This window comes from Saccharopolyspora elongata (assembly GCF_004348985.1).
Taxonomy (GTDB): Bacteria; Actinomycetota; Actinomycetes; order Mycobacteriales; family Pseudonocardiaceae; genus Saccharopolyspora; species Saccharopolyspora elongata.
In genome coordinates, this window is the sequence record NZ_SMKW01000034.1 from 1 (window position 1) to 56,677 (window position 56,677).

Annotated in this window: 55 protein-coding genes and 2 pseudogenes (1 of these 57 cut by a window edge); 23 read left to right on the top strand and 34 right to left on the bottom strand. The window is 68.3% G+C overall.

Annotation, left to right across the window (positions count from 1 at the left end; translation table 11 throughout):
- Nucleotides 1-342: 342 nt before the first annotated feature.
- Nucleotides 343-1,233, bottom strand: coding sequence for a helix-turn-helix transcriptional regulator (locus tag E1288_RS24070; protein ID WP_132488736.1), 891 nt, complete (start codon nt 1,231-1,233; stop codon nt 343-345).
- Nucleotides 1,234-1,357: 124 nt separating this feature from the next.
- On the opposite strand from E1288_RS24070, the gene E1288_RS24075 reads away from it, so the two are divergent.
- On the top strand, nt 1,358-1,669 hold the full coding sequence (locus tag E1288_RS24075) for a hypothetical protein (RefSeq protein ID WP_132488738.1): 312 nt from the start codon (nt 1,358-1,360) through the stop codon (nt 1,667-1,669).
- Here E1288_RS24075 and E1288_RS24080 read toward each other — a convergent pair.
- The 10 genes from E1288_RS24080 to E1288_RS24125 all read right to left on the bottom strand — a co-directional run bounded on the left by E1288_RS24080 (nt 1,629) and on the right by E1288_RS24125 (nt 10,457).
- Nucleotides 1,629-2,510, bottom strand: a complete 882-nt coding sequence (locus tag E1288_RS24080) for an aldo/keto reductase (protein ID WP_132488740.1) — start codon at nt 2,508-2,510, stop codon at nt 1,629-1,631. The two genes, E1288_RS24075 and E1288_RS24080, sit on opposite strands and share 41 nt — an antisense overlap.
- Before the next feature lie 360 nt (nt 2,511-2,870).
- Nucleotides 2,871-3,284, bottom strand: a complete 414-nt coding sequence (locus E1288_RS24085; RefSeq protein ID WP_132488742.1) for a (R)-mandelonitrile lyase — start codon at nt 3,282-3,284, stop codon at nt 2,871-2,873.
- Nucleotides 3,226-3,528 carry a Rossmann-fold NAD(P)-binding domain-containing protein gene (locus E1288_RS48130; RefSeq protein ID WP_207954525.1) on the bottom strand — a complete coding sequence of 101 codons (303 nt, stop codon included), beginning with the start codon at nt 3,526-3,528 and terminating at the stop codon, nt 3,226-3,228. Before E1288_RS48130 ends, E1288_RS24085 begins: the two co-directional genes overlap by 59 nt.
- Nucleotides 3,529-3,774: 246 nt before the next feature.
- Complete coding sequence (locus E1288_RS24095; RefSeq protein ID WP_132488743.1) at nt 3,775-4,809, bottom strand: zinc-binding dehydrogenase; 1,035 nt, start codon at nt 4,807-4,809, stop codon at nt 3,775-3,777.
- Between the two features lie 321 nt (nt 4,810-5,130).
- Nucleotides 5,131-6,087, bottom strand: a complete 957-nt coding sequence (locus E1288_RS24100; RefSeq protein WP_132488745.1) for a PDR/VanB family oxidoreductase — start codon at nt 6,085-6,087, stop codon at nt 5,131-5,133.
- Nucleotides 6,088-6,101: 14 nt separating this feature from the next.
- On the bottom strand, nt 6,102-6,848 hold the full coding sequence (locus E1288_RS24105; protein ID WP_132488747.1) for an SDR family NAD(P)-dependent oxidoreductase: 747 nt from the start codon (nt 6,846-6,848) through the stop codon (nt 6,102-6,104).
- Complete coding sequence (locus E1288_RS24110) at nt 6,845-7,372, bottom strand: aromatic-ring-hydroxylating dioxygenase subunit beta (protein WP_132488749.1); 528 nt, start codon at nt 7,370-7,372, stop codon at nt 6,845-6,847. The genes E1288_RS24105 and E1288_RS24110 overlap by 4 nt, the downstream gene beginning before the upstream one ends.
- The gene (locus tag E1288_RS24115) at nt 7,365-8,642 is read right to left on the bottom strand and encodes an aromatic ring-hydroxylating oxygenase subunit alpha (protein WP_132488751.1); all 1,278 of its coding nucleotides are present in this window, start codon (nt 8,640-8,642) and stop codon (nt 7,365-7,367) included. The genes E1288_RS24110 and E1288_RS24115 overlap by 8 nt, the downstream gene beginning before the upstream one ends.
- A gap of 22 nt (nt 8,643-8,664) precedes the next feature.
- The gene (locus E1288_RS24120) at nt 8,665-9,045 is read right to left on the bottom strand and encodes a hypothetical protein (RefSeq protein ID WP_132488753.1); all 381 of its coding nucleotides are present in this window, start codon (nt 9,043-9,045) and stop codon (nt 8,665-8,667) included.
- A 242-nt stretch (nt 9,046-9,287) separates the two neighbouring features.
- Nucleotides 9,288-10,457 (bottom strand): acyl-CoA dehydrogenase family protein, encoded by a 1,170-nt coding sequence (locus E1288_RS24125; protein WP_132488755.1) that lies wholly within the window; start codon nt 10,455-10,457, stop codon nt 9,288-9,290.
- A 133-nt stretch (nt 10,458-10,590) separates the two neighbouring features.
- Here E1288_RS24125 and E1288_RS24130 point away from each other — a divergent pair, with 133 nt between their 5' ends.
- From E1288_RS24130 to E1288_RS24145, 4 genes are all read left to right on the top strand, one after another.
- The gene (locus E1288_RS24130) at nt 10,591-12,105 is read left to right on the top strand and encodes a PAS domain-containing sensor histidine kinase (RefSeq protein WP_132488757.1); all 1,515 of its coding nucleotides are present in this window, start codon (nt 10,591-10,593) and stop codon (nt 12,103-12,105) included.
- 108 nt (nt 12,106-12,213) lie between these two features.
- Nucleotides 12,214-12,726, top strand: a complete 513-nt coding sequence (locus E1288_RS24135) for a flavin reductase (protein ID WP_132488759.1) — start codon at nt 12,214-12,216, stop codon at nt 12,724-12,726.
- Between the two features lie 14 nt (nt 12,727-12,740).
- Nucleotides 12,741-13,019: a hypothetical protein gene (locus E1288_RS24140; RefSeq protein ID WP_235883771.1), complete on the top strand. Its 279-nt coding sequence runs from the start codon at nt 12,741-12,743 to the stop codon at nt 13,017-13,019.
- On the top strand, nt 13,016-14,275 hold the full coding sequence (locus E1288_RS24145) for an amidase (RefSeq protein ID WP_207954526.1): 1,260 nt from the start codon (nt 13,016-13,018) through the stop codon (nt 14,273-14,275). The genes E1288_RS24140 and E1288_RS24145 overlap by 4 nt, the downstream gene beginning before the upstream one ends.
- A 159-nt stretch (nt 14,276-14,434) precedes the next feature.
- Here the strand turns inward: E1288_RS24145 and E1288_RS24150 are convergent, their stop codons facing one another.
- From E1288_RS24150 to E1288_RS24165, 4 genes are all read right to left on the bottom strand, one after another.
- Complete coding sequence (locus E1288_RS24150) at nt 14,435-15,052, bottom strand: response regulator transcription factor (protein ID WP_132488763.1); 618 nt, start codon at nt 15,050-15,052, stop codon at nt 14,435-14,437.
- 17 nt (nt 15,053-15,069) lie between these two features.
- On the bottom strand, nt 15,070-15,627 hold the full coding sequence (locus E1288_RS24155) for a nuclear transport factor 2 family protein (protein WP_132488765.1): 558 nt from the start codon (nt 15,625-15,627) through the stop codon (nt 15,070-15,072).
- A 106-nt stretch (nt 15,628-15,733) separates the two neighbouring features.
- Nucleotides 15,734-17,284 carry a solute symporter family protein gene (locus E1288_RS24160; RefSeq protein ID WP_132488767.1) on the bottom strand — a complete coding sequence of 517 codons (1,551 nt, stop codon included), beginning with the start codon at nt 17,282-17,284 and terminating at the stop codon, nt 15,734-15,736.
- Nucleotides 17,281-17,595: a DUF485 domain-containing protein gene (locus E1288_RS24165; protein ID WP_132488769.1), complete on the bottom strand. Its 315-nt coding sequence runs from the start codon at nt 17,593-17,595 to the stop codon at nt 17,281-17,283. The genes E1288_RS24160 and E1288_RS24165 overlap by 4 nt, the downstream gene beginning before the upstream one ends.
- Before the next feature lie 941 nt (nt 17,596-18,536).
- Here E1288_RS24165 and E1288_RS24170 point away from each other — a divergent pair.
- Complete coding sequence (locus E1288_RS24170; RefSeq protein WP_132488771.1) at nt 18,537-18,992, top strand: VOC family protein; 456 nt, start codon at nt 18,537-18,539, stop codon at nt 18,990-18,992.
- 417 nt (nt 18,993-19,409) lie between these two features.
- Nucleotides 19,410-19,970: a GNAT family N-acetyltransferase gene (locus E1288_RS24175; RefSeq protein WP_132488773.1), complete on the top strand. Its 561-nt coding sequence runs from the start codon at nt 19,410-19,412 to the stop codon at nt 19,968-19,970.
- A 133-nt stretch (nt 19,971-20,103) separates the two neighbouring features.
- Here E1288_RS24175 and E1288_RS24180 read toward each other — a convergent pair whose 3' ends face one another.
- Nucleotides 20,104-20,838 (bottom strand): SDR family oxidoreductase, encoded by a 735-nt coding sequence (locus E1288_RS24180; RefSeq protein WP_132488775.1) that lies wholly within the window; start codon nt 20,836-20,838, stop codon nt 20,104-20,106.
- Between the two features lie 62 nt (nt 20,839-20,900).
- Entirely contained in the window at nt 20,901-21,338 is a 438-nt protein-coding gene (locus tag E1288_RS24185; protein ID WP_132488777.1) for a cupin domain-containing protein, read from the bottom strand.
- A 116-nt stretch (nt 21,339-21,454) separates the two neighbouring features.
- Between E1288_RS24185 and E1288_RS24190 the strand changes: the two genes are divergently transcribed.
- From E1288_RS24190 to E1288_RS24200, 3 genes are all read left to right on the top strand, one after another.
- A complete protein-coding gene (locus E1288_RS24190) occupies nt 21,455-21,679 on the top strand; it encodes a hypothetical protein (protein ID WP_207954527.1) in 225 nt (74 codons plus the stop codon).
- Between the two features lie 370 nt (nt 21,680-22,049).
- Complete coding sequence (locus tag E1288_RS24195) at nt 22,050-22,289, top strand: hypothetical protein (RefSeq protein ID WP_207954528.1); 240 nt, start codon at nt 22,050-22,052, stop codon at nt 22,287-22,289.
- A 274-nt stretch (nt 22,290-22,563) separates the two neighbouring features.
- Entirely contained in the window at nt 22,564-23,169 is a 606-nt protein-coding gene (locus tag E1288_RS24200; RefSeq protein WP_132488781.1) for a class I SAM-dependent methyltransferase, read from the top strand.
- A gap of 262 nt (nt 23,170-23,431) precedes the next feature.
- Here the strand turns inward: E1288_RS24200 and E1288_RS24210 are convergent, their stop codons facing one another.
- A complete protein-coding gene (locus tag E1288_RS24210; RefSeq protein WP_235883772.1) occupies nt 23,432-23,935 on the bottom strand; it encodes an Rv0361 family membrane protein in 504 nt (167 codons plus the stop codon).
- Nucleotides 23,936-24,770: 835 nt separating this feature from the next.
- On the opposite strand from E1288_RS24210, the gene E1288_RS24215 reads away from it, so the two are divergent.
- On the top strand, nt 24,771-26,009 hold the full coding sequence (locus tag E1288_RS24215) for an MFS transporter (RefSeq protein WP_165968229.1): 1,239 nt from the start codon (nt 24,771-24,773) through the stop codon (nt 26,007-26,009).
- A gap of 58 nt (nt 26,010-26,067) precedes the next feature.
- On the opposite strand, the gene E1288_RS24220 is transcribed toward E1288_RS24215, so the two are convergent.
- Both E1288_RS24220 and E1288_RS24225 read right to left on the bottom strand, forming a co-directional pair.
- Nucleotides 26,068-26,409, bottom strand: coding sequence for a LysM peptidoglycan-binding domain-containing protein (locus E1288_RS24220; RefSeq protein ID WP_207954529.1), 342 nt, complete (start codon nt 26,407-26,409; stop codon nt 26,068-26,070).
- A 201-nt stretch (nt 26,410-26,610) separates the two neighbouring features.
- The gene (locus E1288_RS24225) at nt 26,611-27,480 is read right to left on the bottom strand and encodes a leishmanolysin-related zinc metalloendopeptidase (protein ID WP_132488787.1); all 870 of its coding nucleotides are present in this window, start codon (nt 27,478-27,480) and stop codon (nt 26,611-26,613) included.
- 357 nt (nt 27,481-27,837) lie between these two features.
- Here E1288_RS24225 and E1288_RS24230 point away from each other — a divergent pair, with 357 nt between their 5' ends.
- The 5 genes from E1288_RS24230 (at nt 27,838) to E1288_RS24250 (ending at nt 33,094) form a co-directional block, all read left to right on the top strand.
- Nucleotides 27,838-28,554 (top strand): LuxR C-terminal-related transcriptional regulator, encoded by a 717-nt coding sequence (locus E1288_RS24230; protein WP_132488789.1) that lies wholly within the window; start codon nt 27,838-27,840, stop codon nt 28,552-28,554.
- A 61-nt stretch (nt 28,555-28,615) separates the two neighbouring features.
- The gene (locus E1288_RS24235) at nt 28,616-29,587 is read left to right on the top strand and encodes a DNA/RNA non-specific endonuclease (protein ID WP_132488791.1); all 972 of its coding nucleotides are present in this window, start codon (nt 28,616-28,618) and stop codon (nt 29,585-29,587) included.
- 148 nt (nt 29,588-29,735) lie between these two features.
- Complete coding sequence (locus tag E1288_RS24240) at nt 29,736-30,500, top strand: hypothetical protein (protein WP_132488793.1); 765 nt, start codon at nt 29,736-29,738, stop codon at nt 30,498-30,500.
- Between the two features lie 147 nt (nt 30,501-30,647).
- On the top strand, nt 30,648-31,967 hold the full coding sequence (locus E1288_RS24245; RefSeq protein WP_132488795.1) for a serine/threonine protein kinase: 1,320 nt from the start codon (nt 30,648-30,650) through the stop codon (nt 31,965-31,967).
- 248 nt (nt 31,968-32,215) lie between these two features.
- The gene (locus E1288_RS24250) at nt 32,216-33,094 is read left to right on the top strand and encodes a hypothetical protein (protein WP_132488797.1); all 879 of its coding nucleotides are present in this window, start codon (nt 32,216-32,218) and stop codon (nt 33,092-33,094) included.
- 320 nt (nt 33,095-33,414) lie between these two features.
- Here E1288_RS24250 and E1288_RS24255 read toward each other — a convergent pair whose 3' ends face one another.
- Entirely contained in the window at nt 33,415-33,873 is a 459-nt protein-coding gene (locus tag E1288_RS24255; protein ID WP_132488798.1) for a MarR family winged helix-turn-helix transcriptional regulator, read from the bottom strand.
- Nucleotides 33,874-33,936: 63 nt separating this feature from the next.
- Here E1288_RS24255 and E1288_RS24260 point away from each other — a divergent pair, with 63 nt between their 5' ends.
- Nucleotides 33,937-34,305, top strand: a complete 369-nt coding sequence (locus E1288_RS24260; RefSeq protein ID WP_132488800.1) for a VOC family protein — start codon at nt 33,937-33,939, stop codon at nt 34,303-34,305.
- A 175-nt stretch (nt 34,306-34,480) separates the two neighbouring features.
- Here the strand turns inward: E1288_RS24260 and E1288_RS47135 are convergent, their stop codons facing one another.
- Nucleotides 34,481-34,618, bottom strand: a complete 138-nt coding sequence (locus E1288_RS47135) for a hypothetical protein (RefSeq protein WP_207954530.1) — start codon at nt 34,616-34,618, stop codon at nt 34,481-34,483.
- Between the two features lie 51 nt (nt 34,619-34,669).
- Nucleotides 34,670-35,224, bottom strand: coding sequence for an AAA family ATPase (locus tag E1288_RS24265; RefSeq protein WP_235883773.1), 555 nt, complete (start codon nt 35,222-35,224; stop codon nt 34,670-34,672).
- A 387-nt stretch (nt 35,225-35,611) separates the two neighbouring features.
- Between E1288_RS24265 and E1288_RS24270 the strand changes: the two genes are divergently transcribed.
- The gene (locus tag E1288_RS24270) at nt 35,612-36,832 is read left to right on the top strand and encodes a M20 metallopeptidase family protein (RefSeq protein WP_132488804.1); all 1,221 of its coding nucleotides are present in this window, start codon (nt 35,612-35,614) and stop codon (nt 36,830-36,832) included.
- On the top strand, nt 36,829-38,217 hold the full coding sequence (locus E1288_RS24275) for an MFS transporter (protein WP_328592480.1): 1,389 nt from the start codon (nt 36,829-36,831) through the stop codon (nt 38,215-38,217). The genes E1288_RS24270 and E1288_RS24275 overlap by 4 nt, the downstream gene beginning before the upstream one ends.
- 171 nt (nt 38,218-38,388) lie before the next feature.
- Here E1288_RS24275 and E1288_RS24280 read toward each other — a convergent pair whose 3' ends face one another.
- Together E1288_RS24280 and E1288_RS24285 are read right to left on the bottom strand one after the other, a co-directional pair.
- Nucleotides 38,389-39,024 (bottom strand): anti-sigma factor family protein, encoded by a 636-nt coding sequence (locus tag E1288_RS24280; RefSeq protein ID WP_165968230.1) that lies wholly within the window; start codon nt 39,022-39,024, stop codon nt 38,389-38,391.
- Nucleotides 39,021-39,530, bottom strand: coding sequence for a sigma-70 family RNA polymerase sigma factor (locus E1288_RS24285; RefSeq protein WP_132488806.1), 510 nt, complete (start codon nt 39,528-39,530; stop codon nt 39,021-39,023). Before E1288_RS24285 ends, E1288_RS24280 begins: the two co-directional genes overlap by 4 nt.
- Nucleotides 39,531-39,683: 153 nt before the next feature.
- Here E1288_RS24285 and E1288_RS24290 point away from each other — a divergent pair, with 153 nt between their 5' ends.
- The 4 genes from E1288_RS24290 to E1288_RS24305 all read left to right on the top strand — a co-directional run bounded on the left by E1288_RS24290 (nt 39,684) and on the right by E1288_RS24305 (nt 47,995).
- Nucleotides 39,684-40,163: a COG4315 family predicted lipoprotein gene (locus E1288_RS24290; RefSeq protein ID WP_132488808.1), complete on the top strand. Its 480-nt coding sequence runs from the start codon at nt 39,684-39,686 to the stop codon at nt 40,161-40,163.
- A 213-nt stretch (nt 40,164-40,376) separates the two neighbouring features.
- On the top strand, nt 40,377-41,477 hold the full coding sequence (locus tag E1288_RS24295) for a catalase family peroxidase (RefSeq protein ID WP_132488810.1): 1,101 nt from the start codon (nt 40,377-40,379) through the stop codon (nt 41,475-41,477).
- Nucleotides 41,474-42,064: a cytochrome b gene (locus E1288_RS24300; RefSeq protein ID WP_235883774.1), complete on the top strand. Its 591-nt coding sequence runs from the start codon at nt 41,474-41,476 to the stop codon at nt 42,062-42,064. Before E1288_RS24295 ends, E1288_RS24300 begins: the two co-directional genes overlap by 4 nt.
- A gap of 432 nt (nt 42,065-42,496) precedes the next feature.
- Complete coding sequence (locus tag E1288_RS24305) at nt 42,497-47,995, top strand: ATP-binding protein (RefSeq protein WP_132488812.1); 5,499 nt, start codon at nt 42,497-42,499, stop codon at nt 47,993-47,995.
- Between the two features lie 49 nt (nt 47,996-48,044).
- Here the strand turns inward: E1288_RS24305 and E1288_RS24310 are convergent, their stop codons facing one another.
- The 9 genes and pseudogenes from E1288_RS24310 to E1288_RS24345 form a co-directional block, all read right to left on the bottom strand.
- Nucleotides 48,045-48,425, bottom strand: coding sequence for a hypothetical protein (locus E1288_RS24310; protein WP_132488814.1), 381 nt, complete (start codon nt 48,423-48,425; stop codon nt 48,045-48,047).
- A gap of 41 nt (nt 48,426-48,466) precedes the next feature.
- Nucleotides 48,467-49,660: a class I adenylate-forming enzyme family protein gene (locus E1288_RS24315; RefSeq protein WP_408013826.1), complete on the bottom strand. Its 1,194-nt coding sequence runs from the start codon at nt 49,658-49,660 to the stop codon at nt 48,467-48,469.
- Nucleotides 49,657-49,959 (bottom strand): annotated as a pseudogene (locus E1288_RS50440) (AMP-binding protein); the annotation flags it as partial. The pseudogene E1288_RS50440 and the gene E1288_RS24315, both read right to left, overlap by 4 nt.
- Before the next feature lie 69 nt (nt 49,960-50,028).
- Nucleotides 50,029-51,126: an acyl-CoA dehydrogenase family protein gene (locus E1288_RS24320; protein WP_132488816.1), complete on the bottom strand. Its 1,098-nt coding sequence runs from the start codon at nt 51,124-51,126 to the stop codon at nt 50,029-50,031.
- A pseudogene (locus E1288_RS24325) lies at nt 51,123-52,349 on the bottom strand (acyl-CoA dehydrogenase family protein). Before E1288_RS24325 ends, E1288_RS24320 begins: the two are co-directional and overlap by 4 nt.
- Nucleotides 52,350-52,446: 97 nt before the next feature.
- The gene (locus E1288_RS24330; RefSeq protein WP_132488904.1) at nt 52,447-53,430 is read right to left on the bottom strand and encodes an NADPH:quinone oxidoreductase family protein; all 984 of its coding nucleotides are present in this window, start codon (nt 53,428-53,430) and stop codon (nt 52,447-52,449) included.
- A 238-nt stretch (nt 53,431-53,668) separates the two neighbouring features.
- Entirely contained in the window at nt 53,669-54,835 is a 1,167-nt protein-coding gene (locus E1288_RS24335) for a lactate 2-monooxygenase (RefSeq protein WP_132488818.1), read from the bottom strand.
- A gap of 75 nt (nt 54,836-54,910) precedes the next feature.
- Nucleotides 54,911-56,566 (bottom strand): amidohydrolase, encoded by a 1,656-nt coding sequence (locus tag E1288_RS24340; protein ID WP_165968231.1) that lies wholly within the window; start codon nt 56,564-56,566, stop codon nt 54,911-54,913.
- Between the two features lie 4 nt (nt 56,567-56,570).
- Nucleotides 56,571-56,677 carry the 3' end of an amidohydrolase gene (locus tag E1288_RS24345; RefSeq protein WP_132488822.1) on the bottom strand. The gene runs 1,186 nt beyond the window's last position, so only the last 107 of its 1,293 coding nucleotides appear in the window; its start codon lies off the right edge, out of view; the stop codon is at nt 56,571-56,573.

Here is a 56,677-nt window from a genome sequence, read left to right on the forward strand (position 1 = left end):
GCACGCAAGGAAGTGCCCGGCCCGAGCAGCATCGGCGGCACGCTGCTGCCCACCCAGCGCCAAGGCGTTCAACAAGATGAACCACAGCCGTTGCCGGGCCCGCAACCAGGTTCAGCCGAGTTGCCCGAGTCGGATTCCGCTGAACGCGACCAACGCGGCTGAGGCTGCTGGTGAGAACAGCGGTTGTGCGGCCGAGACCGGCTGGACCCCGCTTCCCAGTCGCACTACGTGGTCGCCCAAGGCCGATTCGGCGCCTGATCCACGGCACCACCGAACTCCAGGATCTGCTCCGCAACACGTTCCCGAGCCGACCTGACAGAATTCGAGCCCGACGACGGGCAGTCAGGTCTTGTCGGATTCCACCAGGGTGGAATCCGCGAGGTCCTGGGTGGCGGCCCAGCTGGCGAGCATCTTCAGACCGTCTGCGGCGGGACTGTCCTCCGGTGCGGTGTAGACGTTGAGGACCAGGCCCGGCTCGGAAGGCAGCTGCATCGACTCGAAGTCCAGGTCGAGCTGGCCGACAACGGGGTGGCGCAACCGCTTCTGGCCGCTGCGGTGGAACTGCACGTCGTGCGAGGCCCAGCGCTTCCGGAAGATCTCGCTCTGTGTCGACAGCTCGCCCACCAACTCGATCAGCGCCGGATCGTGCGGATTGCGGCCGGCCTCCATGCGCAGCATCGCCGCGCCGTCATTGGCGATCTTGTCCCAGTCCACGAAGAACTCCCGGGCCGCCGGGTCGAGGTAGACGAACCGGGTCGTGTTCGCCGGGCGACGCGGGTCGGCGAGGACCGGCGCGTAGAGCGCACGGGCGAGACGGTTCATGGCCACGATGTCGTGGCGGCCGTTGCGGACCCAGGCCGGCGCGTCGCTGATCGCATCGAGCACCTGCTGCACCGCGGGTCGCACGCTGGTCTCCCGCCTCGTGCGCCGACGGTGGCCCGGGCCTGCCGCGCGGGCGAGCGTGAACAGGTGGTCGCGCTCGGCCTCGTCCAGCTGCAGGGCCCGGGCCAGTGCGTCGAGCACGTTCTCGGAGGCTCCGGCGAGGTTGCCCCGTTCCATGCGGACGTAGTAGTCCACCGAGACGCCGGCGAGCATGGCGACCTCCTCGCGGCGCAACCCCTTGACCCGCCGGTTACCGCCGTAGGCGGGCAGCCCGGCCTGTTCGGGGGTGATGCGCGCCCGCCGCGAGCTGAGGAACTCGCGGACCTCCGCACGATCGTCGGTCTTGCCCATGGTCCCCAGCGTAAGTCGCCGGCCGGGGTCGAGGGAGGCACTGCGAGTACCTGGAACGAGCGGCACTCCCTGGTCGGCCCGGATCGTCGTTGACTGGGATCGTCCGTCCACGAAGAGAGGCACCATGCGCTCCACGCACGCCAGCGGCACGGCAGGGCGACCCCCGGCGAACTTCGCCGTCGCGATGACGATCCCGCGACTGGCCGCACGACTACACAGCGCGATGCTGCTGTTGGCCGGTGTCGCGTTGACGCTCGCCGGGATGGCATGGCTGAGCCGGCTGGACCCCGGCGTCGGCTACCTCGGCTCGGTCGCGCTGCCGATGCTGCTCATCGGCGCCGGCCAGGGGCTGGCCTCTTGGGAGCCCGGCGCCTCGGTGTTGCGGGATTGGCTGCTCAGGCTTCTGGAATCTCGCGGCCGAAGGTCTCCAAGGTGACCTGCTCCGGCTCCGGGCCTCCGCGCACGCCGGTGTCGAGGGCGTCGATCGCGGCGAGCTCGGTGCCGGTGAGGTCGAAGTCGAACACGTCGAAGTTCTCCGCGATGCGCTGGGGGCGAGTCGACTTCGGAATCGCCGAACGCCCCTGCTGCAGATGCCAGCGCAGCATCACCTGCGCCGGGGTCTTTCCATGCGCCTCGGCGATTCCCGCGATGGTCCCATCCTCCAGCGTGCTGCCGTTACCACCCTCCCGGTAGAAGGTGATGCCGCCGATCGGCGACCACGCCTGCGAGAGGATGCCGTGCGCCGCGTCAGCCGCGAGCACCTCGGGCTGCCTGAAATACGGATGCACCTCGATCTGGTTCACCGCGGGCACGACCGTCGTCTCCTTCAACAGCTTCTCCAGGTGCTCGACCATGAAGTTGCTGACCCCGATGGCACGCACCCGGCCGTCAGCCAGCAGCTTCTCCAGCGCGCGGTAGGCCTCGACGGTCAACTCGAACCGGGCGGGCAGCGCCTGATGCAGGATCAGCAGGTCGATCTGCTCGACACCGAGCTTGCCCGCGCTCTTGTCGAAGGCATGCAGGGCAGCGTCGTAACCGTAATCACTGATCCACACCTTGGTCTCGATGAACACCTCGGACCGGTCGAGACCGGAACGGCGGATCGCCTCACCCACCTCGCGCTCGTTGCCGTAGGCCGCAGCGGTGTCGATGTGGCGATAGCCCGTTCGAAGAGCGGCCTCCACCGCCTCGATGGTCTCTTCAGGAGCTGTTTGGAAGACGCCGAAACCCAGCGCCGGCATCTCGATCCTGTTGTTCAACGTCAGGTTCGCAGTCATGCCACCACGCTAGGGACGAACGCTCCCGCCAGGGAGGACCTGTTAGAACCCCCTTCGATGCACGCGATCATGTTCCGAACGCTTGCCCTGATAGGACGATCCCAATTGGACGCGGTGTTCGTCAGCGAACCTGAACCGTCGTCCAACCACCCCCCAAGATCGCGGAGCGGCGCAGAGAAAGTTGGCGTGGGGCCTGGGTGGGATCAGCGGTCGATCATCCGCATCTGCTCTTCGTTGTGGTGATCGCCGGAGGCCGGGTCACTACCCGCTCCGGCGTTCTTCAGCAGTGCTTCCTTCGATGCGGACCGGGTGGTGCCGGTGACGGTCTTCGCGCCGAGCGCCTGTCGGGCCTTCGCTCGCTCAGCGGCTGCGGGTGCGCGGGCCGTTGTACTGCTGGTCGGTGACCTCCTGCAGCCACGTGGTCTCCGGCCGGTCATCCCCCGGCCCCTCCCACATGGCCAGGTGCTCCATGAACCGATCCGGTGTGGCGCCGTGCCAGTGCTCCTCGCCGGGCGGGCAGGTGACGGTCTCACCGGGGTGCGCCTCGAAGATCACGCCGTCGCGCGTGCCGATCAGCGCGACACCGGCCACCACGCGCAGGGTCTGCCCCACCGCGTGGTGGTGCCAGTAGGTACGGGCGCCCGGCGAGAAGCGGACCATGTTCGCGCGCAGGCGCGAAGGTTCCTGGCCGGCGTAGATCACGTCGAACCACGCGTCACCGGTGAAGCACTCGACCGGCGCCTTGTTCGTGGGCTGGGGCTTGACGAATTCCATCAGATTTCTCCTCGGTGTTTCGACCGATGTCGGATGTGCGCGCCGGTCGGGCCTCGTCGTGGGCCAGGTCCATGCCCAGCTCTCGGGATGCCTCGGCCTGCGCCGGCAGCTCCTTGGTCTTGGCTTCCACGGCCAGGATCGCGTCGGCTCCCGCGATGAAACGCAGCGGCGGCTGCTCCTGCTCGGTGATCGCCAGCAGAGCCCGGGCAAGCTTGGCGGGATCGCCGGCCTGCTTCCCGTTCATGCCCTGCCAAACCACCTTCGTCTCGGCGGTGCGCTCGGCATAGTCCTCGATGGACAGATCCGCCCAGGTGGTGGAGGCCAGACCAATGCGGGAACCTCCAGGTCCCCCAACTCGACGTGCTTCACAATTCTCCGTGTCTTGGAAAACTGGGCGCAGCACGCACATTGGCAGCGTCGCCCCTTTCGGCATTGCTGGTCGTCTGCCGATTCCGGGCGTCCTGCAAAGCGGCACGCCCAGGCAGGGGCCTCAGGGCCGGACGAGGACCTTCAGCGCCTCGCGGTCGTTCATCGCGCGGTAAGCGTCCGGGACCGCATCCAGACCGACCGTGCGGTCGAAGACCCGGCCCGGCTCGACCCTTCCGTCGAGCACGTCGGGCAGCAGCTGTTCGATGTAGGCCCGCGCGGGGGCGACACCACCGGTGATGGTGATGTTGCGGATGAACGGGTCGAATCCGAGCGGCGCCTCGTCGTACTGCGGCACACCGACCCGGCTGACCACGCCACCGGCGCGTGCGAGCTGCAACGCGGTCTCGTACGCGGGCTTGCTGCCGACGCACTCCAAGACCGCGTGGGTGCCGTCGCCGCCGGTGAGTTCGCGAACCCGGGCGATCCCTTCCGCACCGCGTTCGGTCACGACCTCGGTGGCCCCGAACTCGACGCCGAGGTTCGTGCGCTCCTGGTGGCGACCCATCAGGATGATCCGCTCCGCACCGAGCAGCTTGGCCGACAGCACCGCCGACAGCCCGACCGCGCCGTCACCGATCACGGTCACGGTCGTGCGCTCGTTCACACCCGCGGTGACGGCACAGTGATAGCCCGTGCAGTAGACATCGCTGAGGGTCAACAGCGACGGCAGCAGTGTCGAGTCCACACCGACCGGCAGCTTCACCAGCGTGCCCTGCGCCTGCGGCACGCGGACGGCCTCGGCCTGCCCCCCACCGATCTCATCAGTGGCCCAGAAACCACCGTGCCGGCACGAGGTGTGCAGGCCTTCGCGGCAGAAGTCACAGGTGTTGTCCGACCACACGAACGGCGCCAGCACGACATCACCGCGCTTGAGGCCGTCGACCTCCGAGCCGACATCCTCCACGAGACCGAGGAATTCGTGTCCCATCGGCGTGCCGCGATCCGTGGCCGCCATTCCCCGGTAGGGGTGCAGGTCGCTCCCGCACACACACGCGCGCAACACCCGCACCACCGCGTCGGTGGCCAGTTGCAGCCTCGCGTCCGGCACCTCCTCCACCCGGACGTCACCTGCGCCGTACATCATGGTCGCTCGCATGAGCACATTTCCGATCAAGTCGTATCGCGGTTCGTTATGCCCCGTGGCGCAGCAGACATTTCCGCGCCCACCTTCACGCTGTTCGTCCGCTCGCGTTCCGGACGACGTTCCTCGCGGAAACTCCGCGAATGGCCGGAAGCCGTACTTCACGCCTTGGGCACCACCAATGCAACACGCGACAGAGCTGACGCGGGAGGACCTGTTGAACCAGGTACTGGCAGAACCCCCCACTCCGGGATCGGGTGATGGGGAACCGTCATCATGATCCGTGACACTCTGTCACGGTCACCCCGGATTCGGTCGACGCAGTGCCTGCTGCCCTCAGTACAGCTCGATCACGAGCTTGTCGCTCAGGGCGCGGGAGACGCACAACGCGATCTCCGTGCCTGCGGCCTTGTCGGACGCCGAGAGGCACTGATCGCGGTGATCGGGGGCGCCTTCCAGGATCCCGGAGACGCACGAGCCGCAGATTCCCTCCTCGCACGATTTCGCGACGTCGATCCCGTTCTCCGTGAGGACCGAGAGGATCGACTTTCCCGCGGGAATCCCGAAGACCTCGCCGGTGTCGAGTTCGACGGTGAAGGGCAGGTCGCCGCTGGTGTCGATCTCGTTGGCGGTGAAGTGCTCGACGTGAACGTTGTTCTCGCCGATGGCCGGGGCGAAGATCGCCGTGACCTGGTCCATGAAGCCTTGCGGTCCGCAGGTGTAGACGTGGCTGGCGGGTGTCAGCCCGGGGACCACCGCGGCGAGCAGCGCGGGGTGTTCGGCGCGGGGTGCTCCGAAGTGGAGGCGCACCCGGTCGCGGAGTTCCACCCGGTTCTCCAGGAGGTCGACGAAGGCGGCCTCGCCCGGGGAACGGACGAAGTAGTGCAGCTCGAAGTCGGCGGACCGCCCGGCCAGTTCGTAGGCCATGCTCAACAGCGGCGTGATGCCGATGCCGCCGGCAACGAGGACGTGCCTGTCCGCGTCGCCGGCCACGGTCAGGAGGTTCCGCGGTTCACCGATCTTGAGGTGGTCACCCGGGGACAGGGTGTGCAGCGCCTCCGAACCGCCCCGGGACTCCGGCTCGCGTTTGACCGCGATGAGCAGCGACGACACTTCGCTGGGCGGGCCGCAGAGCGAGTACTGCCGGACCAATCCGGTCGGGCCCGTGACGTCGATGTGCGCACCGGCCTCGTACGGCCCCAGCGGCTCGCCGTCGTCTCGGACCAGCCGCAACGTGCGGATTTCGGCGGTCTCCTCGGTGATCTCCGCGACCCGGACCAGGATGTTCGTCATCGTCGCTCCCGTCGTCAGCGCAGGTAGAGGCCGCCGTTGGCGTCCCAGCAGGCGCCGGTGACGGTGGCGGCGCCCGGGGAGGCGAGCAGGGCGACCATCTCGGCGATGAAGGCCGGGTCGCCGAGCCGGCCGACCGGAATGTTCGTGAGGTAGTTCTCGAGGTCGTCCTCGCCGACGATCGAGTGCACCATCGGCGTGTCCTGCGGCCCGGGCGAGACCGCGTTGACCGTGACTCCTCGCGGGGCGAGCTCGCGGGCGAATGCCTTTGTCGCGGACAGGATCGCTCCCTTGGACGAGGCGTAGTGGCCGCCGGTCGCGGTGCCGCCGTTCTGCGCGGCCAGCGAGGCCATGTTCACGATTCGGCCGTAGCCCCGTTCCGCCAAGTGCGCGCCGAAGACCTGGCAGGCGTGGAACGTGCCCGAGAAGTTCACCGCCATGACGGAGTCGAGGTCGGCGGGCGTGATCTCCAGCAGCGGCTTGGCCTGGGTCCGGGCCGCGTTGTTGACCAGGACGTGCACGCCGCCGAAATCGGCCAGCACGTCCGCGAGCAGGCGCTCCAGGGCCGCTCGTTCGCTCACGTCGACCGCGTACCCCCTCGCCGTGGTGCCCGAGCCGTCGAGTTCTTCCGCGAGGATCGCCGCGGCGGAGCCGTCGAGGTCGGCGATCGCGATGCGGTAGCCGTTCGCGTGCAGCCGGCGCACGATGGCCGCGCCGAGCCCGTTGCCGCCGCCGGTGACGACCGCGACCTGCGCGGCGCTCACAGCAGGAATCCCGTAGCGGGAACGGCAGCTTCGCTGTCCACGAGCCGCACCACCTTCAGCGCGATCCGGTCGGCCGCCGGGCCGTCGGTCGAGAGGCGGATCCGGTGCTCCAGGTCGGCGGCCCAGATGTCGTGATCACCGCGCTTGTAGGTGACGAGCACCTGCGCCGAGCGCAGCACGACTTCCTCGTCGGAGACCGATTCCGGCACGAACCGCGACACCGTGCGCACCGTGCGAGCGGCGTCCACGGCCGCGATGGCGTAGCCCTCGGTCATCCGGGTCACGCGCATCCGCCGCATCCGGGCGTCGTCGTAGACCATGTTGAGCGTGTTGGCGAAGTCCTCGGTGCCCGGCTCGATCGGGATGACGTAAATCCCGTCCTCCGCGAACAGCTCGTTCCAGTCCGGGTACTCCTTGCGGTCGAGCAGGTCGGCCTCGCGCCAGACCAGGTCGATCGCCCGGGCCACCCGCGGATCGGTCGTCGGGATCGGGGCCGGGGCGAGGGTGGGCGTCGCGTCAGTCATCGCTCATCATCTGCTTCCACTGGTCGTAGGCAGCGCGCATGCCGGTCTCATCGGTGACGTGGGAGGTGGGCCAGCCTTCCGGGCTCGGCTTCTCCCGGGAGAGGCCGCGATTGACCATGATCGGCATCTCGGGGGCGCCCTGCGCGCCGCGCTGGACGCGGTCCCAGCCCTCGGCGTCGTCCGGGGTGCCGAAGCCGAACGGGCCCTGGAAGTGCTCGTGGATGCGCAACCTTTCCCGGTTGACGATGTCCACTTCGGGCGGTCCGTCCGGGCCGATGGCGATGTGCTCGATCACCGTCTCGTCCACCGCGACCGGGCGCAGCACGCGGAAGAACGCCGCCGACATCGACACGTTCGGGAAGAGGTTCAGGTTGAATCCGGTGCCGTGCATGGCGCGGATCAGCTTGCGCACCTGGGCGGCGTCGAGGGTCTTCGACAGCTCCTCGACGAGGTGGTCGAACCGGGCCTGCAGCGGCTCGCTGCCGTCGTCCGCGTCGAGATCGGAGTGCTCGGGCACCATCTGCATCACGCTGTGGCCCTGGCCGAGGTCGTGGGTGATGGCCTCGGGGTCGGTCATGAACGACATCATGTCGGCGGTCTCGGCATCCACCGACGCCATCCACGACCGGTGCACGATCGGGAAGTGGTAGCCGTCGGTGGTGTTCTCCAGCTGGATCTTCCAGTTGCCCTTGAACCTGAACTGGTGCTTGCCGAGCACCTTGATCGGATAACCACCGCCCTGCTTCATGAACCGGTCGATCCACAGCCTGGCGTCGCCGAGGAACTCATCGAGCGGCTCGATGCCGTCGTCGAAGGTCGCGAACACCATGCCGCCGTAGGACTCGGTGCGCAGCTTCTTCAGCGACAGCTCGGTCTTGTCCACGACGCCTTCGTAGCCGTCGGGATAGGGAATGCCGCGCAACTTCCCGTCCAGGCCGTAGGACCAGGCGTGGTACGGGCAGGTGAAGCCGTTGGCCTGTCCCTTCGGTTTCTCGCACAGGCTCGCGCCGCGGTGGCGGCACCGGTTGAGCAGCGTGTGGATGGCGCCCTTGCGGTCGCGGGTCACGATCACCGGCTGGCGGCCGACGTAGGTCGACTTGAAGCTGCCCGGCTTCGGCACTTCGCTTTCGTGGGCGACCCAGACCCAGGTGCGCTCGAAGATCCGGGTCATCTCCTGCTCGAAGATCTGGGGGTCGGTGTAGAGGCGGCCGGCGACGCGATCGCCGGAGACCAGGTCGGCGGGCGCGACGTCGAAGACGTTCTCGGTCATGGGTCTGAAACCTTTCCGGGGATCAGTCGGGAAGCTCGACGTCGTCGCGGATGGTGAGGGCACGGCCGATGCGGGCCTCGATCTTGGCGAACCGCCAGAGCTTGAACTCGCTGCTGCCCACCGGGGTGGTGCGGAAGAGGTTGCAGGCGGTCTTGACCGTGTCCTGGGTGTCGACGTCGGCGAGGATGTAACAGGTCCACGGCCAGCCGTCGGACGGGCCGACCAGGTGCGAGTCGTCGTCGATGTCGCCGATGAAGCTCACCCCGGGCAGCGCCTTGAGCTGGTCCATCATGGACACGAACGCCTGCCAGACGTCACCGGAGGTGATGCCGTCGGAGGGCAGGTCGAAGAAGTTCTGGTTGATGCCGATGCAGAACAGCACGCGAAGCGGCTGTGCGGTCATGCTCGTCTCCTGTCGTCGGTGGGCGGCTCAGAGCCCTTTCAAAATGCGGCGCCAGCCGCATGCGGTGAGGGACTCAGCTCGCACCGCCGCGGGTTCTCAGATGTCGTCTGGCGAGGACAGCCCCGATGCCGCGTATTTGGGCATACGTAAGTCGGGGATCCCGGAGTCCAGACCGCGGCCGTAATTCCCGCAGGGGGGCCGCTACCCGCACCGCTACGCAAACCCATTGAAGAATTCACTTCTCAGCGGAAGCCGGGTGTCGTGGGTGGTAGTCCCATGAGGACGGCGCCGGCCGCGTCGTACATCGCGGGCCCGAGGAAGGCGTGCTGCTTGGGCACCAGGGCATCGCCGAGCAACAGCTGCAGCGGGTGGTCGCGGTAGATCGGTGCCGTGCCGGAGATCTCGACGAGCCTGCCGACCACCTCCGAGGCGGTCCTGGCCAGATGCGCCGAGGCGAGGCGGAGATGCGCGTTCTGCTCGTCGGTGGCGGGATCACCGGCGACAACGGTCTCCCAGACCTCGTTGCTGAGCTCGTAGAACCACGCCCGGGCCGAACGGAGCGCGGCCTCGGCGGCGGCGACCTCCGCGCGGTAGTAGGGCCGGTCGGCCAGCTTCGGCGCGCCGGTCACGCCGGCGTATCCGCTGCCGACCTCCTCGGCGTGGTCGAGAGCCGCCCGCGCCACACCGGCGCCGACCACGGCCAGCACCTGCGCGGCGTAGGCGATCACCGGGTAGCGGTAGAGCGGTTCGTCCACTGTGGGCTCTCCGCCGCGGATGAACGTCCATTCCCGGGGGACCTCGACGTCGCGGACGACCAGGTCGAACGAGCCGGTGCCGCGCATGCCGACCACGTCCCAGTTCTGGACGATCTCGACCTGGTCGGGGCGCAGCAGCGCGGTCCGCGGCTTGCCGGCGGTGGACTCGTCGCCGGGGATGCCGACGCCGAGGATGTCGGCGCCCATGCAGCCGCTGGCGAACTTCCAGTGCCCGTCGACCCGGAACCCACTGTCGGTGGGCTCGGCCGCCTGGATCGGGAACAGCCCGCCGGCGAAGGCGACGTCCGGGCCGTCCCGGTAGATCTTCGCCTGCGTCTCCACCGGAAGGGCGGCGAGGTAGATCAGCGCGGAGCCGAAGCTGGCGACCCAGCCGGTGGAACCGTCGACCGCGGAGATCCGCTCGATCCGGTCCAGGAACTCCGCCGGCGGCAGCGGCTCGCCGCCGAACTTGGCCGGGGTGGCGGCGCGGTAGAGCCCGGTCTGCTTGAGCCGATCGACGAAGTCCTTCGGCACATAGCGCTGCTCGCGGAACTCCGCCCGCCGCCGCGCGAGCTCTGCCAGAACGTCGTCGAAGGTGACGGCGGCATCCGCGAAACGGGGTGTCGCCCCGGGGGCCGCCTCCTGGGTGTGCACCATTGGTCCTCCTCGTCGTTCCGGCCTGCATCCGACGGTAGGAAGCGGGATTTGCTCGCGGTATTGGTAGTGCCCGGCGTCGGTCTAGGGGATTTCTTCAGCGGTCCACGGCCTCGGACCGAACTACGCTGGCGTCATGCAGGTCGACCCGCGCGCCCCCGAGCTCGCCGCGAACGACTTCGTGGCGATGCTGAACGCCAGCCGGATGTGCGTGCTCATCCACGACGCGGCCACGAAGAACATCTTGTGGGCCAACCCCGCCGCGTGCGAAATGCTCGGCTGGAGCGTCACCGAGCTGCGCCCGCTCAAGGCCAACGACATGAGCAGCTCGGCGCAGCAGTACGACCGGGTGCTCGGGCGCGCCTGGCTGCAGGAAGCGGTCGACAAGGGGGCCAGCCGCATCGAATGGCACTACCGCGCCAAGTCGGGCCGGGTGATTCCCAGCGAAGCGGTCGCCGTGCGGGTCGAGCTGGCCCAAGGACCCGCGGTGATGGTGCAGTTCCGCGACATCGAACGGGAACAGGAGATCGAACGCGAATTGCGGCTGACGACGTCCTACATCGACGCGCTGGCGCACCACACCTCGACGATCGCGCTCATGCTCGACGCCACCGGCGCCCTCCGGTTCGCCACCGACACCGCGGTCGCGCTCATCGGCGCGCGCCCGACCGAGCCGCTCGGCCCGCTCACGCAGTACGGCCGGCTATGGTCGGACGGCCGCGCGTCCACTTGGGACGAGGTGGCCGCGCGGGCGGAGCCGGTGACCGCGATCAGGCTCGAAATCCCCCGCGACGTCGGTGAGCCGGTGTGGCTGGAAGGAAGCCTGGAACGCCTGCAGGACACCGACGACGAAGCCCTGCTGATGATCCTGCACGACGTCTCCGACCGCGTGCAGGAGGAGGCGCGCCGGGAACGCGAACTGCACCGGGAGAACTACCTGGCGCGCTACAACGCGATGGGCGACATGGCGATGGCGATCGCCCACGAGCTCGGTCAGCCGCTCGCCGCGGCGGGCAACTACCTCGCCGGGGCGCGGGCCCGCAGCCAGACGCTGGTGAACTCGGGCGAGTTGCCGTCCGAGGCCGCTGCGCGGCTGGCTTTCGGGATCCACAGCGCGGAGAAGCAGATCGAACGGGCCAGCACGATCGTCAACGCCGTCCGCGCCTTCGTCGGTCACCTCGAACACGTCAACCAGGTCGTCGACCTCAACGACGTGGTCGAGCAGTGCCTGCACTTCGTCCGGCTCCGCGCGGCCCCGCTGGGCGTGCAGGTGGTGGTGCGCCGCCATCCGGAACCGGTGGCCGTCCGGTGCGAACGCGTGCTCACCGGGCAGGTCGTGCTCAACCTCTGCTTCAACGCCATCGACGAGATGGCCGCCTGCGACCCCGACCGGCGGCGGATCACCATCACGACGCGCATCGACGACGACGCCGGGGTCCTCACCGTCGACGATCAGGGCCGCGGCCTGCCGCACGACCCGTTCGAGGAATCCTTCACGTCCAAGGAACACGGCAGCGGCGTCGGACTCGCGCTCAGCTACCGGATCATCACGCGCCAGCACGGGACCATTTGGGCGCAGCGACGCGACGAGGGTGGCTCCCGTTTCGGCTTCACACTGCCGCTCGCGCGGGAACACCACCCGCCGGCGTAGGGGAAATCCTCAGGCCGGCCGGTGGAAGTCTCGATATTCCGCCCGTGATCCCGGACGTACCGTCGGAGTAGGGCAAGCCTCCCGCCCGCGCCCGTCACAGGAGGAATCGTGTCAGAGCCGACCCGCACCCAGCGCGAGTTCCGCGCCGCGATGGCAAATCTGTCCGCCGCGGTGAACGTGATCACGACCGACGGCCCGCGCGGCCGGGCCGGGATGACCGTCAGCGCCGCCTGTTCGGTCACCGACTCGCCGCCGACCGTGCTGGTCTGCGTCAACCGGTCCAGCCGTTCGCACGACATCCTCATGGCCAACGGCCGGATCTGCGTCAACGTGCTCGGCGCCGACCAGGACGACTTGGCGATGCACTTCGCGGGCGCGACCAAGGTCCCCACCGCCGAGCGGTTCGCCGAAGGCCCGTGGGACCTCGACGTCGACGGCATTCCGGTGCTCCGCAACGCGATCGCCTCCGTCATCGGCCGGATCGTGTCCGAACGCACCCTGGGCTCGCATTCGGTGCTGTTCGTCGAGGTCGAGAAGGTCCGCACCAAGCAGAACAGCGGCGCGTTGGTCTACTTCCAGCGCCGGTTCCACAGCCTGGACGCCGCGCCGCTGAGCGCATGAGGAGGAGACCACCCGTGAACCGACCGTCAACCGCCGGCGGCACCATGACGCTGACCTGCTACAACGACACCCACGGCTACGGTTGGCGCCACGTCGACCTGTTCGTGCACGACGCCGAGGGACGCGAACTGAACTGGGTCCACTGGCAGGTGCACGCGGACGGCCCGGAGGCGGCCGACGCCGTCACCTCGGAAGTCGAGCCGTTGTTGCGGCGGACCTCGGAATGGCGCCACGGCGTCAGCGCGAGCGGCATGGACTACTGGGTTGCCGACGCGACCTGGGTCGAGGCATGAGCGCCCCGGTGTGGCGGCCGTGGTCCCTGCGCGAGCTCGCCGGTCAGCTCGCCGCCGGAACGACCACCCCCGCCGAAGCGCTCGCCCGCAGCCGCGCCCGCATCGCCGGCACCGAGTCCGGTCTGTGTGCGTGGGTGACGCCGGACCCTTCCCCCGATCTCGCCTCCGCCGCGGGTGCGCTCGGCGGCGTGCCGCTCGGCGTGAAGGACATCATCGACGTCGCCGGGCTTCCGACCCGGTGCGGCTCGGAGTTGCGTGCGCAAGCCCCACCCGCCGAGGCCGACGCGGCGATCGTGGCCGAATGGCGCCGGGCCGGCGCGGTGCCGATCGGCAAGACCGTCACCACCGAATTCGCCTTCTTCGCGCCCGGTCCCACCCGGAACCCGGCCGCGCCCGGTCACACCCCTGGCGGATCATCAAGCGGGTCCGCCGCCGCGGTCGCGTCCGGCCAGGTGCCGTTGGCGCTCGGGTCCCAGACCGCGGGCTCGGTGACCCGGCCGGCGTCCTACTGCGGTGTCGCCTCCCTCGTGATGACCCGCGGCCGGTTCCCGGTGGAAGGGGTCACCGGGCTGAGCCCGAGCCTGGACAGCCACGGCGCGTACGCCGCGACCGCGTCCGATCTGGCGCTGGCCTGGTCGGCGCTCACCGGTGAGCCGGACGCCGGGCTGCTCCCCGGCCGCCCGCCGCGCCTGCTGCTGTGGACCGCCGAGCCACTCGGCGTGGTCGATCCCGAGATGGCGGCCGCGTTGTCCGGCGCCGCGCGGCTGCTTCGCGCCCGGGGTGCGGTGGTCGACGCCTTCCCGGCGGAAGCGCTGGTTGCCGAGGCGACCGCCGCGCACCCGGTGGTGATGGCTTACGAGGCGGCCCGGGAACGTGCGGCAGAACTGGCTCAGGCGTCTCGGCTGAGCCGGCCGCTGGCGCAGCTCCTCCAGACCGGAGCGACCACCCGGGCCGACGACTACCAGGCCGCTCTCCAGACGGTGGCCGACGCTGGCGCCCAGGTGTCGGCCATGCTGAGTTCGTACGACGCGGTGCTGGGCCCGGCCGCCCCAGGGGCAGCACCCGCTGGTCTCGCGGCCACCGGTGACCCGGTGCTCAGCCGGGCCTGGCAGGCATTCGGACTGCCCGTGGTGGCGGTGCCGGGGCTGCGCAGCGCGACCCGGCTCCCGCTCGGCCTTCAGCTCGTCGGGCCCGCGCGGAACGAGACCGCGCTCCTCGCGACCGGCTGCTGGGTCGAAGCCGCCCTGCGCCCGTGAGCCGACCGCGAGGCCAGTCCCCGGCTCCGCGCATCGGGGATCCGCAATTTCCATTGAAATCGAAGGTTCGATTTCAATGGAAATTGCGGAGGATGGAGTCCAGGCGGCGGCCGTGACTTCCGCAGGCCCCCCGCACCGCCACGCAAAACGAGCCTGGCTTCAGACGGTGATCCGGTGCAGCAGGATGTCCCGCACCAGGGCGCCGAGCGTATCCGCTTCGGTCTTGGCCTTGATCCTGGCGCGGTGGACGTCCACGGTCTTGACGCTGGTGCCCAGCCGGCGGGCGATGAGCTGGCTGGGCAATCCGACGATGACCAGCCGAAGCACCTCTCGTTCGCGTTGCGTCAGCGCGTCCAGCCGCCGGAGGACTTCACGACGGCAGGTGTGATCGGCGAACCGCCGTTTCGCCTCCAGCAGCTGTTTCTGCACGATCTCCAGCATCTTCTGCGGCTGGTAGGGCTTCTCCAGGAAGTCGACCGCGCCCTGCGACATCGCCCGCACCGACATCGGGATATCGCCGTGCGCCGAGCAGAAGATGACGGGCGCCGGATAGCCCAGCTGCAGCAGTCGCTCCTGCAGCTCGAAGCCGCTGACCCCGGGCATCCGGATGTCGACGATGACCACCGCCGACTCGTCCGGGTCGAACTCGGCCAGGAACGAGCTCGCGTCCGGGTAGCTCAGCGCCTGGATGCCCACGCTTTCGAGCAGGAAGATCAGCGACTGCCGCAGGTCCTCGTCGTCGTCGACGATGTGGACCACGGGGTCCGAGGCTGTCATGACCGCCACCGCCTCCATTACGGCTTCATCAGCACCGATGTCGACGGGTGGTCGCTCGCCCAGCCGGGTGCCAGCGGCGCGACGAACACGTTCTCGGTGCGCGTACGGGTGATCTTCCAGGTTCCCGAGACCTTTCGGAAGGAGTTGTTCAGGCGGCTCGACCGCAGCAGGGACTTCCCGTCCGAGAACAGCCATGGCTGCACGTGGATCCACTGGCCGGCCGCCTCGTGCCCGTCGACGTGGATCTGCTCCGAAGTCAGGTAGTGGGCGTTCAGCACCAACGCAGGTGCCTGCTCCTCGCTCCAGAACCGCTCGAAGTGCTCGCGAATCGCCGCGGCGCCCTCGGCCCGCCCGAACTGGCCGTCGTAGTACTCGCCCACGCCTTCCCAGACCGCGTCCTCGCTGTAGAGCTCCATGATCAGATCGATGCGATGCGCGTCGTCGCGCACGCCGAACTCGGGGTTCGGCGTGTCGCACAGGAACATGTAGCGGGCCTGGAGGCGGCGAATCTCCGACTCGGCCTCCAGTTCCTCGATCCGCCGTGTCAAGGCGGCGACAGTGGCAGCGCTGGTCATGAAACTCCCCACTCCCTGCGGTTCACATGTTGATGACGGTATTGGCGAGAACGCCTCGTAGCCGAGTTGCCGGCCGCTGGACTCCAACCTCGCCGCTCTGCACGTCTCAGGTCGGTTGCCCGGTGGCCGCAGGAAGGTCCGCAGTGCTGCGGCCGGTCAGAGCCTTCGTGCGCAACGCGCCGAACGTGGCCCGGTCGCGGACCGCCGTTTCACCCCGGGCAGGCGCGGCCAGGGCCACGACGACCGAGACGAGCAGGCTCAGCGGAACAGTCACCAGCGCGGGGTTGCTGAACCCGAGGGGCGCGGACGGCCCGTGCACGGCCGGGCTGAGCAAGATGATCGCGACCGACGCCACGAGCCCGACGACCATGCCGGACAGCACCGCGCGGGCGGTCATCCGTCGCCAGTAGATGGTCAGCAGCAACGCCGGCAGGTTCGCGCTGGCGGCGACGGCGAACGCCAGCGACGCGAGGAACGCCACGTTCTGCTTCTCCGCCGCCAGAGCGAGGACCACACCGGTCGCGGAGGTCGCGAGGGTCGCGATGCGCGCCGAGGTCAGCTGGCCGCGCGGGCTCACCGCACCCCGCTTGATCACCTGGGTGTAGAGGTCGTGCGCGATCGCCCCGGACGTGGCGATCACCAGCCCGGACAGCACGGCGAGGATGGTCACGAAGGAGACAGCGGCGACCAGTGCCAGCAGGAGGCCACCGCCCAACGTTTCGGCCAGCTGCGCCACCGCCAGGTTGCCCGCGGGGCTCTGCGCCGTGATCTCGTCCCGCCCGACGAGCGTGGCGGCGCCGTAGCCGATCACCGGGATCATCAGGTAGAAGACCGTGAACACCCAGATCGCCGTGATCGCCGACGACCGTGCGGCGCGAGCATCCGGCACGGTGAGGAACCGGATCATCACGTGCGGCAGCCCGAGCACCCCGAACACCAGGCCGAACACCTGGGACAGCTGGTCGAAACCGGCGAGGGCGGAGCTGCGGTTCGGCGCGACCGCCGCGGCGCCGAAGGTGTCGAGCGCGTCCTGGAAGACTCCCAGCGGGTTGCCGCCGTAGCGGATCAGGACGAGCACGAACAGCGCGACGGCGCAGCCCATCATGAGGGTGGTCTTCACGATCTGGATCCAGCTGGTGGCGAGCATGCCGCCGAGCATCGTGTACACGGTGGTGAGGCCACCGATGACGAGCACGGCGACGGTGTAGTCCAGGCCGAACAGCAACCGCACGAGCAGGGCGGCTCCGACGAACTGCGACACGAGGTAGAGGGTGCTCACCACCACCGTGCTGGTGGCCATGACGGCCCGGACGTCCCTGCCGCCGAAGCGGGCGGCCAGCACGTCGGCCAAGGTGAAGCGTCCCAGGTTGCGCAGCGGTTCGGCGACCAGGAGCAGCGCGAGCACATAAGCGACCGGGACGAACACCGCGAGGTAGAAGCCGTTGAACCCGGTGAGCGCGATCGCCCCGGTGACCCCGAGGAACGACGCCGCCGAGATGTAGTCGCCCGCGATGGCCACGCCGTTCTGCCTGCCGGTGAGCTGGCCGCCGGCGACGAAGTGGTCGGCGGCCGACTTGCTGCGCCGCGCCGCGACGTAGGTGATGACCAGGGTGAGCACGACCAGGGCCGTGAAGATCGTGGCGGTGTAGATGTTCACGACCGGCCCTCCCGGACGAGCTCAACGGCCTGGTCGAGCCGCCGTGCCCGCGCGGCGTACCACGCGGCGACGGCGAGTGCGGCGGGGAACTGCGCGAAGGCGTAGATCCAGGCCCAGGTCAGTCCCCCGCCGGTCAAGCCGTCGAGCGCGCCGGTGAACTGACCGAGCACCGGCAGCGGGAAGAACACCACGCAGATCAACACGGACAGCACGGCCACCAGGCGCATCCGGCGCCGGGCGACGGTGTCCACCGTGGACGGGTCCGGGACGGGCGCACTTGGTGCGGGGGGATGCGAGTGCTCCAACGGCATGGCCGCTCTCCTTCTGGTCAACCGCGGTCGCGCAGCTCATTCGCGAATCCGCTGCGGATGCGCGGGTGACCGCGCACACAGCCAGCTCGATATCGGAACGCTACGGACCTGGTTGAAGGCGAACAATGCGCGTTTGCCCCCTGGCAGGTGAAGGAATCACACCGGCCCCTGAAGAAATCCCCTACTCCGCCAGTGGGCGATCTGCGCGACGGGTTCGGCTCGCTGCGCCGACTCCGGTGCCAAGAGCGTGACCGTCCCTCTCCCCGCCGCCGTTCGCATTGGGCAGTAGGTTTCCGGGCATGCTCCATGGAAGGACTGGCGAATCCGCTGCGATCGAGCAACTCGTGGCCGACGCCCGACTCGGGCACAGCGGAGTTCTGATCCTGTCGCACGACCTGGTTTTCGACGCTCGGCAGGAAGCGCGTCAACCCGGTCGTTCGACGGAGGCGGACACGACGTCGGTATCGCCGGCTACGACATCACCCAATAAGCGCCTGGCTGCTCCGAAGACCTGACTTCCTTGCTGCTCGATCATCTGCCTCGGGCTCGCTGGCGGCGAACAGGCACAGCACCAGCACGAGCCACCGCACGAGAAGTCGCCGCGAGGCAGGTCGGCGCCCCCTGTTGGATGATGCCGGGGAGGAGCAGCAGCGCGTGCGAGGAACTGCACCTGGGCTACAAGAGTTCTCAGGCCGGCGGCGCGAGCACCCGTCCTGGGCAGCACAACGGCGAGGTCCTCGCCAGCTCGGATTCAGCACCGCCGAAATCAACAAATTCCGCACTGAGGGAACGATCTCCGACCCGACGAACCTGGAGGCAGCACGATGACATAGCGACCAATCCCGTACTCCACGAGCGCCGCGACGCCGCGCAGTTGGAGATCGATCCACACCGCTGGGGCGATCAGCGGCTCGCGACCGAACGATCGTTAGGAGACACCAGTGACGGACCATGACGATTTCCCCGCACCACAGCAGGGGCTGGTTGTGACGCACTTCCTGACCGTGCGTGACGTCAGCGTCTCGCGAGAGTTCTACGTCGACATCTTCGGTGGGCAGGTCGTGCTGGCCGAGAACCCCACCACCGTCCGGATCGCCAACAGCTGGATCATCATGAACCCCGGAGGCGGACCCACACCGGACAAACCAGACATCAGCCTGACCCCGCCCCAGCCTGGGGACCCGGTGTCGGCGTTCCTGAACATCCGAGTCGCCGATATCGCCGCGTTCTATGCCGACGCCCGCGCGAAAGGCGCGCAGTTCCTGACAGAGCCCAAGGACCGCAAGGCCGAGTTGCGGTGCTATCTCCGCGACCCGGACGGGTACCTCATCGAGATCGGGCAGGCCACCGGAATACTGCACGGTATCTTCGCCGACCGGCCCGCCCCTTCAAGCTGATCCTCTTCTTCGCACACATGTGTTCTGAGGGCGAAGGGCCATGTGACCGGGACTTGGGCACGGGGAGCATCGGCGGGCGGGAGGGATGTCTTATGGGGCAGCTCGAAGGGCCGAACTCTTCGTCGACGGAGGACTTGCCCAGGCCTGAGCCAGCAGTCTCACTCCTCACCCGAGTCCACTCCAGCACGCATCATCAGGGATAGAACACCTGTCCCCCAACGTGCCTGTCCTTGATGCCGGTGGAGTCCGCCCAGCACGGTGGCAGGCCGTGATCGCACCCCACCTCGTTGCACTGGTCCGGCTTCGAGCGGGGCGTCCTGGTCGAGCGATCCGCGGCCCGCGCGGCATGAACACCAAAAACTGCCACGGGTCGGAAACCCGGTGACAGGCCCGGCCGACCCTGGTGAAGATCGCGGCATGACCAACTTCCTGGAAACCGACCGGCTCATCCTGCGGGCGTTCACAGCGGCCGACGCCGACCACCTGCTCGCCCTGGACAACGATCCCGAGGTCATGCGCTTCATCAACGGTGGCCGTCCCACCAGCCGCGAGGCGATCGAGACCCGGACCCTGCCGCGGCTCCTGCACGACTACCCGTGCTGGGAGACTCGCGGATACTGGGCCACGCAGGAGAAGACCACCAGTACCTTCCTGGGTTGGTTCGAGTTCCGGCCGCTGGAGGAGCACACCCCCGTTGTGGTCGAACTCGGCTATCGGTTGAACCAGGCAGCATGGGGGCGCGGCTACGCCACCGAAGGCTCGCGGGCCCTGATCCACAAGGGGTTCACCGACCTGGAGGTCGAACGCGTCACGGCGAACACGATGGCCGTCAACTCTCGTTCCCGTCGTGTCATGGAGAAGTCGGGCCTGTCCTTCGTCCAGAACTTCACCGGGGACTGGCCGGAGGCGATCGAGGGCTCCGAGCACGGTGAAGTCGAGTACGAACTCACCCGGACCCAATGGGAACAGCCTCGGTAGACGTCAACGACCCCGTCCAACACTCTTGACAACTACTCACGTTTGGTGGCTTCAGCGGATCGTGGCCGAGGCCACGATCCGCCTGAAGTGCTTCCGCGAGCGTGCGCAGCATCTGTGTCGTCGCCGAGCCGACTCAGCGCGCGAGCCACTCCCGATAGGTGGTCTGGGCGATGACGGCGTCGTCCTTGGCGATGAGGACCTCGCGCGGGACGGCGGCGAACATGCCGGCGCTGTTGTCGGTGACGACGGTGCGGTGGTCACCACGGGCGGCGAGGGTGATCTTGCCCAGCTCGTCGAGCGTGAAGACCTCGGGGCCGGCGACGTTGCGGGTGCCCTGCAGCGGGTCGCCCAGGCTGACGTCGGCCACCGCCCGGGCGACGTCGGCCGCGGCCATGGGCTGGACGAGAGTGGCGGGCAGGCGGACGGTTTTCTCGTCGGCGGTCCAGGACAGCACCGCGTCGATGAACTCGAAGAACTGCGTGGCGCGGACGATCGAGTACGGCACGGGGCCGGCCTTGAGGATGTCCTCCTGCAGCACCTTCGCGCGGTAATAGACCAGGCCCGGCACCTGGTCGGCGCCCACGATCGAGAGGATGACCGCGTGGCCGACGCCGGCGGCGTCGGCTGCCGCCAGGAGGTTGTCCATCGTCTTCTGGAAGAACTCGAGCGAGGCTTCGTCGAAGGTCGGCGAGTTCGTCAGATTGACGACGACGTCGGCCCCGTCCAGCGCCTCGCGCAGGCCCTGCCCGCTGAGCAGGTCCAGACCGGTGGACGGCGAGTGCGGCACCGCCTCGTGCCCACTGGCGTTCAGGAGCTTGACCACCTGCGATCCGATGAGCCCGGTCCCACCGATGACAGCGATCTTCATTTCGTTGACCTCCGTGTTCTCGAAGAAGAGATGTCCGAGCCTTGAACACGACGGGCTCGCGGTCAGCTCGTGCGCGGGGCCCGGCGGCTCTTGCGCCGGACAAGCTCTTCCTCGTCCACCAAGGTGAGCATCGGTTTGCCCGGCTCGCAGAACATGGTGACGGTGAAGCGCACCGGAACGTCGTCGCGGTTGTTGCCGTCCTGGTAGTGGATGACGTCGCCGCCTGGCTCCCAGAACGCCTCGCCGGCCCGGACGATACGCGCCGGCTGACCTTCGAGCTCGAACACCATTTCGCCGTCCAGCACATAGCCGAAGGCCGGTCCGGGGTGCCGATGCGGAGGGGTGCCAGGGTCGCCCGGCGGGAACTCGACGACGATGGTCGTCACGTGCGCACCCGCCGGGATGACGGGAGGCTCCGCCTCCTGCACCACGGTGACCGCCGACTGCCACGCGTTCGATCGTGGCTTCTGCCTGTCGTTCGTCGACTCGATGTCTGGCATGAAAAGACCTCCCTGCGGAATGGGATGCGGAGGATCCGCTCAGCTCCTAGGACCGGACAGCACTGGTCGTGACACCTCGCCTCCCGGGGCGTCACTTCCGAGCGCATTCCATCACCGTGCAGCGGGGCGGACGAGGGTCGCAAGTCACCGCTGACCTGCGACCCACCAAGACCCAGCAGAAGATCTCCGGCCGCCTGGCCAGCGAAACCATCATTCAGGGCCGGCTCGACATCCGCAGCTACATCGACACCGCCCGCCAACAAGACATCAACGTCATGACCGCGATCCGTCAAGCCATCACCGGCAACCCCTGGCGACCGCCCAATCCAACACCCGCCTGACCACACCGCCAACCCCACCCAGGGTCCACAGTGGATCCGCCATGTCCGCGTAGGGCTACTCCGGCGGTGAGGAGTTCGGTCGCCGAGTAGCGGAGGGCCAGGAGTGGGTGAACATCACCGTGCGCACCACGCTGCCGCGTCCGTCGCCGGCGGGGATCAGCGAACACGGCGGGGCCGAGGTGGGGCAGATGCCCGGTTGGGCTCATCGGCCAACCGGCACCTCTGACGCGCGGAGCCTCTCCTCCTGCAAGGAATCCCTACATGTTCGGTGCATCGTTGCGGCTCCGGAACCCGGTGAAGGTAATTTCGGCCCTGCAAGAAACCGGCTAGGCCATTCTGGCCTTGTTTGTCAGGAGAGTTGCATATGAAGATGCGGCGTTCCCTTATCGCTGCTGCTCTGACCCTCGGCGCCGCCGTGGTTTCCATTCCGCTGACCGTCGGCGCCGCTTCCGCGTCTGGCTGGGAGACCGTCGGCGGCGGACCCGCGGTGTATTCCTCGATGGACCAGTGCAATGCGGAGGCAGCGCAGCTCAAGGCCGACGGCACCTACAAGGACGCCAGGTGCTACACCGACAGCAAGGGCTGGATCTTCCTGGAGGTGCTGCGCTGACACCCGGCGCGCATTGGGGGCAGAGGCGAAGCTATTACCTCGCAGGACCCCCGTCACGAACCCGATAGTCTTGGACCCGCGTCCCGGACACAATGCTGCCCCGGTGTGCTGACTCCGGGGCAGCATTGTGCCGGTGATCGAGGTTCCGCCGTCGACGGAGCCGACGATGTCGCTGTGCTCATCGCGGAGCTCCTCGATGTCGCCGTCCAGCAGTGGAAGCGATCATCCGGCCGGCGATCGCTGGGCGTCCACCGGCCTCCGGAAGAATGCAGGCATGGTTGAGCAGAGCATCTGGATGCAGCAGGTCACCGCCGACCCCGGGCACTCCACCTGGTACGTCGAACGCTTCCGTTCCATGGCTCGCGCCGGAGACGACCTCGCCGGGGAAGCCCGCCTTGTGGACGCCATGGTGCCGCGCCACGCCCGCATCCTCGACGCCGGCTGCGGCCCCGGCCGAGTCGGCGGCCTGCTGGCCGAAGCCGGCCACGATGTCGTCGGCGTCGACGTCGACCCGGTCCTGATCGAGGCCGCCGAGCAAGACCACCCGGGGCCGCTCTGGATGGTTGGCGACCTGGCCGAACTCGACCTTCCCACCCGGGGCATCACCGCTCCGTTCGACGCGATCGTCTGCGCCGGGAACGTGATGACCTTCCTCGCACCAACCACGCGCGGTGCTGTGCTGAAACGGCTCCGTGCGCACCTCGCGCCGGGCGGCCGGGTCGCGATCGGCTTCGGTACCGGCCGCGGCTACGAGTTCACCGACTTCTTCGAGGACGCGACGGCAGCGTCACTCGAGCCCGACCTGCTGCTGTCCACTTGGGACCTGCGTCCGTTCACCGACGACTCGAGCTTCCTCGTCGCCCTCCTCCGCGGAAGATGAGCGCCGGACCAACCGACCACACCCGCAGGAGAACAAGGCGGAGGGCCTGCGCGCCGATGAACGCCAGTCGATCCACGGCACCCTCGCCGTAGACTCGATAGCCGGCCGGGATCGGCTCAACGACCAACCCCGCGAAGACAACTGGGTCACCTGATATGCAGTGCGGGGCCTGGCCTTCAAGAAGGCCAGGCCCCGCTCCGTCCCGCGATGCGACCGGCGGACGACCACTACACCTGTGGCGCCTCGCGGATATCCATGCCCCTCAGACGCAAAGCTTCCAGTCGCCGCTTTCCTTGACCAGCTTCAGGTCTGAGCTTTCCGGTGCCTGCCCGGGAAAAGTCGACTCGACGGTGGCACTGCCGGAGTCGCCGTTCTCCTGGACGCTCTTCACCGAGACCTGAACCGCCTTGAGCTGCTCCAGGTCCTCTGGCTTCGCTGTCTTGAGGAACTCTTCCTTCACCTGCTGCAGCTGTTCGATCTGCGGCATGGCCTGCTCGCACACGATGGGCCGGTAATCATCCGCCGTGACGCTTCGGGGGTCCTTGGTCTCCTTCATCGAAAGCGCCACGTAGTCTTCGGCGGCCGATTGCGCCGAACCACCGCCGAAGACCATGAGGCCGACGCCGGCACCGCCGGCCAGAACCACGACCGCAGCAGCAACGCCGACGATCAGTCCGGTCTTCCTCTTTCTCGCTGCGGGGGTCGCATCAGATTCCTCCGGCTGCTCGTGAGCTGGTGCCTCGACCTCCTCAGCCTCGGCGAACACCGGGTGATCATCCGAGGACGCAGAGTGCCCCGAGTCCTCGTTCTCCGGCTGCTCATCCAAGCCGCTCTGGTCGGGCTCTTGCCGTCGAGATGTCATACAACCCTTTCTGATGCGATCGTGGAACTACCTCTCCCCTGTGTACGCGACTGCGCCCGCCGGTTCCAACGCTCCATGAGCATCCTCGCGATATCCACGGTCACCGAACCAGGAGTGGCCGCCTCGCCCACCGAGACCTATTACCGCCCTTAAGCGCAAGCCGCCACACGCGCACCTGCGGCAACAGGCGACTGGGCGCCCCAGGATTGACCGCTCCGCCAGCCTCCGCCAAACTAATAGATACATAGCGATGCGTGCATATGTGAAATGGAGAACGCAGCATGGCTGCCCTTCCCCTGACCTGTACCTGCTCGGGCTCGTGGTGACCTTCGGGATACGCACGTGGCTGCAGGTACGTCGCACCGGGGATAGCGGCTTCCGCCGCCCCGCGGCTCGCATCGGATCGGCGACCTGGTGGGGAACGGTGCTGTTCGCGGCGGCACTCGTGCTCGGCACGGCTGCCCCAGCACTCGCGGTAGCCGGCATCCTCGAGCCGTTGACGACCCTGCGCGACCCGGTCATCGAACTGCTAGGGCGAGATCGGCGGCCGACCACGATGGCGGCGCAGCGGGCCTCCACAGTGGAGACAGGCCGGGGCAGGCGCTCGCGCCGACAGCCTTATGATGATCTTGAGTCGAGAGCTGACCCTCTCTTGGCCACCGCAACCGGCGCAGCGAACATCTCGCGCCGGCACATCCAGTCATCAGCCTAGGCATAGGGGCGCATGTCCTCTTTCACCGTGTCCGCCAGCGAGCAGACACTGCCGATCCCCACCGTCGTCAAACCTCTGGTGCGCCCGATATGGTGGCAAGTCCTGGCAGTCGCGGCACTCGCACTGGCCGCGTTCAACGCTCGCACCGCAGTGACCGCGGTCGGCGCGGCACTGCCCGAGATCCGCACGACGCTGGGTCTCAGCACGACAGCCGTGGCGCTCCTCACAGCACTCCCCTGCCTCTGCATCGCCGCGACGACACTCCTCGTGCCACCCCTTCGCCGCCGCAGCGGCACGCAGACCAGCGTCGTGGTGTTCCTCGGCATCCTGCTTGCCGGCCAAGCAGTGCGCATCACCCACGGTCAGTGGCTGTTGCTCGCAGGAACCATCCTGGCCTGCTGCGCGATCGGCGGCCTGCAAGTCCTCTTACCCGCCGTCTGCCGGCAGATCGGCGGCCTGCACACCGCCGCGCTCACGACATTGTCGGCCAGCATGATCGGAGCCGGTGCGGCCACAGCGACCGCGATCACTCCCTGGCTGACCACCATCCGCGGATGGCGCACGGGGCTGGGAATCTGGATCCTCCCCGTGGCGGCCGCGCTCTTCCTCTGGATACCGCTGTCACTGGCCCGAACGACACGCGCCGCATCCCCACCACGAGCGCCGCGCTGGCGCCGCTCCCTCCTCAGAAGCGCTCGAGCCTGGTACCTGACCCTGTTCATGGGTCTGCAGTCGTTGCAAGCCCTTTCCCTGCTGTCCTGGCAGCCGGTCCTCCTACGAGCCACCGGAGCCAGCGCCGTCCACGCCGGCGCTCTCAGCGCTGGCAGCCTCGTGGTCAGCATCGTCGCCTCCGTGGTCATCACCGCGTCCTGCTACCGCAGCACCACACGCATCGGAATGTGGATGGTGCTGACCACCTGCAGCGGAGGTCTCGGTCTGCTGGGACTCCTCATCGCTGCGACCGCCGCTCCCTTCTTGTGGGCGGCGCTGCTCGGCGTGGGCATGGCCGCCCTCGCACCCGCCCTCGCCGCCATACCCGCACACGCCACCGGAGACGACGAAACGACCCGGCTGTCCGCGATGGCCCAAGGCTATGGCTACCTGCTCGCGGCAGTCGGCCCCGCTCTCATCGGCACCCTCCGCGATATCACCGGCACCGTTGACTGGGCACTCGCCGCCCTCCTGTTCTTCTGCCTCCTACAGCTCGTCTTCGCCGCCCTCGCGGCTCGTCGCCCCTACAGCCTCGACGCCACAACGACCGTCTGACTGCGCGAGCCGACGGTGCACGAACGGTGATGGCGTCGGCTGACGAGGTTGCGGCCGGTCACTCCGCCTCGGCCGTCGACGCGCCTCGGGGGAGCGGAATGCAGATCGTCTGCCCGATGTGGATGACGTTCGGATTGGCGATGTGGTTGTAGTACCCCAGGCGCTGCCACTTCACGTTGTGCCGCTCACCGATCTCGGAGAGCGTGTCCCCGTCCCGCACGGTGTAGGTCTTGCACACGTTCGCGTTCTTCGACAGGCGCAGCGGTTGGCCGGGGAAGATGAGGTTCGGGTTTTCTATGTTGTTGATGCGCTGGAGTTCCTTCCATGGAACGTGGAACCATTCGCCGATCTCGGAGAGCGTGTCGCCCTCCTGCACCGTGTAAGTGTTGCAGTTCGTCATTGCTCAGCCTCCTCGTGATCAGCTGCGCGCTCGGCGCACAGGCGCCTCGTGTCCATGTAAGGCGCAGCCCGCGTGCTGCGGCAATGAGCACCGGGATCCATTGAGGATCCATCTGGCCACGAACATGGCGGGTGTGCCGCAAGAGCCGGGCATTGTTCTCGGACGAGACTCGAACCGACCGGTCGACGCTGTCGAAGGTCCTTACCTCCGAAGGCTTTCGGCCGGTAGTTCCATCGGGACCGTGGGAAGCATGATGCCCAAGTCGACCGGGGCGGCGTGCGGGACCAGCGTCCCCTCCTCGGCGAGCTCTAGCAGGTTCGGGAGGGTGTAGGCCTCTGCGGCACCCATGTCCACCTCGTAGCCGAGGTCTTGCAGGCTGGCTACCGTGACTCTGCTGAGCGGATTGTTCTTCGCCGCGATGAACCCCGACATGAGTTCGCTGCGGAAGACGGTCTCGCGCCAGTGACTGCCGCGAGTGCCGGCTCCGCCGGTGTTCTCCACCGGAACGGCCCGCGGTCGGCCGTCGCGCAAACGGCCGTATTCCTGCTTCGCGGCCCGGCCGGTGAATGTGGGGTTGTCACCGTCCTCGTCGGCAAGCAGGCCCTTGCGGGACCACAGCTGGCCGCCGACGCCGAGCACATGACCCATCTCATGGGTGATCACGTCGTCGAGCGTGCGCTCTTCTTCCATCTTCTCCAGGTCATCGGTGTCGAACGACATCGCGCCCTTCGCAGGCAGGAAGGCCGAGGCGCCTGAGCCGGCCGTCCGGATGTGCGTCGGGCCGGCCTGGCCGAGGATCCTGCCGGGGCCGTCGATCCGCGCTCCTTGAGCGAGGATGAGGACGTCATCGATGACGTCACCATCGATTTCGACCTCCGGCAGATCACCCACGATGACGCGAACCCACCGGTCCGCGGCCTGGGTGAACGCGGCCTGCTGCACCTCGGTCAGCCCGCCGAGGAACCGGACCTCGATGGTGAACGGGGACTCGGTTGCGGCAATCGCCTTCGCTTGACCTGCATCGGCACGGGCGGTGTAGACCGCACGAATACCCGTCGCACTTTTCGTCATGGCGAAAAAGTCCTCCGCGAATAGGAAAATCTACAAGGTCTGGAATATTCCTTTCCAGTCCGGATGCGTTTCGAACATGGCACCACTTCCAGCGCCGGCGCAACGGTCGAAGGTCCTGGCCGCGTTGCCCGAAACCCTTTGCGAGACAATGATAATCTCGCTCCGGCCTGCGGCAGATCGAGTGAGGCCGAGGAGTCGCGGCTGTCCTGACCTCGCGGCGACGTTCGAGGACCAATTGCCATACCCGCCGCAGGCCTCGGCCCGGTATCGTGAACCCGAATCGGGCGTGCGATGCCTAGCGGCCAACTGAAGGGTTCTCGGCCAAGCCGCGGTGGCGCGGCGCCGGGGTGGTTCACAATGATCGAGCTCATCATCGTCGCCGCGACGAGGTTCTACCGGGAGGGGTTGGCCCTTGTCCTCCAGAACGTCGACGGATTCGCGGTCCTCCCCACCCTTGCGCGACCGGAGGAACTAGAGCCGGATCTGACCGCGCGCAAGCACGCAGTGGTACTGCTCGATATCGCCGACTTGCCGGACGGTCCCAGTGTCGTGATCTCCTTGCTGGCGAGGAATCCCGGCCTGCGGATCATTGCCTTGGGCGTGTCCGATCAGGAACATGACGTCCTTGCGTATGCCGAGTTGGGCGCGGCGGGCTACCTGACACGGGAACATTCGATCTCCGAACTGATTCGGACGATAGAGAGTGTTGCCAATGGGGAGTTGCGGTGTTCGCCGCGCGTTGCCGCTGCCCTGTGCCGCAGGGTGGCCGAGCTGTCGGCGGAGTTGCAGCCCAGTCCGAACGCGGAGGTCCTGAGTCGCAGGGAAGCGCAGGTCGCCGTGCTGCTGGAGCAGGGCTTGTCCAATCAGGAGATCTCCCGGCAGTTGTGCATCGCCTTGGCGACTGTGAAGAACCACGTGCACAACATCCTGGACAAGCTGGGGTTGCGGGGCCGTGCCGCGGCCGCCGCTTGGGCGCGGCAGCAACGCCTGGATCACTCCGTCCTCGTTCGCTCCACGCTGCACCAGGCCTTTCCGCCCAATAGCAGGCACCACTCCGACTGCCGCCCGGACTAGCCCTCGGGAGGTCTCACGGCGCAGCCGGTTGCCACCGGACCACGAATCGAAAGGCCTGATCATGCAATCTCGACACAAGCTGTCCGTTCCGCTCAACATCACGGTAGAAGTAGGGGCATCGGCCGCCGCCGAGACCGCTCAGGTCGCGTACCTCGATGGCGCGCCGCTCGAAATCGCCCGCCCCCGCTCCTACTACGAGGGCTACACCGGGTACGACCCGGAATTCCTCGGGCCCGGATTACCGCTACCGGAACTCTCCGACGAACAGCGCCGCAATGCCGCGAAGGTCAACAACGCCCCGCCCGGCGGAGATCCCACCGTTCTCCCGTACACGCACTTCAGCATCGTCGTGAACCGGCGCCGCCAACTCGCCTACTACGCGGTGGTGAACATCGACGGCAGCAGGAGCGCCGGTTTCGAACGGCAGGCGGACAAGTGGTTCTTCGACTCCCGCATCGCGGAATCAGAGCAGATCGGCGAGTCCCTCTACCGGCGCAACGCGCTGGACCGGGGTCATCTCGTCCGGCGGCTCGATCCGGTCTGGGGAGACGACCTGGCACGAGCGAACGACGACACCTTCCACTTCACGAACTGCGCGCCACAGCACGAGAAGTTCAACCAGGGGACAGAGCTCTGGCTGGGTCTTGAGAACTTCATACTCGAGAACGCCGACCTCACGGACAAGAAGATGACCGTGTTCACCGGCCCGGTCATGACCGATGACGACCCGCTGTACAAGGGCGCCCGGCTTCCCCTGGCGTTCTGGAAGGTCGTCGGCTACTGCAAACCCGATGGCGCGCTTCGCGTCTCCGCGTACATGCTCGAGCAAACGCAACTGATCGAAGACATGCTCCCCTTCGAAGCCCTCTTCGATGCCGGAACGTACCGCATCTCGCTGGAACAATTGCGAGAACGCGCGGGTCTTGATTTCCAGTACCTCGAACCGCACGAAACCCCGTTGACGTCCGACGGGCTCGAAGCGCGAGTGCGCGGAGTGCCGTTGAAGGACGACTACTCGAACTTGGTGCTCTAGCTCGTGGGACGGGCGCCGGTAGGTGAACGCGCCTGAATCCCGTTTGGATCGATGTGCTCATTGATGTCGCTCACGCGCCACCGGCTTACTGGTCGTGCCCGCCCGCGTTCCGGCGAACGGGCAGTTGCACAGCGCGAGTGGAGGAACCATGCGATACCGCCCGATCGATCGAGATCCAGACGACGAGCGCCTGGGGCGCTTCCTCCCCGACGATTGGCGCCACGTCGAGAACTACCCGTTGACCGCCGCGAGCCGACCCGCACAGGTACCGGTGGTGATCGGTGTCAACTGGTACACCGAATTCGACCGCCCCCAAGCGGGCGAGGACGGCGTTCCGTTCGTGGCCCGGGAGGGGGCGAAGTCGCTCACCAGGATTCGGGGCGGGCACGCCGTGTGCCTGGAACCCGGCGGAGAGCCGGACCGCGAGCAGTGGTGGAAGTTCTACGACCAGGGAAGCGAGGGCGCCTGCGTCGGATTCGCCTGGACCCGGTGCATGACGATCCTGAACGACGAGTTGTACACGGCCTGGTGGCTGTGGGACCGGGCCAAGGACCGCGATCAGTGGCCCGAGACCAACCCGGGCGATTCCAACGGAACATCCTGTCGCGCCGCGGCCGAGGTATTGGCCTCGGCAGGGCACGTCGACTGGGAAAACTCCCACGCCAACGACGACCACACCGAGCGCGTCCGCTACGTCGCCGATGCGGCCGACGGCATCAAGGTGTTCCGCTGGGCGGCATCGGTCGACGACGTGCATGCCGTACTCGGCAACACCCGCGCGGACGAGCTCGGTGCCGTGCCGTTCCTGAACTCCTGGGGCACCGACTACCCGCACCGGGTGTGGATGCCGGACGAGGTCCTGGATCGACTGATGCGGGAGGACGGCGAGATCGCCGTGCCGACCGACCGCTAGCCCCACCGGGACCAGCCCTCGAAGTCCGGCACGAGCCGTGGACCGCGGGCTGAACCTGCTGGATCCCTTCTAGTTCCTCGAGAATCGTTTCTTCCTGATGGGAGTGGTCAGCCCGGTGTGACGTCGCCTGCGACTCGGGGAGGAGACATGGAGTCACATCTCGGCGATGTGCCGTACTGGGAGGTCGAGTTCGATGCGAGGGGCGTGCCCCGCCAGGGTGGAAATCTGCCCGAGACCACCGCAACCGCGGGGCTGCGCGAGCTCTTCGTCTTCAGCCATGGCTGGAACAGCTCCTTCGGCGGCGCACGTGACCTCTACTCGACGATGTTCGGACTCATCGCGGGGATGCTCTCGGCCGAGCAGAGGGCGAATGCGGGGTTCGTCGGCGTGCTTTGGCCCGCGTTGCTGTTCCCCGAGGATGCCCCGGCCGACACCGGCCCACCGGTCCCGCGGTCGTCGGCGACGCACGACCTGGGGGCCCTGGCCTCCCCACAGCCCACCGGAGAGATGTCCACCGGTGCCGACCTCGCGAAATCGCTCGCCCCTGCCTTTCCGAACCAGGAGGAGCGGCTGGAGCAGATCGGCCAGCTGCTCGACCGGCAGCCGCAGGACCGGGACCGGCTCCTGGAGTTCCTCCGCCTGGCGAGAGGACTCGTGACCACTTCCAGCAACGCCCCGGAGGACGCGGGAGAAGCAGCGGTGCTGAGCGCACCACCGGGACGGGTGTTCGACGCGATGGCGGCGCTCGCACCCGTCGACGGTGGAAGTGAGCAGGCGTTCAATCCGTTCGGGCGGATGTGGCGGGGAGCGCGGGAGGCGTTGCGGGTCCTCAGCTACTACGAGATGAAGGAACGCGCCGGGGTGGTCGGTCGCGACGGCCTCGGCCCCCTGCTCGGACAGCTGGCGCACACCATCCCCGGCGTGCGCGTGCACCTCCTCGGCCACAGCTTCGGCGCCCGGCTCGTCTCGTTCGCCCTCGGGGGGCTTCCGCCTGAGCGGCGTGGTGCGAACAGCCCGGTCAAATCCCTGTACCTGTTGCAGGGCGCTTTCAGCCACTTCGCGTTCGCACCGCGAGCTCCGGTGCGGGACGGCGCCGGCGTGCTGGCCGATTGCGCCGACCGGGTCGACGGCCCGCTCGTGTGCACGTTCAGCGAGGCCGACCGCGCGGTCGGCTGGTGGTATCCCAACGCCAGCAGGCTGGCCTGGCAGGGCGCCGAGTTGGTGGACCGGATCAACTACCGCTGGGGAGCGATGGGCTACGACGGCTACCAGCAGAGCGGAGCCCAGACCGTCACGATGGCCCAGCAGGGCACGGACTACGGGTTCCAGCCGGGCATGTTCTACCGCCTCGACGCCAACGACGTCATCAAGCGGAACCTGTCCTGGTTCGCCCAGGCTCACTGCGACATCCGGCATCCGGAGGTGGCGTGGGCTGCGGCCTCGGCCGCTCGATCGCTGTGCAGGTGAGAGCCGTGAACGCCGCACGAAACACCGGTCAGGACGCCGTTTCACGACGAGGCTCTGATCAGCGATGGCCTTGGGGATTCAGAGCGCTCGCCCGCATAGACGAGCTGAGGGCATTCGTGGACTGGGCGGAGAACTGCTCCGCGCCGAGCGAGCTGTGCACCGAGAAGTTGGCGGCCCATGCCCGCACCCACCTGGAGTGCGCGCAGAGAGATGTCCGCGGCACTTGGTGGCCGCGACGGGCTCACGGGGTGGACAGCGCGCTCGCCCACATCCACGCGGCCCACGTCCTCATTCTCCAGATCGTTTCGCTCGACGACCTCCACAGCATGCTGGCCGACCTCCTCATGCTGATCGAGGCGCACCTGCCACCCGAGGACAGACGCCGACTGTCCGTCGAGAGGATCTTCAAGAGCTCCGAGGGCGGAAGACTTGCCCAGTCGCAGCGACAGACCGTGATCGATGCCGTGCGCGAGGCGTACCGGGTCCAGCGGCACGAGGTCGTCCGCGAGCGCAGTTTCGCACAACTCGTGTGGTGTTGGGCGATCGGCCTGCTGGGCATAGCCATCACGATCGCGTTCTTCACCGCCTTCATTCCGACACTGCTGCCGATCTGCTTCGGGCCCACTCCCAACGTGCCGTCAGCAGAAATAGTCGAGCCACCCCGCGGACTGATAGTCGTGTGCCCTCTCGGCCAACAATCGTTCACCGGAAATATGGACTTGAGCTCGGAATTCGCCGCATCGAGCGGCGACTACGCAGTCGTCGAGACAGTCGGGTTCGTTGCGGCGGCGGTGACCGCTGCCGCAGCGCTGCACCAGCTCAGAGGCAGTCCGACCGCGTCCAACGTGCCGCTCGCGCTCGCGTGCCTCAAGCTTCCCGCCGGTGCCTTGACAGCCGTGCTCGGGCTCCTGCTCATGCGCGGCGAATTCGTACCCGGGTTGACGTCCCTCGATTCGTCGGCGCAGATCATCGGCTGGGCCGTCATCTTCGGAGCCGCACAGCACCTGTTCACGAAGGTCGTCGACGCCCGAGGCCGGGAAGTCATGGAGGCGGCGCCAAGTCCGCAGCCCGCGGCCGCGCCCCAAGGGGCACCGGCACGGCTGGAACCTCTCCACGGCCGCGCGTGAACCACGCCCCGCCGCCAGCACTACGACCGCATCGCCCGGGTCACCTGGCTTCTGACGGCGATTTCGCGCGAAACCGCCAACCTCTTCGAAACAGACAGCCACCGGCCTGCGGGTTCAGGTTTGGACGGCGGTCCCGGCGCCGATGAGCGCGTCGACGTCGTGGTCGGTGAGCCCGGCTTTCGCCGGCGCAGCGAGAGCTCGTGTGGCTCATCGCAGAAGAGGGTGTAGTTGGAGCCTGTCGGTTTTCGAGGTCGTCTGCACGGATTGTCACGCGGCTGCACTCCTGTCCAGGCGCGGCGAGACGTGCGCCGGGGAACGAGCTATGCACCGTCGTCGCCATCTCGCAGGGAATGGATCATGCTCTGCAGGATCCGGAACGCGCCTGACTGCTCGGTCTCGGTCATGCCGGCCAGCATTCTGACCTCGACGGACCGGACCGCTACGGTCGCCTTCTCGAGCCTCCGTCGCCCGCGAGGCGTGAGCCGCGTGGGAAGAACCTTCCCGACGGGTGCCTCCGCAGGCCTGGTCACGTCGCCCTCTCGTTCCAGGGTCTGGAGCAGCACGTTCATCGTCTGCCGTGTCACGAACGCGCCCCGGGCGAGCTCGGAGTTCGACAAGCCCGGTCGTTGAGCCAGCAGCTCGAGGCAGGAGTAGTGCGTCACGCTCATCCCGAGTGGCCGCAGCACCTCCTCCATGGCTGCGCGCAGGGCGCTCGAGGCCTCTTTCAGCAGGTAGCCCAGTGATTTGTTCAGGTCGACGCCGACACCGTCTTGACTCATGTCAGTATTCTGACATAGATTGGCCCGTGTCAGAAAGCTGACATAAAAAGAAGGAGCATCATCATGCCCGCCACCGGCCCCGACTTCATCTCGCTCCAAGCGCGCGACCTCGACGCTTCGCAGGCGTTCTACGAGCAGTACCTCGGCCTCGTCCGCTCGCAGGACGGACCTCCGCACGCCGTCGTCTTCGAGACGAAGCCGATCGCGTTCGCACTCCGCGACGTCGTTCCCGGCACCGATCTCGCATCCGTTGCCCAGCCCGGCATCGGTACCGCGATCTGGCTCCACGCCACAGACGTCCAGGCCATTCACGATGCTCTCGTCGCCGACGGTCACACCATCGTCTCCGCACCGATCGACGGCCCCTTCGGTCGGACATTCACCTTCGCCGACCCCGACGGCTACCACGTCACTCTCCACGACCGCACCTGATAGGCCAAACGCCACCGGACGATCACCGTTCCCCGAAGACCGCGGTTGCGCCCGAGGCTCGAGAATCCGGGCGAACGTCTGTTGGCATTTTGCAGTTGACGGTGTAGGCCGGTCTGGCGCGTCGGTGCGATGGGTAGAGGTCGAGGTCTTCCGAGGATGAAGGTTCCTACACCGCTCATCTGGAAGACCTCGACTGCGTGACGATCACCGCACTTGCGGAGATCTCCGGATGCAGCGCCAGCACCCGTTCCACCTCCGCGCGGTAGACGTTCTCACCGCCGGTGACGATCATGTCCTTGAGCCGGTCCACCACGTAGAGATAGGTTCAGCGGACTCTGGTCGTGCTGCGCGACATGATCTTCGGTCAAGGTTTCGAGCCGAGAACCGCGACCAGGGCCTCGTAGGTCTGCTCAACCTCACCTGCCACGCTCGTTACGACGATGGCTGCCGGCCTCAGACTGAGCACATCAGCGAGTTGATCGTACATAGCCGCCAGGCGCGAAGGGCCGCCTTCACGATCGACGATCTCTTTGACCAGGCGGTGCCAGGGATCATCGTCCTCGCCGCGGCGGGCGAAGCGTTCCACAGACCGTTCCTTCGTATCCATCAACACGATCTCGCAGAACTCGGCGCCGTTGTCGTACGCGACAGTCGCGAAGCGCTCAATCTCGCTCAATCGCCCCAAAAACTGCGGCATGATGATGTCACGGCCGGATCGCAGGTGCGTGCCCGCCATGCTCAAGGCCATCGGCCGAACGATCTCTCCGGTCTCCGCAAACCGATCGCGCCAGCCACCGATCAATCCCCGCAGCTGGTCGATGTCCAGATTGAGCACACCTACGTGATCGTCCACATAATGTCGCGCGAGCGTCGACTTGCCGATGCCGGGCGGCCCATTGAGATGGATGAGGCGAGGCACGCTGTGCAGTCTAGGTCCTCCAGCCTGTCGCATGCGTGATTTCCTGGCTCCGCGGGCTTGTTCGCCCCTCGCCTCCAGGGGCGAACATGAGATTGCGAGAACGCGTCGTCTTCGACCCCATCCAGATGCCTGACTCGTTGCGTGCGGCGGGTCGGGCTTCACCGCGTCAAAGCCGTCTCCGACGGCGTTCGCGCGTACCGCGGAGTAGGGCAGCACTTCACTCTGGACACTGGTCGCCGCATCCCATACCGTCCGGTCGGACAGCTGCGGCCCGTCCCTCGGAAGGGTCCGGCTCCGGTGGATCGGAACGGCTCACGCAGGATCAGAATCCGTCGAATTCAGACAAATCCGATGTACCGACATTCGCGAGTAGGCAAGGAGCAGGGCATGACCTTCCTCGAAGATGCCACGGCGATGCAGGGTGACCTGGTCGAGCTGCGCAAGCGGCTGCACAGCCATCCGGAGATCGGGCTCGAGCTGCCACGCACTCAGGAGGCGGTGCTCTCCGCGCTCGGGGGACTCCCCTTGGAGATCACGACGGGCACGAGGACGACGTCGGTCACCGCGGTGCTCCGTGGTGGGCAACGGGAGGCAACGGACCCGAAGACCGTGCTGATCCGCGGCGACATGGACGCGTTGCCGGTCGATGAGGAGACCGGGCTGGACTTCGCCGCGACGAACGGCGCGATGCACGCGTGCGGGCACGACCTGCACACCACCTCGCTCGTCGGCGCCGCGAAACTGCTGTGCCAGCACCGCGACACGCTCAAGGGCGACGTGGTGATGATGTTCCAGCCCGGTGAGGAGGGCTTCGACGGCGCAGGTGTCATGATCGAGGAAGGCGTCCTCGACGCTGCCGGCAAGCGCGTCGACGCCGCGTTCGGCATGCACGTGTTCTCCAGTCAGCTGCCGTCGGGGCTGTTCACCAGCAAGGCCGGGACGGTCATGTCCGCGTCGCACGGTCTCTCCGTCACCGTCCGCGGAGCCGGTGGCCATGGGTCGGCTCCGCACCGGGCAAAGGACCCGATCGTCGCGGCAGCGGCGATGGTCACCGCACTGCAGACGATGGTGACCCGCACCTTCGACATCTTCGACCCCGTCGTGATCACCGTCGGGCGATTCGCCGGTGGCACGAAGCGCAACGTCATCCCGGACACCGCGACGTTCGAAGCGACCGTTCGCTGCTACAGCGAGGCGAACGAGGACCTGCTCACCTCCTCGATCCGGCGCACGCTGGAGGGCGTCGCGGCATCGCACGGCGTCGACGTCGAGTACCGGTTCGAGAGCGAGTATCCGACGACCGTCAACACGGCTGCCGAGGTCGACTTCGGCGCCGACGTGGTCCGCAACGTCCTCGGCGAGGAGCGCTACCAGGAGATGCCCCACCCGGTGTCGGGGTCGGAGGACTTCTCCCGGGTCATAGCCGCCGTCCCCGGGGCGTTCCTCGGCATCGGCGCTACCCCGCCGGGGCTCGACCCGGAGGCCGCCCCGATGAACCACTCGCCGCGCGCGGACTTCGATCCGGCCGTGCTCTCCGACGCGGCCGCCATCTACGCCGGTCTCGCCGCCCGCAGGCTGGACGTGTTCGCCGAGGAGGCGACATCGTGAGCGACACACCTCGGTCCAGCGGCCACATCCAGACTTCGGCTGACCAGAGCAAGTCCCGCACGCTCTTCGGCATCGGCTCCGGCAATGCGATGGAGTGGTTCGACTGGGGCGTCTACACCACTTTCACCCCTTTCTTCGCCTCGCAGTTCTTCCACAGCGACGACCCCGTCTCCGACGTGCTGAAGACGCTCATCGTGTTCGCGGTCGGGTTCATCGCCCGCCCGTTCGGCGGCGCATTGTTCGGCTGGATCGCCGACAAGATGGGCCGCAAGCTCTCCATGTCGCTGTGCGTCGCGCTCGCCGCGGGCGGCAGCCTGCTGATCGGCATCTCGCCGAACTACGCCACCATCGGCATCGGCGCGTCCCTCATCCTGGTCCTCGCCCGCCTCGCCCAAGGCCTCGCGCACGGCGGCGAACTGCCCTCTGCACAGACGTACATCGCCGAGACCGCTCCCAAGGAGAAGCGCGGGCTGTGGTCCAGCCTCATCTACTTCTCCGGCACCATCGGGCAGCTCACCGGCACCCTGCTCGCCGCCGTGCTCTCCACGATGCTGACCCCCGAGGCGATGAACGCCTACGGCTGGAGGCTTCCGTTCATCATCGGTGGCGTGTTCGGGTTCTACGCACTGTTCATGCGCTTGCGCATGCACGAGACCGAGGCCTTCGTCGAGGAAGCCATCCACGACGACCCCACCGGTAACGAGGACGAGGATCACCTGCACACCAAGAAGGGCGCCATCTGGCAGACCGTCAAGGCACATCCCAAGCTGCTCTTCCAGGTCATCGGCATGACCGTGGGTGCGACCGTCCTCTACTACGTGTGGGCGATCTCGGCCCCCGCGTACGCCATCAGCGTGATCAAGGTGCCGGCGGCTCAGGCGTTGTGGGCCGGCGTCGGGGCGCAGATCGTCTTCCTGGCCGCCGTCCCCCTGTTCGGCGCGCTCTCGGACCGCATCGGCCGCAAGCCGATCCTGCTGTCCGCGGTCGTCGGTCTCTCGATCCTGAGCTTCCCGCTGAACGCGATGCTCAACGAGTCGGCGTGGTCGTTGTTCTTCGCGATGTCGATCGCGCTGATCTTCCTGGCCATGTCGACGTCCATCGGGCCCGCCGTCTATGCGGAGATCTTCCCGACCCGGATCCGGGCGATCGGCCTGGCCGTGCCCTACTCGATCGCCGTGGCGCTGTTCGGCGGCACTGCCCCCTACCTGCAGACGTTCTTCGCCAGCCAAGGCATGGCAGGCGCGTTCACCTGGTACAGCATTGCGCTCGGCCTGATCAGTGGCCTCGTCGTGCTGACGCTGCCGGAGACGAAGGGCATCGACCTGAAAGACAAGTCGGTCGGGCAGCACGGGCGCCGCAAGGCACTGCGCGAGGTGTCGGGCTGAGAGCACCGGCTGGTCAGGGGGATACGCCGCTCCCTGACCAGCCCGGCCCGCTCCTTGTAGCGGTCGGGATCGTCGTCAGATCGTGTGCTGGCGGGTGTTGGCCGATCCGATGTGGACGATGGACCGATTGACATTGTGGAGTGTGCGCTGCGGGAAGGGCGAGTGTCTGGTTCATACGCGCATCTCCAACAGTGGGCGGCCGGTTCCCGTGGTGACGAGCAGGAGCGACACCTGGTCCCGGGGAATCGCGGACGCGCCCGACAACCGGGCTTCGCTGGTCGGAGTCCGCGACCACGTGGCGGCCTGCTCCGCTCGGCCGTCGCGGGCCACCACCCAGGCCACGAAACGTTCGTCCGGCGGCAGGTTCTCCACGTGCAGCGACACCGCCGTCCCCCATGGACGGCTCTCCAGCTTGCCGTGCCCGTGCGATGCCACGCCCGCTGCTGCCACCAGCTCGGACCCCTGCGGTTCCCACGAGACCGCGGCCATGCCGCCGAGGGTTCCCGCGCCGAACAGCACGACTGCGGCGACGGCCAGCAGCCACCTCCGCTTCCGCGGCGGCGCCGCTCGTTCGGTGCGGGCTTTCTCGATCAGCTTCGCCCACTCCGGCTCGGATGGTTCGATCGGTTCTGGTGGTGGACCGGCGCGGTGCAACAATCCGGGAAGCCCCGCGTAGCCGGACAGTTCTTCCCTGCATTCCGCGCAGTGGCCGAGGTGTTCCTCGAAACGCCGGCGCTCTTCTGGGTCCAGACCACCGAGCACGTAAGCCCCCAGCAGCTTGCGAACTTCCGCGTGCCCCTCGTTCACCGGACCACTCCCATCTCCTCCAAGGCCGTTCGCAGCGATCGCACCGCGTAGTAGGCACGGGACTTCACGGTTCCTTGTGGAATCCCCAGTTGTTCCGCCGCTTCGGCAACGCTGCGCCCCTGGAAGTACAACGCCACCACGACTGCGCGGTGCTGGGCCGACAGCCGCTGGAGCGCTTCGCCGACGAGCCAGCCGTCCAGCAGCCGGTCCAGGTCGTCGGCCACCGGCTGCGATTCGACGACCCCATCGTCGCGGACGAGGCGCGGGCGGCGCTGCTCGGCGCGCCAGTCGTCGATCAGGATGTTGCGCGCGATCGAGAACAGGTACGACCGGGGGTCGCCGCGGGCGGGATCGATCGAATCGAGGTTCCGCCACGCGCGGAGCAGCGTCTCCTGCACGACGTCCTCGGCCCGCTGCCGGTCTTCCGTGTACCGCAGGACGAACGCGGTCAGCATGCCCCCGTACTCCTCGTACATCGCACGAAGCAGTCGCTCGTTCGCACTCATCGCACTCCGTCCTGCGTCAGCCGCATTCTCCGCGCCCGGGTGTACGTCGCGCACACCCGGCCGGTTCAGTGATCCCGGCTACGTTCTTGCGCTGAACCGCCGCGCGACCGCAGACGTACGGGGAGTCAAGGCAAACGAACGGAAGGGAATACCATGCCAATGCGCGGAATCGCGGTCCTGGCCACCGGTGCCTGCATGATCACCATCGCGGCGTGCGGGACGAGCGAGCAGCCCGGCTCCCAGCCGCAGCCGGCCGCCACGCCTGCACCCGCTCCTACCGTGGTCGGCACCCGCACCGCACCCACCGGCGACTACCTGGTCGACGCATCGGGCCGGACTCTCTACCTCTTCACCAAGGACGAACCCAACACCTCTCGGTGCGTGGGCCCGTGCGCAGCGAATTGGCCGCCGCTGAGCGGAACTCCGCAGGCCGGCCCTGGAGTGGACCTGGCGAAGCTCGGAACCGTGAACCGCCCCGACGGCAGCCGGCAAATCACCTTCGCCGGAAAGCCGCTCTACTACTTCGCAGAGGACATGGCCGCCGGAGACGTCAAGGGGCAGGACAAGATGCACGCTTGGTATCTCGTCAGCCCCAACGGCGAAGCGATCAAAACCGCCGCGCCGACCGGCTGAACCGCGATGGGCCGTTCTCGGACAGCCGGCTCTGCCCGAGAACGGCCCGTTCCTTCGCATCAGTGCAGCACACCGCAGTCGAATCAACGGACGTGACAGGGACGCATGCCCACAGCGCACAACGCTGATGTGATCGACGCCACTTCGATCGGTTGAACAACGCGGCTGCGACCCACGTATTCCTCCCGGAGTTTCCGTGTTCAAGGAGGAGACATGAACGATGACGTGGAGGGCTCCCGCCTGCCTCGTCGCTCGGTGGTCAACCGTCGATCCGCACTCCTGGGACTGACCGGGGTGGCCGCTGCGAGCGCAACGAGCGCCGGCGCTTTTCTCTATTCCGGCGGGTGGTTGAGCACCGACGAGTTGACACCGAAGCGAATCGCGGACGGGTTCGAGCAGGTGTACGGCAAGCACGACGGGTTCAGACGCAACCATGCCAAGGGCGTGAGCGTCTCCGGATTCTTCGACAGCAACGGTTCGGGAGCCGCGGTCTCAAGAGCGGCGGTGTTCCAAGGTGGTCGAATCCCGGTGACAGGACGTTTCTCACTGTCCGGAGGGATGCCCCATGCCACCGATGCCCACGGCACGATTCGCGGACTCGGACTGCTCTTCCACGTGCCGAACGGCGAGCAATGGCGCACCGCGCTGATCAACATCCCGGTCTTTCCGGATAGATCCGTGCAAGGGTTCTACGAACGACTCCTCGCGTCGAAGCCACTTCCCGGTACGGGCAAACCGGACCCGCAGAAGATGTCCGGCTTCCTCGCCCAGCACCCCGAAACCGCCAAGGCGATGGAGATCATCAAGGCGAACCCGCCGACGTCCGGCTTCGACAACAGCACCTTCAACAGCCTGAACACGTTCCTGGCGACCAACGCGGCGGACGTGACGACTGCGATTCGCTGGTCGCTGGTGCCTACTCACTTCGCAGCGCCGATGCAAGCGGCTGCTCCTGCGGGGAAGGACTACTTGTTCGATGAACTGGTCGGCAAGGTAGCGGAAAGCCCGTTGCAGTGGCGTTTGATCCTGACCGTCGGCCAACCGAACGATCCCACGGACGATCCGACCATCCCGTGGACAGGCGACCACCAGAGGATCGACGCGGGCATGCTCACGATCGACTCCGTGCAGACCGAGGCGAGCAGCAATGTCCGGGATACCAACTTCGACCCTCTCGTACTGCCCGACGGGCTGGCGGCCTCCGATGATCCATTGCTCAGCGCCCGCTCGGCCGTTTACGCCCAGTCGTTCACGCGGCGAGCCGGCGAACCCAAGCACCCCGGTGCGATCGACGTGGCGAAGGAGCCCCGGTGAGCAGGAATCTCCAGAACCAGCGTTTCACCGTTCTCTCCCGCCTGCTGCACTGGACGATGGCCGTCATGGTGATCACGATGCTGTTCATCGGAGTCGCCATGGTGGTCTCCCCCACCGCCTACGACGCGTTGCGGTCCGTCCACCGTCCGTTGGGGGTCGCCGTCCTCGTTCTTGCTGTGGTCCGCGTTGTCAACCGGTTCCTGCACCGGCCTCCACCACATCCACCGACGATGTCGCGGCCTGAGCGCGTTGTGGCAATCGGGTCGGAGCTGCTTCTTTATGGCCTGCTGCTCGTACAACCACTCGTCGGCTGGGCAATGACGTCAGCAGCCGGGACTCCTGTCGCGCTGTTCGGAAGCCTGCGCCTCCCGCGCATCCTACCGGCCGACCCCACCCTGTACTCCGCGCTCCACCAAACACACACGGTCCTGGCTTACCTGCTCTTCGTCACCTTCTTGGCGCACATGTCGGCGGTGCTGTTCCACAGTCTCGTCCTACGCGACGGGCTACTCGACCGCATGGCGTTCTGGCCTGCCGAACGCAGGAAGGAGCAGTCACCGTCCGACGTCAACGCGGACGGCACATAGGCCGGTACATAGGCGGATGATGACCTCGATGCGCCGCATCGCTCCCGCGGCGCTTCTGCCCAGAGCGTGAAGTCGCCTACCTCGACTGACCAATGGATGTCGGCGCGGGGCCGGATGACCTGATGATCAGTCGCAGACGCCACGGCCGGCATGTGCACTGCCGCCGAGTGCCGAGTCGGTGATCGGCCGACCTCGGGCCGTCCTATATCGTCCCCACCACGCTCACGTCCGCTCGATGAGGTGTGGATCACCGAAATTGATGCGTCGAGACAGTCGGGAGGGGCGCCGGCCGGGTCGATTTGGCGATGCCAAACGATTTTCGGGGCGCACCACGCCAGGGTTTCGACATATCCATACCCGCCGGTAATCAGGATGGTGTGCTTAGCGGGGTGTTGCCGCCCCCAGGAGAGATAGCTGCAGGAGGTCTGCTCGGTGTTCAGTCGTGTTGCGATCGTCAATCGTGGGGAAGCTGCGATGCGGCTGATCCATGCCGTGCGGGAGGTCGCGGCGGAAACCGGGTCCCGGATCGAGACCGTGGCCCTCTATACCGACGCTGACCGCACGGCCGCCTTCGTGCGCGAGGCCGATCTGAGCTACGACCTCGGCCCGGCGCAGGCCCGCCCCTACCTCGATCTCGGCGCCCTGGAGCGGGCGCTGACCGAGACCGGGGCCGACGCGGCGTGGGTCGGTTGGGGCTTCGTCGCCGAGGACCCGGCGTTCGCCGAGCTCTGCGAGAAGCTGGGTGTGACCTTCATCGGGCCGAGCCCCGAGGCGATGCGCCAGCTCGGCGACAAGATCGGCGCGAAGCTGATCGCCGAAGAGGTCGGCGTCCCGGTGGCACCGTGGAGCCGCGGCGAGGTCGCCGACCTGGACGCGGCGATCCGCAGCGCGAACGAGATCGGCTACCCGCTGATGCTCAAGGCGACCGCCGGTGGTGGCGGCCGTGGCATCCGGGTGATCAACGACGAGCAGGAGCTGGTCGACGCCTACGAGCGCACCCGGATGGAGGCCGAGCGCGCCTTCGGCAGCGGCGCGGTCTTCCTCGAGAGGCTGGTCACCGGCGCCCGGCACGTCGAGGTCCAGGTGATCGCCGACGGGCAGGGCACGGCGTGGGCGCTCGGGGTGCGGGACTGCTCGATCCAGCGGCGCAACCAGAAGGTCATCGAGGAATCGGCCTCCCCGGTGCTCAGCGCCGAGCAGAGCGGGGAGCTCAAGGCCGCCGCCGAGCGGCTCGCCCTCGCCGTGGACTACCGGGGCGCGGGGACCGTGGAGTTCCTCTACCACCCCGGCGAGCGGCTGTTCGCCTTCCTGGAGGTCAACACCCGCCTCCAGGTGGAGCATCCGATCACCGAGGCCACCACCGGCGTCGACCTGGTCAAGGCCCAGCTGCACGTGGCGTCCGGCGGCAAGCTGGCGGGTGAGCCGCCCGCCGAGCGCGGGCACGCGGTCGAGGCCCGGCTGAACGCCGAAGACCCGGACCGCGACTTCGCCCCCTCCCCCGGCAAGATCGTCCGCCTGGACTTCCCGGCCGGTCCCGGCATCCGCGTGGACACCGGGGTCGGCGAGGGCGACACCATTCCCGCCGACTTCGACTCGATGATCGCCAAGATCATCGCGTTCGGCCGGGACCGCGACGAGGCACTGGGCCGGCTGCGCCGGGCGATGGCGCAGACCACGGTCATCGTCGCCGGCGGCGCGACGAACAAGAGCTTCGTGCTCGACCTGCTCGACCGGCCCGAGGTGATCGAGGCCACCGCCGACACCGGGTGGATCGACCGGGTGCGCGCGCAGGGCGAGCTCCAGGCGCACCGGCACTCCGCGATCGCGCTGGCCGCGGCCGCCATCAAGGACTACGAGGACGCCGAACTCGCCGAACGACAGCGGTTCCTGGCCGCCGCGCACGGCGGCCGCCCCCAGGCGCGCCATGAGAGCGGTCGACCGCTGGACCTCAAGCTCCGGGGCGTCGGCTACCGGGTGCAGGTGGCGCGCGTGGGGCACCAGCGGTTCCGGGTCGGCATCGGCACCGCAGGCGGCGACGTCCACCCCGCGGACGTCGAGGTCGAGCGGTTCGACTCGCACGCCGGGCAGATCTCGGTCAACGGGCAGCGCTACCGGCTGGTCACCGACACCCACGGTCCCGTGCACTTCGTCGAGGTCGACGGCGTCGCCCACCGGGTCAGCCGGGACGAGGGCGGTGTGCTGCGCGCACCGGCACCTGCCCTGGTGGTCGCGACCCCGCTGGAGGTCGGCGCCGAGGTCGAAGCGGGTGCTCCGGTGCTCGTGCTGGAGAGCATGAAGATGGAGACCGTGGTGCGCGCGCCGTTCCGCGCGAAGCTGCGGGAATGCAGGGTGCGGGCGGGCAGCCAGGTCGAGATGGGCGCGCCGCTGCTGCGGCTGGAACCGCTCGGCGACCAGGACGAGGCCGGCCCCGAGCAGCCTTCCGAGGAAGCCGCCGACCTCGCCCTGCCCCAGCGGCCGGACGGTCTCAGCGCGCAGCAGCGGGCGACCCGCGGTCAGCAGGATCTGCGCAGTCTGCTGCTCGGGTTCGACGTGGACCCGCACGACGAGCGCCGGGTGCTGGCGGACTACCTGACCGCCCGGGCGGAACTCGCCGAGGCCGGGCAGCGCCCGCTCACCGAAGAGATCGAACTGCTCGCGGTGTTCGCCGACCTCTCCGAGCTGAGCCGGAACCGGCCGGTCGGGGAGGAGACGAAGGCGGACTCGCGGGTGCACAGCCCCCGCGAGTACTTCCACACCTACCTGCAGAGCCTGGACGTCGAGCGGGCCGGGCTGTCCGAGACGTTCCAGCAGCGCCTCGTCCGGGTGCTCGGTCGCTACGGGGTCCACGAGCTGGACCGGACGCCCGAGCTGGAAGAGGCCGTGTTCCGGATCTTCCTCGCCCAGCAGCGCGCCACGACGGGCGCGGCGGTGGTGACCGACCTGCTGCGGAAGTGGCTCGCCGAGGCACCTCCGTCCAGCGCGGCCCGCCAGGCCGCGGGCCTGGCGCTGGAACACCTGATCGCGGCCACCCAGCTCCGGTTCCCCGCCGTCTCCGACCTCGCGCGCACCGTGGTCTTCCGCTGGTTCGCCCAACCCATGCTGCGGCGCCACCGCGCGGAGGTCTACGCGGGCGTGCGCGAGCACCTGCGCCACCTCGACGAGCACCCGGACGCACCGGACCGGGCGGAGCGGATCTCCGCCATGGTCACCAGCGCCGAACCGCTGGTCCGGCTGGTCGGGCAGCGCATCGGCCGCGAGGGCACCGATCCGGCGCCGTTGCTGGAGGTGCTCACCCGCCGCTACTACGGCAACCGGGAGCTCGAAGACGTCCGCACGACCCGGGCCGCGGGCTGCACGTTCGTCAGCGCCGGGCACCGGAGCGCGCGCACGCGCGTGGTGGCCACCGCGGTGGACTTCGCGGCCCTGCCCGACGCCGTGCGGGCGTTGGGCGAACTGGCGCCGGACGGCGATCTGGTCGCCGACATCTACCTCGTCTGGGCCGATCAGCCCGAAGACACCGACGCGATGGCGGCAGAGCTGGCCGAGGTACTCGCGGCCCAACCGCTGCCGAGCCAGGTCAGCCGGATCACCACCACCGTGGCGGGCCGCAGCGGCGCGGTGATGCACCACCACTTCACGTTCCGGCCGTCGCCGACCGGCTTCGCCGAGGAACGCCTGATCCGCGGGCTGCACCCGCTCATCGCCGAGCGGATGCAGTTGGAGCGGCTGAGCGAATTCGACCTCACCCGCCTGCCGTCGGCCGACGAGGAGGTGTACCTCTTCCGCTGCGTGGCGCCGGACAACCCGTCCGACGAGCGGTTCGTGGCACTGGCCCAGGTGCGGGACCTGACGCCGCTCCGGGACGACGACGGCAGGCTTGTCGCGCTGCCGGCCGCGGAAGGCGTGCTCACCGCGTGCCTCGACGCGGTCCGCAAGGCGCAGGCGAAGCCCGGCGCGAACAACGGGAACAACCGGTCCGGCACCAACCGGATCACCATCTACGTGTGGCCGCCGAACGAGCTGTCCACGGACGAGCTGAACACCGTCGCGCAGCGGGTACTGCCCACGACCGCGGGTGCCGGGCTGGAGGAAGTGCTGTTCCTCGGGCGCCGACGCGACCGGGAGACCGGCGAGCTGAGCGAATTCGCCGTGCGGATCGGCTACGACGCCGGTACCGGGATTCAGCTGTCCGTCGTCGAACCGCCGACCGAACCGATCGAGCCGCTGGACAGCTACCGCCAGAAGGTGCTGCGCGCCGCCAAGCGCGGTACCGCCTACCCGTACGAGCTGACCGGCATGCTCGCCGGGCCCGACGGCACGTTCGTCGAGCACGACCTCGACGAGACCGGCGTGCTGGCGCCGGTGGACCGCCCGAAGGGCCAGAACTCGGCGGCCATCGTCGCCGGCGTCATCAGCACACCGACCGAGCGCCATCCCGAGGGCGTGACCCGGGTGATGCTGCTGGGCGATCCGACCAAGGCGCTCGGCGCGCTGTCGGAACCGGAGTGCTCGCGGGTGATCGCCGCCCTGGACCTGGCCGAACGGCTGCAGGTGCCGCTGGAGTGGTTCGCGCTGTCGGCGGGTGCCCGGATCTCGATGGACTCCGGCACGGAGAACATGGACTGGGTGGCCGCCGCGCTCAAGCGGATCGTCCAGTTCACCCAGGACGGCGGCGAGATCAACATCGTGGTGGCGGGGATCAACGTCGGCGCCCAGCCGTACTGGAACGCCGAGGCCACGATGCTCATGCACACCAAGGGGATCCTGGTGATGACGCCGGATTCGGCGATGGTGCTGACCGGCAAGCAGTCGCTGGACTTCTCCGGTGGCGTGTCGGCCGAGGACAACTTCGGCATCGGCGGCTACGACCGGGTGATGGGGCCGAACGGCCAGGCCCAGTACTGGGCACCGAACCTGGGTGCCGCGCGCGATGTGCTGATGGCGCACTACGACCACACCTACGTCGTCCCCGGCGAGGCCGCGCCGCGGCGTGCCGGGACGGCCGACCCGCACGACCGGGACATCTCCGGTTTCCCGCACGCGTTGGCCGGCAGCGACTTCACCACGGTGGGCGAGATCTTCTCCGCCGCGAGCAACCCGGACCGCAAGAAGTCCTTCGACATCCGCACGGTGCTGCGGGCTGTTGCCGACCAGGACCACCCCGTTCTGGAGCGCTGGGCGGGGATGGCCGACGCGGACACCGCGGTCGTGCAGGACGCGCACCTCGGCGGCTGGCCGGTGTGCCTGCTCGGGATCGAATCGCAGCCGGTGGCGCGCCGCGGGTTCCCGCCCACCGATGGGCCGGACTCCTACACCGCCGGGACGTTGTTCCCGCGCTCGTCGAAGAAAGCGGCGCGGGCGATCAACGCGGCGAGCGGGAACCGGCCGCTCGTGGTGCTGGCGAACCTGTCCGGGTTCGACGGCTCGCCGGAGTCGATGCGGAAGCTGCAGCTGGAGTACGGCGCCGAAATCGGCCGGGCCATCGTGAACTTCCGCGGCCCGATCGTGTTCTGCGTGATCTCCCGGTACCACGGCGGCGCCTTCGTGGTGTTCTCCAAGGCCCTGAACCCGAACATGACGGTGCTCGCCGTGGAGGGCTCTTTCGCCTCGGTGATCGGCGGCGCGCCGGCGGCCGCGGTGGTCTTCGCGGGCGAGGTCAACACGCGGACGGCGAACGACCCCACGGTGCGCGAGCTCGAAGAGCTCGTCGCCGAGGCGGACGGCACCGAGCGGGCGACGCTGAACCTGAAGCTGGCCGATGTCCGGGCGGCGGTGCGCGCGGAGAAGCTCAGCGAGGTGGCGGCGGAGTTCGACCGGGTGCACAGCATCCAGCGGGCCGTCGAAGTCGGCTCGGTCGACGCGATCGTTCGCGCCGACGAACTGCGGCCGCGGATCATCGACGCCATCGAGATTGGAATGCGCCGGGCGTAACCGGTTCCGGGATATGGGACAGGCCCGTTGATCAGCGCGAACGCGTAGATCAGCGGGCCTTCTCAGGTCTGGCGCAAGGTGCGAAGTCGGTGCACGACTCCGGTATCGATCTCCATCTCGACGTGGTCAAGGCCAACGGGGCGACCGGCCGGTCGCTGGTCACGAGCCGGCACCATGCCCGCCTCCGCAGCGGTATCGGCGGCGTGCACCAAGTAGTTTGCGCGCGTCGACATCGCACCGCGGCGAGCAACCGCACGGCACGGTCGATCGAGGCATGCTGCTGGCCCGACGTCAACACCCGTACGGCCGGCGCACCGGCCAGAACCCGCCGCTCCACATCCCAATCGCGATCTGCCAACAGCTTGTGGCGTGCGGCGGAGCCAGCCAGGCGGCCGAAATCGTGCGCCAGGGCTTTGAAGACATCGAACATGGGATGCTCCCCGCGAGACAGCTCGACGGACCACCGCAGAATCACGCCGAAAGCGCCTTCCAGTCCAGGGCGCGTTTCTGGATCTTGCCGGTGGCGCCTTTGGGCAGGGCGTCGACGAATCGGATCAGGTGCGGCACCTTGTACGCGGACAGCTGCTCCTTCGCCCAGGCGCGGAGCTCCTCGGGGGCGATCTCCGCACCGGGACGTGCGGTGATGACGGCAGCGACCTCCTCGCCGTACCTCTCGTCGGGCACGCCGATGACGGCCACCTCGACGATGTCCGGGTGCTGGTAGAGCACCTCCTCGACCTCGCGCGGGTAGACGTTGTAGCCACCGCGGATGATGAGGTCCTTGACGCGGTCGACGATGTGGAGGTAGCCGTCCCCGTCAAGCCGGCCGAGATCACCGGTCTTCAACCACCCGTCCGCGAGATCGGCGGCCGTCTCCTCGGGGCGGTTCCAGTACCCCTTCATCACACTCGGCCCGCGGAGGTACACCTCCCCCACCTCACCTGCCGGGAGCACGTCACCATCCGGGCCGCGGACCTCCACCGCGGTGCCGGGGAGCGGTAGTCCCACCGACCCGACCCGCTGCTCGTGGTCCGGAGAGTGGTACGTCGCGGCGGCGGTGGACTCGGTAAGTCCGTAACCCTCGAGGATGGTGCAGCCGAACCGCTCCGAGAACGCACTGATGACCTCGCCGGGGAGGGATGCGCCACCAGAGGAGGCGAGTCTCAGGTCGGCGAAATCATCGGGGCCGAAGTCGCCGGCGGCGTGCAGCATGGCGTTCCACATCGTCGGCACACCAGCGACCAAGGTGAGCCGGTCGCGCCGGATCATCCCGAGCATGGCCGTCGGGTCGAAGGGCGAGAGCAGGGAGATCGAGCAACCGGCCGCCAGCGCCAAGTTGAGGCAGACCGCTTGGCCGAAGACGTGGAACAGCGGGAGGCCGGTCCCGCAGCGGTCCGCCGCCGTGAGGTGCAGCTGTTCGACGAGAGTCCGCGCCGTGTCGAGGAGATTGGCCACGGTGAGCTCGACACCTTTGGGGCGGCCGGTGGTTCCGGAGGTGTACAGCAGGACCGCCGTGCACTGGCGGTCCTGCTGTACACCGGAGTGTGCACGGGCTCTCCCTCCTCCGCCGCAGCTCCCGGCCCGAGCACCCGCAGGTGCAGGGCGCGCTCGTCGGCCACGCGCTGCGCGGGCTCCCGCGCCTCGTGCCAGGCGACCAGGAGACAGGCGCCGGAGTCCTCGACGACGTAGTCGATCTCGGGCGTGGTGGCCATGGTGTTCATCGTGATGACCACAGCTCCGATCAGGTGGGCGCCGAGGTAGGCGACCGCGAACTCGGGGACGGTGGGCGCCACCAGCAGCACCCGGTCTCCCGTCCGCACGCCGCGCGCCCGCAACTCCCCACCGAAGGCAGCGGAAGCGCCGCGCAGCCGCGCATAGCTCCACACGTCTGCGCCTGCCCTGACCGCTACCGCGTCCGACGTAGCGGCGGCGTGCTCCCACAATGGTCCAGTGACGCTGGGCATGTCCCTCCAAGCATCAGGCGATCGCAGCGATCGTCAGGTCGGTATGGCTTCAGCGAAGGGCCGTCGTGCTCACGACGGCAGGTCGACCAGCCCGGCGAGCACCCCGCGGTGGTGAGCTGGAAGACCCCGGCCGATCTGGTCCGCCTTCGCCCGCTTGAGGTAGAGGTGCACCGGGTGTTCCCAGGTCATACCGATGCCGCCGTGCAGCTGCACCGCCTCCTCGGCAGCGTGGACCGCCGCATCGCTGCAGTACGACGACGCCACTTCGGCCGCGATCGCCGCGTCGTCCGCACCCGCGGCCAAAGTGCCGGCTGCGTACCAGGCCGCGGCCGAAGCGGACTCCACCTCGACGAAGAGGTCCGCGAGCCGGTGCTTCAACGCCTGAAATCCACCGACCGGTCGGCCGAACTGGCGCCGGATCTTGAGGTACTCCACCGTCGTCTCGAAGCACCAAGCCGCCACACCCGCCTGCTCGGACGGCAACAGCGCCGCGCTCGTCGCCAGCGCCCGGCGGACTGCATCGGCGCCTGCGTCTGCTCCCACGACCAGCTCACCGGCGGCTCGGTCGAGCACCACGTCGGCAAGCGGCCGCGTCATGTCGAGGGACACCAACGGCGTCACGGTGGCCGCACTCGCCGGCACGGCGTGCACCTCGCCCGCAGCCGTTTCCACCGCCGCTAGCAGGACATCGGCGTCGAGCACCCCCGCGACGCTGGTGACGCGTCCCGTCAGGCGTCCCGCCGCGTCCGCTCCGACCGGCGGAAGCGGTGAGTCCGCAGCCGCGGAGAAGGGCACCAACAGCGCGGCTGTGCGGTCACCGGAGGCCAGTTCCTGCACCAGCGCGGAGCCGCCGGCCAGCAGCACGGTAGTTGCCTCGACGGCACTGGAGAGGAACGGCAGCGGCGCGACGAACCTGCCCAGTTCCTGCAACACGACGGCGACCTCGCGGGCGGACGCGCCCGCACCGCCGCGGTTTTCGGGCACGAGCAGGCCGGCCAGCCCGAGATCGGACGCGACGACCTTCCACAGGGCCTGCGTCAACGCGTGGTCGCCCTCGTAGGCGCGCATCACGGAGGCCGGCTCGCAGTGGTCCGCGAGCAAGTCGCGCAGCGTGCTCCGCAGGGACACCTCGACGTCGGTTTCGAGGAGGTTGATGTCGTCGCTCATCGCTTGAGGTCCTTCCAGGGAATGTCCTTGTCACCACGCGCCTCGACCGGCAGACCCAGCACGCGTTCGGCCACGATGTTGCGCAGGATTTCCGAGGTGCCTCCCTCGATGGAATTCCCCTTCGCGCGCAGGTATCGGTAGCCGGCGTCGCGCCCGGTGAAGTCGACCTTGTCGGGGCGCACCAGGGTCCAGTCCTGGTAGCGCAGGCCGTCCTCGCCGAGCAGCTCCAGCTCGAGCCCGCTCAGCGCCTGGTTGATCCGCGCGAAGGTGAGCTTCAGCGCCGAACCCTCGGGGCCCGGCTGTCCCGCCGCGACCTTCTGGCGCAGTCGGGCCGCGGTGTACCGGGCGACCTCGGCCTCGACGTAGAGCCCCATCAGCCGGTCGTGCAGCTCGGGTGTGCGCTTGTCGGGGCGCTCCCGCCAGGTGCGCGCCACCGGGCCGAGGACGCCGCCTTCACGTGGGATCGGCTGCCCTCCGATGGAGACTCGCTCGTTGTTGAGCGTCGTGTTCGCAACCCGCCAGCCCTCGCCTTCCGCTCCGAGGCGGTAACTGTCGGGAATGCGGACATCGGTGAGGAAGACCTCGTTGAACTCCGCCTCGCCGGTGATCTGGCGCAGCGGCCGCACCTCGACCCCGGGATCGGTCATGTCGCAGATGAAGTAGGTGATCCCCTGGTGCTTCGGCAGGTCGGGCGCTGTGCGGGCGACGAGGATCGCGAACCTGGCGAAGTGGGCGCCGGAGGTCCACACCTTCTGCCCGTTCACCACCCAGTTTCCCCCGCTCTCGGCTTCGCTCGAGCGGGAGGTACCTCCCTCGTCGCGGACCGCGCGGGTTCCCAGTGCCGCGAGGTCGGACCCCGCACCCGGCTCGCTGAAGAGCTGGCACCAGATCTCCCCCCCCTGTCCAAAGTGGACGCAGAAACCGCTGCTTCTGCTCCGCGGTGCCGTAGGCGAGGACGGCGCGGCCATCCCCAGACCGATGCCGTTGGTCTGCGAGCTGTTGTCCGGCGCACCGGCGGCTTCGAAGAGCTCGTCGACGAACGGTTGGAGCTCGCGCCGCAAGCCGAGCCCGCCCAAGCCTTCGGGGAAGTTCACCCACGCCAGCCCGGCATCGAACCGGGCCCGGTGGAACTCCACCGGATCGCTGGTAGCCGGGTCGTGCTCGGCCAGGACCTCCTCGACCCGCCGACGCAGGTCGGCGTGCAGGGGATTGTCATATTCCATCAGGGCTGCTCCTCGAGAGATTGAGATGGTGGTTCCGACGGGCCCGGTGACAGCAGTCTCCGCGTCGACGTGGATCCGCTGGTGGCCGCCTGCCGACTCACGCGACGTACACCACCCGGCCGACGGTGACGCCATCGGCGAGGCGCTGCACACCCTCGGCCACGGTGTCCAGGGCGAGCTTCTCGCTCACCAGCGGGCGCACGATGCCCTGGTCCGCCAGCGCGGCCAAGTCGCGGTGGCACTCCCCGACCGAGGCCGGGTCGTGGGTGTTGTAGAGGCCCCAGTGCAGACCCACGATCGAATAGTTCTTGACCAGCGCGTGGTTGAGCGCCGCGCTCTGGATCTCGCCCCCGGCGAAGCCGACGACCACGATTCGCCCTTCGAAGGCGATGCACTTGGTGGATCGCTGGTAGGTCTGGCCGCCGACCGGGTCGTAAACGACATCGGCACCCCGACCACCGGTCTCGGCCTTGACCACCTCGACGAAGTCTTCACGGTGCCGGTCCACGACCACGTCCGCACCGAGGCTGCGGGCGTACTCGGCCTTCTCCGACCCGCCGACCACTCCGATGACGCGCGCTCCCGCTGCCTTGCCCAACTGGATCGCCGCGCTGCCGACGCCGCCTGCCGCGGCGTGCACGAGCAGGGTTTCCCCTTCCCGCAGACCAGCCCTGCGGTGCAGGCCGAACCAACCCGTCTGGTAGCCGATGAACAGCGACGCTGCCTGGGCGTCGTCGAGCGATTCCGGCGCGGCGAAAGCGGTTGCGGCGTCCATCAGCGCCATCTCGGCGAACCCGCCATGCGGGAGCACGGACCCGCCGAGCACCCGCTGGCCGACTGCGATTCCGTCCACCTCGGCGCCGACCGCCACCACCTCGCCGCAGAGTTCCACACCAGGTGTGAAGGGCAGCGGAGGACGCGTTTGGTAGCGCCCGCGGCACATCAGCACGTCGGGAAAGTTGGCTGCTGCTCCGAGAACTCGCACCGAGACCTGTCCTGGGCCCGGCTCGGGCTCGGGCACCTCGACGAGCCCCATCACGTCGCGAGGCTCCCCGAGCTCGGCGACCTGCCACGCCTTCATCTCACTCACCACCCACTGTCCTGATCACGAATTTCGTACACCCGAAGGAAAACCGTGCAATCATCCGGAGTTGAACCGGTTGCCTGCATCGGGAAACTCCCGCCGGATTGCTCGCGCCCCGCCGGCTCAAGGCCGCTGCACCACCATCGCCATCCCTTGGCCGCCGCCGACGGCCGAATTGGCGCCCATTCGGCCGGAGAATCACCGATTCCCGGCCAGCGGCCCCACCTCCGCACGGTCACGTGACGCGCTGGAGCGCCTCGGGCGTGAGGTCGGCGAGGGTCGGGTAGCCGTCAACGGCCATGATCAGATCGGCCTCGGCCAGGAGCGAGCGGAGGACGTGAACGACTCCGTCGGCGCCGCCGAGGGCGAGGCCGTAGGCGACGGGCCGACCTACACCGACGGCGGTGGCTCCCAGAGCGATCGCCTTGACGATGTCGGCGCCGCTGCGGATGCCGGAATCGAAGAGCACCGGTAGCCCATCCGCTGCCTCGACGACGGCCGGCAGGGCGTCGAGGGCGGGCAATCCGCCGTTGGCCTGACGCCCCCCGTGATTGGAGCAGTAGATGCCGTCCACGCCCAGATCCTTCGCACGCCGCACGTCGTCGGGGTGGCAGAGACCCTTCACGATCAGCGGGAGCTCGGTGAGCGACCGCAGCCACGGCAAGTCGGCCCAGGTCAGCGGATTGCCGAAGATCTGCGTCCACATCAGGGCTGCGGCCTGCGGGTCTTCTTCCGGCGCGCGGTCCAGGCGCGCCCGGAAGACCGGGTCGCTGGTGTAGTTGGCCAGGCAGTGCCCACGCAGCTGCGGGAAGTTGCTCGTCGCCAGATCCCGCGGCCGCCACCCGGTGACCCAGGTGTCGAGGGTGACCACGATGGCTTTGAAGCCGGCGCGCTCGGCTCGATGCACGAGGCTCTGGGCCAGCTCCCGATCAGTGGGTGTGTACAGCTGGAAGAAGCCAGGTGTCGCACCGAATTCCGCAGCGACCTCCTCCATCGGATCGGCGGACAGCGTCGAGGCGGCCATCGGGACGCCTGTGTGCGCGGCGGCGCGTGCGGTCGCGAGGTCGCCGTGCCCGTCCTGCGCGCAAATGCCGAGGACTCCGACCGGCGCCATGAACAGCGGAGCCGGCAGCGTCATCCCGAACAGGTCGACGGACAGATCGCGTTGCGACGCACCGACGAACATCCGGGGTATGAGACCCCAACGTTGGAATGCGGTGGTGTTGGCCCGCTGCGTGTGCTCGTCGCCGGCACCTCCGGCGACGTACGACCACACCGACGGCGGCAGTGCCGCCTGTGCTTTGGCTTCCAGCTCGGCGTGGACCATCGGGAACCGCGGCAGGATCCCGGCAAGGCCGTTGAGGTAGATCTCGTTCTGGTAGGAGCCGAACGGATGGCTCATGGGACAGCCTTTCTCGGGCGGGTGTTTCAGGCACCGGCGGCGCCTCCGGTCGGACCGCGGGCGCCGAGGAGGGGTTCAGCGCGACCAGGTCCGCCGCCCGCTGAGGTAGGTGGCCGAGACTTCGACCGCTTCGCGGAAGTGCTCGACGGGCGCGGTGCGCGGGTCGCGGGAGAGGACCACGAGGTCGGCGCGCATCCCGGTGCGCAGCATGCCGATCTCGTCCTCCAGGTGCAGCTGCCACGCCGGGTTGGTCGTCACCGCGCGCAGGGCTTCGTCGATGGTGAGGCGCTGGGATGTTCCGTGGATACGACCGCTGGGGTGCGATCGGCGGGTGAGCGCGGTGGCGACGCTGGACAGCGGATCAGTGGGCGAGCAGACACCGTCGTTGTGCAGGGAGACGCGGTGCCCTGCGTCCCAGGCCGACCGCGCGGACATCCAGCGATCGGCCACTTCGGGGCCGAAGAGGTCGTCCGCCAGGACGTCTCCCCACCATCGGACGTGGTCCATGAAAAGGCTGACGGTGGCTCCCATGTCAGCCGCACGGCGGTACTGCTCTGCGGTAGCGGCTCCGCAGTGCTCCATCCGCGGCCGCATCGCCCGCAGCATCTCCGGATCGCCGGCTCCGGCTTTGGCGTACGCGTCGAGGACGGCTTCGAACGTGACGTCCCCGTGGACGTGACAGGCGAGCGGGAAGCCCTGCGCTGCGAAAGCGGTGGCCAGCTCGGCGAGTTGGTCCGGACTGTAGTTCATGGGACCGTGCGTGCAGTGGTCCATGCCGATGCGAAGCGTCGCGTCGTTGTCCTTGAACGGGAAGCTGGTGGCGACGCTGCCCTGCCACGGGGTCCCGTCGGCCCACAGCTTCATGCCGGAGATGCCGAACATCTCGCTCGCGGGAGCATGGCCGGGGAAGCGCCGTTCCGGCTCCGCAGCCAGCTCGGGAGTCCCGATGAGGTACGAGCGGATCCGCAGGGCGGCGCCGGTGCGTTCAGCGGCGGCGCGCAACGCCAGAACGTTCCGGGGATCGGTCGCCATGTCGGTTGCCGTGGTGATCCCCACCCGGGCGTGCTCGGCGAACGCCCAATCCAGTGCGGCGGACACCTGCGCGTCGTCGCGGAAGTCCTCCCCCAGCGCTTCGAACAAGGTCAGGATGGCGCCGGTTTCTTGGGCCTCGCCGGTGGGTTCGCCACTCTCGTCGCGGACGAACCGCGCGCCCGCAGGGTCGGGCGTGTCGGCCGTGATCCCCGCCGCGCGCAGGGCCGCGGTGTTGCCGTAGGCGGCGTGGCCGCTGTTGGAGACCACCACGAGCGGGGCGTTGGGACACAGCTCGTCGAGCAGTTCGCGGGTGGGCAAGGCCAAATCTCGTTGCAGGAGCAGGTCGATCCCGTAAGCGCCCACCGACTTGCCCGGGGCGGCGGCCACGGCCGCTTTGATCCGCTCGTAGACCTCGGTTCCGGTGGGCACGGTGAACGGGCGGACGTCGATCGCGGGCGGGGCGAGGGTCAGGGCCATCGTCGAGGGATGTCCGTGGGCCTCGACGAAGCCGGGCAGCAGCGCCCGCCCGTCGAGGTCGACCACCCGCGTGTCGGGGCCGCGCAGGGCGAGGACCTCAGCTGCCCGCCCCACGGCGATGATCAGGCCGTCGCGGACGGCGAGGGCTTCGGCTTCCGGAGCCGCGTCGTCCATGGTGAGCACCGGGCCGCCGGTGAAGATCAGCTCTGCTGAGTCGGGCACGATCTCAATTCCCTCCTGGGACATCGGAATGTCCCTGTTGGACAGTCAGCCACGGTGCGGCGGCGGTGAGCAGGTAGCGCACGCCCAGCCCGATGGTCGGATCGGGAACCG

Bases quoted from the DNA above. Each gene is read 5' to 3' on its own strand.
- E1288_RS24290 (WP_132488808.1), top strand. From the start codon at position 39,684: ATGCCAATGCGCGGAATCGCGGTCCTGGCCACCGGTGCCTGCATGATC.
- E1288_RS24085 (WP_132488742.1), bottom strand. From the start codon at position 3,284: ATGGAATTCGTCAAGCCCCAGCCCACGAACAAGGCGCCGGTCGAGTGC.
- E1288_RS24175 (WP_132488773.1), top strand. From the start codon at position 19,410: ATGACCAACTTCCTGGAAACCGACCGGCTCATCCTGCGGGCGTTCACA.
- E1288_RS24220 (WP_207954529.1), bottom strand. From the start codon at position 26,409: ATGACGAACTGCAACACTTACACGGTGCAGGAGGGCGACACGCTCTCC.
- E1288_RS24200 (WP_132488781.1), top strand. From the start codon at position 22,564: ATGGTTGAGCAGAGCATCTGGATGCAGCAGGTCACCGCCGACCCCGGG.
- E1288_RS24110 (WP_132488749.1), bottom strand. From the start codon at position 7,372: ATGACTGACGCGACGCCCACCCTCGCCCCGGCCCCGATCCCGACGACC.
- E1288_RS24235 (WP_132488791.1), top strand. From the start codon at position 28,616: ATGCAATCTCGACACAAGCTGTCCGTTCCGCTCAACATCACGGTAGAA.
- E1288_RS24295 (WP_132488810.1), top strand. From the start codon at position 40,377: ATGAACGATGACGTGGAGGGCTCCCGCCTGCCTCGTCGCTCGGTGGTC.
- E1288_RS24245 (WP_132488795.1), top strand. From the start codon at position 30,648: ATGGAGTCACATCTCGGCGATGTGCCGTACTGGGAGGTCGAGTTCGAT.
- E1288_RS24320 (WP_132488816.1), bottom strand. From the start codon at position 51,126: ATGAGCGACGACATCAACCTCCTCGAAACCGACGTCGAGGTGTCCCTG.
- E1288_RS24100 (WP_132488745.1), bottom strand. From the start codon at position 6,087: ATGACGAACATCCTGGTCCGGGTCGCGGAGATCACCGAGGAGACCGCC.
- E1288_RS24125 (WP_132488755.1), bottom strand. From the start codon at position 10,457: ATGGTGCACACCCAGGAGGCGGCCCCCGGGGCGACACCCCGTTTCGCG.
- E1288_RS24075 (WP_132488738.1), top strand. From the start codon at position 1,358: ATGCGCTCCACGCACGCCAGCGGCACGGCAGGGCGACCCCCGGCGAAC.
- E1288_RS24155 (WP_132488765.1), bottom strand. From the start codon at position 15,627: ATGACCAGCGCTGCCACTGTCGCCGCCTTGACACGGCGGATCGAGGAA.
- E1288_RS24130 (WP_132488757.1), top strand. From the start codon at position 10,591: ATGCAGGTCGACCCGCGCGCCCCCGAGCTCGCCGCGAACGACTTCGTG.
- E1288_RS24285 (WP_132488806.1), bottom strand. From the start codon at position 39,530: ATGAGTGCGAACGAGCGACTGCTTCGTGCGATGTACGAGGAGTACGGG.
- E1288_RS24310 (WP_132488814.1), bottom strand. From the start codon at position 48,425: ATGTTCGATGTCTTCAAAGCCCTGGCGCACGATTTCGGCCGCCTGGCT.
- E1288_RS48130 (WP_207954525.1), bottom strand. From the start codon at position 3,528: ATGAACGGGAAGCAGGCCGGCGATCCCGCCAAGCTTGCCCGGGCTCTG.
- E1288_RS24145 (WP_207954526.1), top strand. From the start codon at position 13,016: ATGAGCGCCCCGGTGTGGCGGCCGTGGTCCCTGCGCGAGCTCGCCGGT.
- E1288_RS24180 (WP_132488775.1), bottom strand. From the start codon at position 20,838: ATGAAGATCGCTGTCATCGGTGGGACCGGGCTCATCGGATCGCAGGTG.
- E1288_RS24225 (WP_132488787.1), bottom strand. From the start codon at position 27,480: ATGACGAAAAGTGCGACGGGTATTCGTGCGGTCTACACCGCCCGTGCC.
- E1288_RS24080 (WP_132488740.1), bottom strand. From the start codon at position 2,510: ATGACTGCGAACCTGACGTTGAACAACAGGATCGAGATGCCGGCGCTG.
- E1288_RS24255 (WP_132488798.1), bottom strand. From the start codon at position 33,873: ATGAGTCAAGACGGTGTCGGCGTCGACCTGAACAAATCACTGGGCTAC.
- E1288_RS24270 (WP_132488804.1), top strand. From the start codon at position 35,612: ATGACCTTCCTCGAAGATGCCACGGCGATGCAGGGTGACCTGGTCGAG.
- E1288_RS24185 (WP_132488777.1), bottom strand. From the start codon at position 21,338: ATGCCAGACATCGAGTCGACGAACGACAGGCAGAAGCCACGATCGAAC.
- E1288_RS24095 (WP_132488743.1), bottom strand. From the start codon at position 4,809: ATGCGAGCGACCATGATGTACGGCGCAGGTGACGTCCGGGTGGAGGAG.
- E1288_RS24070 (WP_132488736.1), bottom strand. From the start codon at position 1,233: ATGGGCAAGACCGACGATCGTGCGGAGGTCCGCGAGTTCCTCAGCTCG.
- E1288_RS24240 (WP_132488793.1), top strand. From the start codon at position 29,736: ATGCGATACCGCCCGATCGATCGAGATCCAGACGACGAGCGCCTGGGG.
- E1288_RS24230 (WP_132488789.1), top strand. From the start codon at position 27,838: ATGATCGAGCTCATCATCGTCGCCGCGACGAGGTTCTACCGGGAGGGG.
- E1288_RS24330 (WP_132488904.1), bottom strand. From the start codon at position 53,430: ATGAAGGCGTGGCAGGTCGCCGAGCTCGGGGAGCCTCGCGACGTGATG.
- E1288_RS24150 (WP_132488763.1), bottom strand. From the start codon at position 15,052: ATGACAGCCTCGGACCCCGTGGTCCACATCGTCGACGACGACGAGGAC.
- E1288_RS24120 (WP_132488753.1), bottom strand. From the start codon at position 9,045: ATGACCGCACAGCCGCTTCGCGTGCTGTTCTGCATCGGCATCAACCAG.
- E1288_RS24260 (WP_132488800.1), top strand. From the start codon at position 33,937: ATGCCCGCCACCGGCCCCGACTTCATCTCGCTCCAAGCGCGCGACCTC.
- E1288_RS24115 (WP_132488751.1), bottom strand. From the start codon at position 8,642: ATGACCGAGAACGTCTTCGACGTCGCGCCCGCCGACCTGGTCTCCGGC.
- E1288_RS24335 (WP_132488818.1), bottom strand. From the start codon at position 54,835: ATGAGCCATCCGTTCGGCTCCTACCAGAACGAGATCTACCTCAACGGC.
- E1288_RS24195 (WP_207954528.1), top strand. From the start codon at position 22,050: ATGCGGCGTTCCCTTATCGCTGCTGCTCTGACCCTCGGCGCCGCCGTG.
- E1288_RS24165 (WP_132488769.1), bottom strand. From the start codon at position 17,595: ATGCCGTTGGAGCACTCGCATCCCCCCGCACCAAGTGCGCCCGTCCCG.